Below are 45,085 nucleotides of genomic sequence, written 5' to 3'. Positions count from 1 at the left end.
CTGATCACCGAACCGGGCCAAATCCTCCTGAAACGACACGATCGCCGCAACCTCTCAAATCGAGAGTGTTGCGACGATCGCGTGAACCCGCCCAGCTGGGAACGGGCCTGTTGGCTTCGTCCGAGGCTTTCTTGCGCAGGAATCCGACAGGTCACCGATTTGCCTGCCGCCTCGCGTCCTAAATCGGCGCGGTACTCGTCGTGGGGACGAAACTGAACGACGGTGCCGCAGCGCCCGTGTTGGTCGGGTCGGGGCCCGGCCCGGGGGCACATACGGACACCTCGGGTAATGCGCGCGCACTGGGCGACAGCGGCGGAAGGTCACGCCAGACCGGGGCCGCTGCCTGCAGTTCGAGTCCGATCGAGATCAGCTCTGCTTCCGCCCATGGGCGTCCACCGAGTTGGACTCCGAATGGCAGCCCGGTCACGGCGGAGCGGTCGACCGGTAGCGAGAGCACCGGAACCCCGGTGTAGTTCGCCCACGAGAAGGGCACGGTGCTCGCACCGAGGATCGAGACGGCCGCGGCTGTGCTGCGGGGCAGACCGTCGGTGATCGCACCGGGCAGCACCACCGCGTCCAATCGGCTGTCTTCCAGCATTCGGTTGTAGTCACGCTGATAGCTCGCGCGCGCTCGGGCCAGCTGCCACCAGTCGATGGCGGGCGAGGCCAAGGCTGCCAGACCCAGCCCGACGATCGCGGCGGTCGGTGGTTGGTAGGACAACAGCCGATCGGCCCACTGCCGGTGATACAACCCGACTTCCACGGCATCGTTGCTGAGCAATCCTTCGGGCTCGGCGGGCATCGTGACATCACGGGTCTCGCCACCCAACGCGGTGAACAGGTCGAGAAAGCGCCCGAACATGGTCACGAGCGCGTCGGGCAGCATCTCGATGACCCCCCGGGGCACACCGAGTCTCGTGCCCGCCAACGGGTTATCACCCCCTACCGCGACGATCGGGAACCCACCCTCCGGCACCGGCGGCGCAATGGCCGTCACCGGGTCGAACGCGTCGGGTCCCGTCATGTACGACAACAGCAGCGACGCGTCGGCGATACTGCGTCCGAGCGGCCCAGGATGGTCCCTGGTCCACACGACCGGAATGATGCCGTATTTGCTGCACCGCCCGAAGGTCGGCTTGATCGCACTGATGCCACACCGGGAAGCGGGGATCCGCAGGGAACCACCCGTGTCGGTGCCGATCGACAAGGGCGCGAACCTGGCGGCCAGTGCGGCCGCACTGCCCCCGGAGGACCCACCGACGGACTCGTCGATTTTCCACGGATTCCCCACCTGCAGCGTGTCCGTCATGATCGCGAACTCATCGTTGTGCACGTGTCCCATCAAGACCGCGCCGTTGTCGCGCAGACGCCGCCACACCGTCGAATCACCCGCGGCGATATTGCCGTCGAGAATGCGACTGGATGCGGTGAGCGGAAGCCCGGCAACGGCATACATGTCTTTCACCGCGATGGGCAGACCGCAGATCAGCGGCGCGTTCCCGGCCGAGAGCCGATCGGCCGCACGCTCGGCCTGTTCGTGGGCGAGTTCGGGGTAGGTACGGACCCATGCCCGGGTCGCGCCGTCGAACGCCGAGCTTCGCTCGATGCAGGCGTCCAGTAGCTCCACCGGGTGCAACTCTCGGGCCTGCAGCAAACTGGCCGCCTCCACCGCGGACAGCATCGCCGGATCCGTCGCCGTAATGCTCGCGGCATCGGGCAGTCCTGGAGCGCGCCGAGCGACCGGCGGCACCGCCGCGACCACGGCGCTGGTCAGCCCGGTCGCGGCAACTCCGACACCGATGCCCGCGGAGCGCACGAACGACCGTCGCGACAAACGCGATTGCATTCCCATCCGAACCTCTGTCTCCGTGGCCCGCTGGAAGTCACGGTTTCGTTGGTGATGCGGGTAGCCCAGCAAAATCCGGACTCGGACCGATAATCGAAACACTGACAGGTTCTGCACAAATACCGTATTCAGCCATGCAACAGCGTGAAATCGACGCTCATTTCACTGCAATATCCCGTAAAGGTTCACAGATAAAACAAAACATGTATCCGAAAATGCGCAATCCAATATCGGACATCATTTTCGATCCTGGTAACATCTGTTACACATCCAATAATCGATGCCCCCCTGAACCACCGATCGATCAACGGCATACTACATCTATCGACCTGCCGAAAAGAGGCACATCCAGCCATGCCGAGCCGCGACGGATGCGATCCACCATGGGCGAACAGCACCCGCTCGATCCGGACCGACAGCCACGGCCGGTAGCCTCGGATGCCGTGACCGATCAGCAACTGATGGACGAGGCGACGAACGGGAGCGCGCCGAAGTTCAGTGGGGGGCAGTCCGCCGGAACGCATTACACCGCCCCGGCCCCGCTCGCCCCGGATCTGCGGTCGGCCGACGGACGAGACCGGCCCAGCCGCAACGATTCCCTGACAGCGCAGCTGTGCACCGTGATCGGCGGCCCGGTCGGCGACCACGCACTGATCGGCCGCGTCCGGTTCTGGACCCCGATGCGGGTGCTGCTGGCCGTCACCCTGGTATTCCTCGCCCTGGGTTGGACAGCCAAGGCGCCGTGTCTCCAGCAGACCAGCACCGCGGACGGCTCGCTCACCCTCGACTGGAACAACGGCCGCCAATACATAGCCATGTGCTATTCGGACACGGTGCCGCTGTACGGGGCGGAGCGCCTGAACGAGGGCGCATTCCCCTACAAGAAGTCCTGGTCCGAGCAGACACCCGATGGCGGCACCGAGACAAGGTACATGGAGTATCCGGTGCTGTCGGGCCTTTATCAGTACATCGCCATGGAGATCGCCAAAACCTGGGACGCGTTGCCGCTGCCCGGTGCGCTCCAGGTGGTCATCTACTTCAACGTCATAGCATTCGGCCTCGCCATGGCCTGGCTTATCACCGTGTGGGCCTGCGCCGAACTGGCCGGGCGCCGCATCTGGGACGCGGCGATGATCGCCTGTTCGCCCTTGGTGATCGTGCACGCTTTCACAAATTTCGACGCGCTCGCGACGGCATTCGCGGCGACCGGCCTGCTCGCCTGGGCCCGGCGACGACCACTGCTGGCCGGAGTGCTGCTCGGACTCGGCGGTGCGGCCAAGCTGTACCCGCTGCTGCTGCTCGGCCCGATCGTGGTGTTGTGCCTGCGCGCCGACCCGCTGCACCGGGTGCCGAGCGCACAAGCCGGACTCCAGATGCGTGATATCGACAGTCCGGGCACCGCACTGGCCTGGCTGCGCGACCGCATACAGCTGCTCAACTCACGCCCGCTCGGTGCCGCCGCACTCGCCACCGCGGCTGCCGCGGGGACCTGGCTGGCCGTGAATCTGCCGATCGCCCTGCTGTACCCGACCGGATGGCGCGAATTCTTCCGGCTCAACACCACCAGGCACGCCGACCCCGACTCCATCTACAACGTGATCACCTCGTTCACCGGCTGGCCCGGCTTCGACGGGGAGCTCACCCACAGCCAGCAGCCGACCATCCTGAACGCGGTGTCACTGCTGGTGTTCGTCGCTGCTTGCCTGGTGATCGGCTACATCGCACTCACCGCGCCGCGACGGCCACGGCTCGCGCAACTGTGCTTCCTGGTGGTGGCCGCGTTCCTGCTGACGAACAAGGTGTGGAGCCCACAGTATTCACTGTGGCTGGTGCCCTTGGCCGCGCTGGCCATGCCACACCGGCGGATCCTGTTGGCGTGGATGACCGTTGACGCACTGGTGTGGGCCCCCCGGATGTTCTACTACCTCGGCCTCGACCACAAGGGCCTGCCCGAGCAGTGGTTCACCGGCACCGTCATACTGCGCGATCTCGCGGTAGTCGCCCTGTGCGTCTTGATCATTCGGCAGATCTACCGGCCGGAGGAGGACCTGGTGCGCCGCGACTTCATCGACGACCCGGTCGGCGGCATCGTCGATCGAACACCGGACCCGCTGTTGCCCTGGCTGCCCGAACCACTGCGCCCGCAGGTTGCGGTGGTCCGCACCTGAACACACCGGGTGCGGACGGCCGCGGCGTCACTGGTGCGCGCGTAGGTAGCGCGCCTGCCGCTCCGGCTCTCGTGGCAACAGGTCCAGATCCAGCTGCCATGGGCTGCCGGTCCACGGATCGAACAGCGGTGTGCCGTCGGCTGTCGGAAGATGCCTACAAGCTTGTGACAACGCCGCGACCACGGGATCGCTGGAATCGGATTCGTCGCTGCCGACGATCACGGTCGACAATCCGATCAGATCGCCACGCACCATCAGCGACCCGATGCGTTGCGCATCGGCGGCCTGGTAGCCGTGCGGGAAATCCGCGGCGAGCAGCACTCGATGGTCGATCGGAGGCGTGAAAACCCCACCCTCATAGGCCAGTTCGGCCAGTTCCGCCGCGTCGACCAGCGCCTGTAGCCGCGCCGAGATCTCGGCGTGGTCGGTGACCGGCGGGCCGTTCAGCACCGGTGTCAGCGGTCCGACGAGCCCACGGAACGCACCGGTCAGATCGATCATGTCGACGCGCACGCGCCGTCCGGGATCGGCCGCGAGCAGCCGGGCCAGCAGTGCGCCGACGACCGGAGCCGCCGCAGTGCTGGATTCGGTGTCTATCCACAGCGGCCGATTCAACGGCACCGGCACGCAGTACGGCACCCGCAGCGGCCCCCGCTCGATCGCATGCAACTCACCGAGCCGGATTCCGTCGCTCGCCGCGGGCGGCCCCTCCCACACGGGCGACTCCCAGGACGCCAGCGACGGTGGCAGCAGTCGGTCCGCGTCGGCGAGTTCCCGCAGGAGGTGTTGGCTGTCGCGGTGGTGGTTGCCCTCGGCGACAGCGATCAACTCGTCGCTGCGGCGGTGCGCGGCCTGCCGCGCTGCTTCGGCGGCCGGAGTGTTCCTCGTGGTGGGATCCGATACCGCGGAGGACAATTCGTGATCGAGCCGTTGGGCGGCATAGTCGCGGGCCGAGATGAGCGCGGCCGCCGAACGCGCGGCATCCTCGAAGATCATCCACAGCCGGTCGAGCCCGTGCGCGACCTCCACCGGCACGGGTCCGGCGGCGCGGGAATCGGCCCCAGGGCCGGAGATCGTGTCCTGACCATTCGATCGCGCGCCCGCCGAACCGGGATCGGCCTGCGGCACAGCCGCGGCCGCCTGGTCCACCACGCCGTCGATCTCCACCCCGTGCGCGGTGAGCAGCTGCGCGAGTCCACCCGCGTAACCCTGACCGACCGCGCGCAGCTTCCAGCCGGTGCCGCGCCGATACACCTCCAGGCATATCAGCGCGGTCTCTCCGGCCAACGGTGCGATCGCGAATTCGGCTGCGACCGTATCGTTTTCGAGCAACTCGGCGGTCACCAGCCCGAGGCCGCCCGGCCGGACGGGCGCAGCCGGATCGGCACTGACCACCAGCAGCACCGCGTTGGCATCGGCCCGGATATCGGCGAGGCGGATCGCCACCGTGCCGTCGGACAGCGTGACACCCTGCGTCTGCGGCTGGTTATCGAACACGAAGTCCTCGGCGGCGAGCACCCGCAGGTTCTGCGCCACCACCAGCGCGGAAACATCCAGCGCGGCATCGGCTTTCGCACTGAATCGAACGACATCACCGGTCAGCGGCGTGTTCTGACCGGCCTTGAGCTGAATCACGTTGTCTGTCCCCGTTGTCGGTGCTGTCGAATCACCCGGCCGAGAGGAACCGGCCGAGCTGTGGAACCGCCTCGCCCGGATGCTTGGCCTGGAAGCCCTCACCGAGAGCCTGCATCTTCCAGTCGGCGCCGACGCGGTACACCTTGGCCATCGCCATGGCGGTGAACCGCATGCCGCCCGCCATGGTGTACCTGGCGAGTTCGGCATTGTTGGCGCCGTCGACCAAGCGGCAGAACGCATTCTGGACTTGCTCGAAGGTGTGCCCCTTGTAGGAGGTCACCATGAACAGCAGCGTGCTGACGTGGGCCGGGATGCGGGTCAGGTCGACCAGGATCACCTCGTCGTCACCCTCGCCCTCACCGGTGAGATTGTCGCCCTGATGCCGGACCGAGCCGTCCTTGGAGGTCAGCTGACCGTAGTAGGCGACGTCGACGAGGTTCGCGTCGGCGAACATCGCGACCGAGGCGTCGAGGTCGACATCGACGGTCCGGTTGCCGAACATGCCTCGTGTCTGCACCGGATCCCAGCCGAGACCCATCTTGACGAAAGTCAGCGCCGCGCCGCCTTCCTTGCGGAGCGTGACCCGCTGCCCCTTCTGCAGGCTGACCGGGCGATCCTTGCTCAGGCTCACCTCGGCGGGTGCCTGCTGGGGTGCGGCCTGCTGCGGGGGCGGCGGGTAGCCCGGACCCGGTGCGGGCGGCGGCGGATAGCCGGGACCCGGCGGCGGCTGATAGCCGGGACCCGGCGGCGGCGGGTAACCCGGTCCGGGCGGGGCCGCCTGCGTCGGCGCGTACTGCGGTGCAGGCGCGGTCGGGTAGGCGGGTGTGGTCGGCGGCGGGTAATTCGGTGCGGGCTGGGCCGGGGGCGGCGCGGACTGCGGTGCAGGCGCGGACTGCGGTGCCGCGGCAGGAGCGTCGTCGACTGTCACGCCGTGGTCGGTGACCAGTGCCGCGAACCCACCCGCGTATCCCTGTCCGACGGCGCGCACCTTCCAGGAACCCTGCCGCCGATACAGTTCGAGCGCGATCACGATCGACTCGCTCTGCAAACCGTCAACCTGATACTCGTACAACCGATTACCGGACGAATCCGAGATGATCGCGGTCGGCGCGGGGAAGCGGCCGAAGCTGCTCGACGCGTCGTCGAGGGTGATCACCGCGCGAATCTGATCGATATCGGCGGGCACAGCGCTCAGCGACACCGCCAGCGACGGGGGCTGCCCGGACGGCCCTGGCTGCAGGTTCACCCCAGGCCCGGTCGGCTGGTTGAAGAAGACGAAGTCCGCATCGGAACGGACCTTGCCCCGCTCGGTAACCAGTAGCGCGGACAGATCCGCTGGTGCCGTGAGAAGGACGGAGATCACCACGTCGTTGGTGGCCAGTGGACCGTTCTGGCCCTTGGCGAGTGTTGCGGACAAGGTCGACCCTTCGCTTGTCGGTGGCGTACGTTGCCACTCTACGAGAAACCAACCGCACGGATGCCGCCATGACACCGACTTCTCGAAAGCGCGGTTGCGCGCGAGTCGATAACGGACTGCTTCCAGCTGTGTCCGTTAAGGTGACCGCAGGCAGTTGGAATGTGGCGAATACTCCCATGTTCCCGATCGAGACAGCAGGCGAACTCCCCTATGGCGCAACTTTTCGAGCAGTCGAAAAAGGTGATCGAGGCCCACCTCGCCGGAACAAGTATCCGTGCGATCTCCGGCTCGATGATCGCCTACGAAGGAAATGTGCAGTTCAAGTCTGCCGGTTTCGGCGGCGGTGATGGCGTCATTGCCGGGCTCAAGCGTCGTGCCACCGGTGAGAAGCTGTCGCTGATGGAGTGCAACGGGCACGGCAGGGTCTTCTTCGCGGTGAACGGCCAGCACGTCACCGTGGTGAACCTCAACAACGAGACGCTGCAGGTCGAATCGCAGCAATTGCTCGCCTTCGCGGGCAACCTACGCACCGATGTGCGTTTCGCCGGGGTGCGCGGCGCCTCCACCGGGGCGGGGCTGTTCACCACCACGGTATCGGGGCAGGGTCAGGTTGCCCTGCTTTCGGCCGGCGGCCCGCTGATCCATCTCGAGGTGTCACCGCAGTACCCGCTGGTCGTCGACCCCGATGCCTTCGTCGCGGCGCGCGGCAATCTCAACCACTCGTTCGTCACCGACGTGTCATGGCGTAGCTTCGTCGGCCAAGATGCGGGCGAGGCATATTCACTGCGCTGGGACGGTCAGGGCGTCGTGTTGATCCAGCCGGCGGAACGGTAGGGACGGGCGATGTTCGAGAAGGTCAACGGCAAAGTTGTCAAGGTCGATGTCGGCATGGCAGGCGGTGTCGTCGCCCGCAACGGTGCGATGCTGTTCTACACCGGCGATGTCTCCTTTGCGCCGCACCAGATTCCGGGTGGCCAGGGGATGGGCGGCAGCGGGCTGATGCGGATGGCAGGCCGCATGATGGCCGGTGAGCACGAGCGCACCATGCTGGCCCAGGGCACCGGTGCGGTGCATTACGGATTCGCCGGGCTCGAGGTGCACGTGGTCCACATGCAGCAGGGAGCGACGTTGCGCGTGGAGGCCTCACGGCTGCTTGCCAACACCGCGGGACTACAGAGTTCGGTGGTGTCGGTGATGAGTTCGGGTGGTGGTGGCGGTGGTGGCGGCCTGATGGGTGCGCTGCGCGGCGCCGCGAGTGGCGCGCTGACCGGGCAGGGCATGTTCACCACCCAGCTGGCCGGCCAAGGTTCGGCGGTGCTGCTCGCGCACGGTGGATTCCTGGAACTGCCAGTGGGTGGGCCGAATCCGATCGTGGTCGATCCGCAAGCCTTCGTCGCCACCTACGGCGCTGTGCAGACCGAGCTGAAGACGGCCATGAGCTGGCGAGACGCGGTAGGACGCGGAGCGGGCGAGGCGATGCAATTGCATTGCGTCGGCCAGGGTGTCGTCTATGTGCAGGCCTCCGAAGAGAAGTTGTGAGCCATGTCCCAGATTTTGAATCCACTGAATCTCGGTGAGAGCGACAATATTCCGGGAAACAGCTACGCCTACTGCATCGACCTGAACAAGCCGTGGTTCATGCGCAAGGGCGCGATGATCGCCTACTACGGCGATATGCGCTTCCAGATGCTCACCCACGGCCTCCAGGGTGGACTGCTGCACATGGTGTCCCAGCAGTTCTCCGCGCCGCTGTTCACCGGCGACTACGTGGTCGCAGAAGGCCACGGCAAGCTCATCATCGGCGATCGCGGCTACGACATCAATTCCTATGACCTCGAGGACAATGGCAACCTCACCATCCGCGCGGCGAACCTGCTCGCCTTCGAGCCCGGTCTGTCGCTCAACCAGTCCATCGTCCCCGGCTTCCTCACCCTGATCGGTACGGGTAAGTTCCTCGCCTCGTCCAACGGCCCCGTCATGTTCGCGGAGCCACCGCTGCGAGTCGACCCGGAATCCCTTGTCGGCTGGGCGGATTGCCCTTCGCCCAGTCACCACTACGACCAGCGGTGGGTGACGAACTTCCTCGCAGCGGGTGCGGCCGGGTTCGGCGTCAACTCCGGCGAGGAACGACAGTTCGACTTCACCGGCAGCGGAACGGTCTTGATCCAATCCAGCGAAAAGGTGCTCAGCGATTCCATGCTGGTGCGCACCATCGAGGGTCAGCTGCAAAGCGGCATGACCGTCGGTGGCCTGCAACGATTGCAGGGGGTCATCGCCCAGCAGCTGGGTGGTCAGCACTACGACTGAGGGTCGATCGCGGGGCGAAGGAGCGTGGCCTGGTCGCGATGCGCGACGCAGGCTGATTCACCGCCGACCCCGTGCGACTAACCGCTGATCAGCGGCGGCAGCTCGGTCAGGCTCTTGATGCGCTCGGCCGGGGTGGCGACGCCGGTATCGCGGCGATCCAGCCAAATCCCGCGCAGCCCAGCGGCGATCGCTGCCTCGGCGTCCGTCCGCAGGCGATCGCCGATGTAAACGACCTGCGAAGACGGCAACCGCAGTGCGTCGCATGCGGCCGAGAAGATTGCCGGGTGCGGCTTGGCGACGCCTACTTCGCTGGAGATGGTCGCGTGGTCCACAAGGCCTAGGAGACCGACCTTCGCCAGCTTGCGGCGCTGCTGTCGCGCATCGCCGTTGGTGATCACACCAAGCCGCACCTTCGGGTGCTCGGCAGCGAGCGCCGCCATAGCAGGTGCCACATCGGAGTAGGTCCGCCACGCCGCCTCGTACTGTGCCAGATACTCCGCGAACCACGCGTCTGCCCGGTCATGCGACCAGACCCCCTGACCGAACTCGTCGGCGAGACGAGTGATCCGCGAACGTCGTTGCTCGGTGAAGGTCAGCTCACCCGCGAGGTAGCGATCCATCGCCCACGCTTCCAGCTCCCGCCACCGGCGCGCGAGACCATCCCGATCGGGAACAAAAGGGAACCCGGCGCGGACCGCCGCCTCCGCGGCCGCATCGTGGTCGACCAGCGTTCCATCCACATCGAACAGAACGGCTTCGGCGCAAAAGATCGGCACAACGATCCATTGTCGCAGTCGCAACGCAAACCCAGGAGGACTCTGGGATCCTTCGCGGCCTCCTCCCTTCGGCCGACTCGCACTACCCCGCTGCGTCGCTAGTTTCCACAGATGGGTCGTTCTCGTTGGGAGGCAACATGAGTATCGGACTGCTCATCGTCATCGTCGTCGCGGCCGTCGCGTTGATCGTGAAGCGATTTCAGGGCGAGCCGATGAACGCGCGGGATACGTTCGCTACGCCGCTGATTCTGGTCGCGATCGGGATCTTCAGCGTCATCGAAGTCGAGGACCTCGATGGCACCGACCTCACCTGGCTGATCAGCGGCGGCATCGTCGGCGTCACCTTCGGCGCTGTCCGCGGCACCACCATCGGGCTCTTCGAACGCGACGGCCATCTCTGGCAGCGGTACACAGTACAAACCGTGGCGGTGTGGGCTGTTTCGATGGCCGCCGGCTTCGGGGTGGAGACGCTCGGCACAGCCATGGGTATGCACCACGATGCCCGGCCGACCACGCTGTCGATCGGCATCGGCATGGTCGGCGAGATGCTGACCCTCGGGTTTCGCGCGCTGTCCACCGGGGTGCCGTTCGCGCCGGACAAAGACAGTTCGCGCGCATCCGACCGTTCGACATCACCGCTGGACCGCTACCTCGGCAAGCCATCCCGGCCCGCTCCCGATCGGCGGCACCCGGGGGAACAGGAGCGCAGGCCGCATCGATCACCGACCCTGCCCGAGGGATTCGGCGATGGGCTGAACCAGGCCCGCGATCGCAGGTAAGCGAGATATCGCGACTTTGTCGGTCATCTCGACTAGCCTTCGACTTAAAGCGCGATTCAAGTCAAGGAGGCACGGTGTCCGACGCCCTACTGGATATCGCCGAGGTGGCCGAACGCGCGGGGCTCGCCCCATCGGCACTGCGCTTCTATGAGAAACGCGGTCTCATCGCCGCCGACGGTCGAAACGGATTGCGGCGCACCTACCGTCCCGACATCCTCGGCCGCCTCGCCCTGGTCGCGTGCGCCCGCGGCGCGGGCTTCACCATCGCCGAAATCGCCCGCTTCATCCGCGCCACCCCCACCGACACCGAACTGCGCGCCCGCATGGCCGACAAAGCCCGAGACCTCGACGACGACATCGCCCGGCTCATCCGAATGCGTGACAGCCTCCGCCATGCATCGACCTGCACCCACGAACCCCTGGTCGAATGCCCCGACTTCAAGAGCACCTTCGAAACCACAGAAGCCCAAGCCATTCGGAGGCCCTCGACCGCGAGAATTGGACTGCGGTAGCCAGCAGAGCAGGCAGCGCCGGGACGCGATCGCAGCGTCGGATCACCGATCCGGGGTGGCAGGCCAGCGAGTGGAGCCGAGTTCGCGGGAGATGGTGCGGGCGGTGGTGCGGACTGCGTCCACGGTGGCGTCGGAGGCGGGCCATTCCGGCGTCGGGATCACTGCGCCGACCGCGCCGACGACGCTGCCGGTGCGATCGAAAATGGCTCCGGCCACACAGGATTCGCCGAGCACGGCCTCGTCGCATTCATAGGCGAGACCCGACGATGCGACCGGCTGCAGGTGTTCGAGGAAGGCCACGGGATCGGTGATCGTTTCGCCGGTCATGCTGCGCAGCGGCGCCGTGTCGAGCGGCGCCAGGAACGCGAGCATGGCCTTGCCGAGAGCACTTGCGTGGGACGGTATTTCGATGCCGACCTCGGGCATCTGCCTGCTGCCGTCCGGTCGGGGTTCGTGATGGATGATGACCACATCGTCGCCGAAGAGCACGCCGACTCGGACCGCGAGTCCGGTGGTCCGCGCCAGTTCATGTGACCAGGTGAGGGCCCTGGCCCGCAGGTCGAGCGTGTCGAGGTAGACGTTGCCGAGCCGCAGCACCGCCGGTCCGAGCTGATAGCGCCCGCCGCCGTGTTCCTGCACGACGACACCGTGGGCGGCCAGCGTCCGGACGATGCCGTGCACCGTTGTCGCCGCGAGCCCGAGCTCCGCCGCGAGCTCCGACAGCGTCATCCGCCGCGCTCCCTGTAGCGCGAAAAGTATGCGAACGGCCCGGTCGACCGACTGGATCACGCGACTTCCTCCCTGTGCTTTCGAGCGACCGGCAAGCAGTCGCGCGCGGTCGAATCCCACCGACTCTTGTGACCTGCGCTACATCCACGTACTCTACGAATCACATTCGACATTGTCGAATCTTGTTCGAAACAATCTCGGGAGTCTCCCATGGATGGACTGCGGACGCCGCAAAAACTTGCGGCGGAAGTGCTCGGCACGGCGTTCCTCGTCTTCATCGGCGTCGGATCGGTACCTGCCACGCTCATGGTGAACGGCGACGCACCGTTCACCATGGCCGACCTCGGCATGATCTCGCTTGCCTTCGGCACCGTGGTCCTGGCCACCGTGTATGCCTTCGGGCACGTCTCAGGAAACCACATCAATCCAGCGGTGACCCTCTCGCTCGCGGTGAACGGGCAGTTCCCGTGGCGACAGGTTCCGGCTTACCTCGCCGCCCAGGTCGCGGGCGCGGTGCTCGGCGCGTTCGCCATCATCGGTGTGCTCGGCGACCGTGCCAGCGAGGTCGGTCTCGGCGTCGCCACCTATGGTCACGGCGTCGGCGCCGGGCAGGCGTTCATCGCCGAGTTCGTCGGCACCTTCATTCTCGTGCTGACCGTGCTGCTCGTCGTGCACCGCGCCGCCGCGCCCGGCTTCGCGGGCGTCGCCATCGGACTCGTGGTGTTCGCGGCCATCATCCCCGTCGCACCTGCCACCGGCGCGTCCATCAACCCGGCACGGACGCTCGGGCCGATGCTCGTACAACAGGTGTGGGGCGCGGAGGTGGCCTGGAGCCAAGCGCCGGTGTATATCGCCGCCGAATTCCTCGCCGGTGTCGCCGCCGCCTTCGCCGCCCGCGCCCTGACCCACATCAAGACCTCGGCGGCCGCGAATCACGACGCGCTCGAAACCGCCGCATAACAGGAGAACCCGATGAAGAAACTGATCAACGATCCGGCTGACGTCGTCCGAGAAGCGCTGTCGGGCATGGCCGCGGCCCACCCCGAACTGCGGGTCGACATCGAGAACAAGGTCGTGTTTCGCGCCGACACGCCGAGACCGGGGAAAGTCGCGCTGCTCTCGGGCGGTGGCTCCGGGCACGAACCGATGCACGGCGGTTTCGTCGGCTCGGGCATGCTCGACGCCGCCTGTGCCGGGGAAGTCTTCACCTCCCCTGTCCCGGACCAGATCCTCGGTGCCACCACGGCCATCGACGCCGGTGCCGGCGTCCTGCACATCGTCAAGAACTACACCGGCGACATCATGAACTTCGAGATGGCTGCCGAGCTCGCCGCCGCGGAAACGGGGGTCGAGGTCACCGCGGTTGTGGTGAACGACGATGTGGCCGTGCAGGACAGCCTCTTCACGGCAGGCCGCCGTGGCGTCGGCGCCACCGTCGTGCTCGAAAAGATCGCGGGCGCGGCCGCGGAACAGGGCAGGTCGCTCGCCGAAGTGGCCGAGGTCGCCCGCACCGTGAACGCCAACTCACGCAGCATGGGCATGGCACTGACCTCCTGCACGGTCCCCGCCGCCGGTAAGCCGACCTTCGAGCTCGGCGAGACCGAGATGGAGATCGGCGTCGGCATCCACGGGGAACCCGGCCGCCACCGTGCGCCGCTCGCGCCCGCGCGGGAGATCGCCGCAATGCTGGTGGAGCCCGTCCTCACCGATCTACCGTTCACCAAGGGCGACACCGTGATCTGCTTCGTGAACGGGATGGGCGGCACACCTCTGCTGGAGCTCTACGTGATGTACAACGAGGTGGCCCGCATCCTCGGCGGCCACGGGATCGGGATCGCCCGCTCCCTGGTCGGCCCGTACATCACGTCGCTGGAAATGGCGGGATGCTCGGTGACATTGACCAAGGTCGACGACGACCTACTGACTCTGTGGGATGCGCCGGTGCGCACGCCCGCCCTGCGCTGGGGAGTGTGACGATGATCGATCCGATCCATTGGGTACGCCGCTTCGCCGAGCTGATCGACGAGCACACCGACGAACTCACCGAGCTCGACGCGGCCATCGGCGATGCCGATCACGGCAGCAATATGCAGCGCGGGACAGCGGCGGTCGTCGCGGCGCTGGCCGAGTCCGCGCCGACAACGCCGACCGAACAACTGAAACAGGTCGGCATGACGTTGATTCGAACGATCGGCGGTGCGAGCGGGCCGCTCTACGGCACGTTCTTCCTGCGCTGCGCGGCCGCCACGGGCGAATCCGACCTGGATGCAGCGGGTTTCGCGAAGGCGTTCCGGGCCGGGCTCGACGGGATCGTGGCACGCGGCAAGGCGGAATCCGGGGACAAGACGATGTTCGACGCGCTTGCCCCCGCGGCCGACGCACTCGACGAGCGCCTCGCTGCCGGGGATGATCTCGCCGCGGCACTCGAGGCCGCGGTAACCGCGGCCGAGGTCGGACGCGACGCCACCATTCCGATGCTCGCGCGCAAGGGCCGCGCCTCCTACCTCGGCGAACGCAGTATCGGGCATCAGGATCCCGGCGCGACCAGTGCGGCACTGCTGGTGCTCGCCGCGAGACAGGCGGTTCGATGATCGGCATTGTCGCCGTCTCACACAGCCGCGCCCTCGCTACCGCCGCTGTCGCACTGGCCACCGAGATGCTGCACGATCAGCCGATCCGCATCGCGGTGGCGGCCGGGCTCGACGAGCACACCTTCGGCACCGACGCGATCGCGGTCGCCGATGCGATCGCCGATGCCGACTCCGGCGACGGCGCACTGGTATTGATGGACCTCGGCAGCGCGGTGCTCTCCGCCGAGCTCGCGGTGGATCTGCTCACTTCGCCGCATCAGGTGCGCTTGTGTTCGGCACCATTCGTCGAGGGCCTGATCGCGGCGGCTGTCGCCGCGGCAGGCGGCGCGGGGCTCGCGGAGGCCGCGGAGGAGGCCGAGAACGCGTTGGCGGGCAAGCAAACTCACCTTCAGAAGCCGCAAGCCACCGCGGCCAGTGCTCCTGAGTTGATGTCAGCCGCGACCGAAGGTGGGCGCACGCACACACTGTCTGGGAGCGACCCCGCCGTGCCGGCGGCTATGGACCCGAACGCCGGCACCGCGGAGCCGACCATCACCGGCACGTTTACCGTCACGAACGACCATGGGCTGCATGCACGTCCGGCGGCCCGCCTGGTCGCCGAGGTACGCCGACTCACGGCGACCGTGCGACTGCGCAATCTGTCGACAGGCGCCGGGCCCGCTTCGGGAACAAGCTTGAGCCGGGTCGCCGCTCTCGGTGCGCTCTCCGGACATGAAATCGAGGTCGCGGCGACAGGTCCAGGCGCGCAGGAGGCGGTGGACCACCTACTCGCTCTCGCTGCACGCCGATTCGACGAGACAGGCGGTCGAGCCATCCCCGAACCGGCCACCGCCCGGTCTTCTACCGGCGCCGGCAAGGGACCCCGCACGAATCCGGCGCCTGCCGACCACCCGATTCCCGCGCCGACGGATTACCGCACAGACCACATTTCGACGCCCACCGGTCAGGGCGAAAGTTCATCTCCCGCACTCGGCGACCGAGGTGCAGGCACAATCGCCACATCCACCGGCCGAAGTGCAGGCACAATCCCCGCGCCCACCGGCCAGACCGCAGGCCCCATTCCCGCGTCTGTGGGCATCGGTATCGGGCAGGCTCGACGGATCGGGCAGACGGAATTCGTAGTTCCCGAAACCCCCTCCGGCCCACCACAGGTGGAGCGAGAACTGTTCGACGCCGCCATCGCGGCCGTGCGCGCGGACATCGAGCGAACTCGTGAGCATGCGGGCGCGGAGGCCGAAATCTTCGAGGCGCACCTGCTGCTACTCGATGACGACGAGCTGATCGGCGCGGTACATCAGGGCATCGATGTCGCGCGCTCCGCTGCCGGCGCGTGGGCCGAAGTGCTGGAATCGGCTGCCGCCGAACTGGATCGGCTCACCGACGACTACCAGCGGGCTCGCGCCGCCGACCTGCGAGCGATCCGCGACCAGGTGCTCGCGGCGCTGCTGGGCCACTCCACCGAGATGATCAGTCACGCAGGCATTCTCGTCGCCGCAGATCTGACACCTGCCCAGGCGGCCGGGCTCGACCACGACCTCGTCACGGGAATTGTTCTCGCCCAAGGCAGCCCGACCTCGCACAGCGCCATCATCGTGCGCGCGCGCGGCATCCCCGCTGTGGTCGGTGCGGGTTCCCACGTGCTCGCCGTCGCGGACGGGACCGTTATCGCCATAGACGGTGGCACCGGCAGACTTGTGATCGAGCCCGATGCGGCAACCCTCGCCGCCTTCACCGGGCTCGCGATCTGGCAACGCGAACAACGTCTAGCCGCCGAGGCGGAGGCCGACAAACCCGCGATCACCCGTGACGGGGTGACCATTCACATCGCGGCGAATGTGGGCGGCGACCTCGACGCGACCGAAGCCGTCCGCAACGGCGCGGACCTGGCCGGATTGGTGCGTACCGAGTTCTTGTTCCTCGGCCGTGACGACGCGCCCTCCATCGATGAGCAGGAGCAGGTTTACCGCGCGGTGGCCGAGACATTCGGTGGTCGTCGCATCGTGCTGCGCACCCTCGACGTCGGTGGCGACAAACCACTCCCGTACATCGATCAGCCGACCGAAGCCAACCCCTTCCTCGGAGTCCGAGGCATCCGCCTCGCCCTTGCCCGCCCCGCATTGCTGCGCGACCAACTGACCGCTATCTGCCGAGTCGCCGCCGACCATCCGGTGAGCGTGATGTTCCCGATGGTCACCCAACTGGAGGAGTTGCTTGCCGCCCGCCGCATCCTCGACGAAGTCGCCCCGCCCGATGTCACACCGGAGGTCGGCATCATGGTGGAAGTGCCTGCGGCAGCGGCAAAAACGGCGATCTTCGCCGAGCACGTCGACTTCTTCAGCATCGGAACCAACGACCTCACCCAGTACGCGCTCGCGGCCGAACGCGGCAACGAAGCCCTCAGCGCGCTCGCCGACGCCCTCGACCCCGGCGTACTCCGGATGATCGCGATGGTCTGCGAGTCGGCCGGACCCGCACGGGTAGCGGTCTGCGGCGAAGCCGCCGCAGACCCGCTGGCGGCCCCACTGCTACTCGGACTCGGCGTCCACGAACTCAGCGTCTCACCACCCGCGATACCACTGGTCAAGGCCGCGGTTCGCGACCTGGACCTGCTCGAATGCCGACAGGCGGCAGCTAGTGCGCTGCGTTGCGCGTCAGCCGCCGAGGTACGCGCTCTGATGCGCTGAGGTGTTGTCTCGAGCGTTACCCCGACTTGGGAATTGTTGTGCGTAGCCGGCTTCAGACATCTATGCACAGCCAGGTGTCACCGGCGCGCAGATAAAGCGAGCCGTCACGGCCCTGGCCGCAGTGCAGGACGACGGGTCCGGGGACCTCGAGTTTGCGGCGGCTGGTCACCGTCCAGGTGGTGTCGTGCAGCCGCGCGCGGATGAGTTCGGTACACGGGTGGCCATGGTCGCGGACGGTCAGCACTGCGCAGTTGTCACGTATGGCAAACCCGTCCGGTTGGGGGACCGGGCTTGGATGGGTGATCACGTCGCCGGTAGCCGGGGTGATTCGGGTCAGATAGGTGCCGCCACGCACGGGGCCCGGGCCGAGATCACCGCCGCGCAGCGGACCCGCGTACCAGGCCAGCCAGACCTGGTCGTCCTCGGTCGCCGCGGTGCAACCGTCCAGCGGAGCATCGGGCAGCCCCTCGGGAGCCCATACCGCGCGGCCGGAGGAGTCCCAACCGCCCAGCCCCGCGCGTGATTCGGTGTGCGCACCGTAGATGCCTTCGTCTCCGTAGGCCGTCCACAGCACTCCGCTGCGGTCGGTGACCAGAACCGGAATGTCATCGCCGATGCAGAACTCGTCTTCCGGTGTGCCCGAACTCGAGAACACCACAGCATTCGGTTTCCAGCCGCCTCCGGTCTCGCTGCGGCCGGTGCGACCGCAGGCCAGAAGGAATCTGGAATCGGGAAGCAGCGCCACGTGGCTGGGCCGAACACCGATGTCCTGCACCACTGTGCGCCGCTCATCCCCCGCCCGGACGATGACCAGCTCGCCCGAGAACGGCAGCTCCGGCGGCCACCATCCGACCCACCCTGTGATGTATTCGCTGCGCTTCAGATGTCGTCGGTCGACCAGCAGGACTGCCAACTCCCCGTCCGGCCCGACACTCCACCAGAGCGCCTGGAGTCCACGCGAAGCATCGGTGGCCGACAGTCGCCATACCGTACGGATCTCGGTCCCGGACTTATCTGGAACGTGAAAGTTGTTCAAGGAAAGCCACTTTCAGGACTTCGGAAGTTCACACCTCCGAAGTGGACAATCCTACCGAGCCCCGACGGCTCGGGCACCCCTCATTCGGTAGACAGCGGCGCGGCCTCAATGAACCAGTTGATGATTTCCTCACCGGCGAGGATGCCCGAGGCCCGGGTAATGGTGAGATTGGGATGAGTGAAGTTCAGTTGCTCGAGTTCACCATGGCGGGGTCGGATGGCCGAGTCGGCCGCACGGAGCATTTCGGCATCCAGTGCGCCATCGCCGGCGGCGAGAGTCGTTGCTGCCTGCGATAGCTCGCCGTTCTCGACCAGTCGACGGCGAACTTCCCGGACGGCGCGACTCTTGCACACCGCCGTCGGCATGGTGTAGATCTTGCGCCCTTGTTGGGAGGCCGACCACCCGCGAGTGCGGCACCAGGCGTCCCATTCGGCGAGGAAACCCTCGGGCACCTCTTTCGGCTTGACCACCAGATAGTTGAACAGGTGGTCGGCGACACGGAACTTGGTGACCCAGCTGTCATCGATGCGCGCACGGAGCTCGGCATTGATCTCCGACAGCGTCGCGCCGCCGGCGCGAACCTGGTCGTCGATATCGATGCGCCAGCGCATATCGGGAACACCGTCGACAAGGATGTTCCCGCCATTGCTGGTGATCGCGTATCGCCATGGGGCGCCTGGCAATTGGATACGTTCGAACTGCTTGATGGTGCGGGTGGTCGTCGGAATGACGGCCGCCGGCTCGGTCAGGGTCTGCATCCGCAGGGCCGCGGCGGTCGTCATGAACGACAGCGGCTCGCCTTCCAGATGCTCCACACACACCGTCGGCACCGCGGTAGCCGCGCTGAAAGCGTTGCGCGAGTAGATCATCGTCCGGTCCAGATCGGTGGCTACCAACGTCTGTCTTCGTAGATTTCCTAGGTGCATCACTGCTGTACGTCCTTGATCAATCCCATACACGAATAGGCGAGGTCCTCCACGACCTCCACCGGAACACCGCGAGCCGCGGCAAGCATGCGCAGGTGAGCGTGCTCGGGCGCCTCCGCCTCACGGACGAGCACCCGCCACGGCACGCGACGCAGCAGTACCCTGGTGGTCTCACCGACACCGGGTTTCACGAAATTCACGCTGCCGATGCCGTACTGCTCGCACACCCGCTCCACCGAGGCCCAGCCCGACCAGGTCGGTGACCGGTCGCCGGCCCGGAGGGCGGCGACCTCGGCAGGCACCCGGTCTCGGACCGCGTCGAAAGCGCCGCTCACCGCATCGAGCAGGCGCACGGAGACATCGTCGCCATGCAGCTCGCGATAGAACTTCGCGCCGTGGAAGTCGCCGGGTCCGATCAGGGTGTCGTTCAGTACCGTGCGTGAAATCAGACCGGAGACGGTCGAATTCAGGCAGGCCGACGCGATGAGGAAGTCGTCGCGGGTGCCGTAGGTGCGCACGCAATGCCCCGGATCGGCGAGTACGGCGAGTTCGTCGTTGAACCGAGCGCCACCCGCGGCGTGGTACGCGTCGAGGGCTTCGGTGAGTTCCTTGGTGATGGCGCCCTTGCCGGTCCAACCGTCGACGAACACTACCGACGCCGGATCATGGTGGCTGGCAAGGTAGTCCAACGCGACGGCATCGATGCCGCGATCACGCACGATCGACACCGCATAATGCGGCACCTCCAGACTCGGCAGATCGCCGCAACGGCCGGCGGCCAGCCAGCGGCGCATGAGGATACCCACTGGAGTGCCCGCACGAGCCAGCGAGACCAGCACGATGTCGTTGCCACGCTCGGCGACGACCAGTTCCGCTACCGTCGCGACGGCAAGCGCGAGCCGCTCGGCGCTGGCCTCCAGCACATCGTCGAACAACGACCGATAGGCCGCATCCGGCTGGTATTCGATTGGCAGCGATTCCGCGTAGTGCGCTACCCCCGCCTGGATCCGATGCTCCCGTTCAGCGACATCCGCCTCGAGGTCGAGGGCGGATAGATCCTTCAGCAGCCAGGAAACCTCCTCGGGCGCATACGATCCGAAGTCGGGACCGTGCAACGGGGCGGGAAGTTCGACTGTGGGAACGGTATTCACGGCAACTGACCTCGGCATGGCGTCCGTGCCGGGCACCGCGGCACCCGACGGCAATTGATCGAGCCGCCCTGCGTGCAGCAGGCGCGGATCAGCACCCGGCAGCACCGCGAGCACGACATCGGCGCCGGAGGCGGTGAGTACATCGATCAACCCACCGTCGGCCACGAGTTCAGCGGTGTCGGCAGGGGAATCGATGACAACAACCAGGACCGGATCGCCGTCCCCCGCGCCGCCCGCTGTGGAATTCTCCGACTGCCAGCCGAGACTGTCGCCGGCGCCGACGAGCCGACCGGACCGCTGCATCGACCCTGGAGCGCGCGCACCGGAAAACTCCTCGGCCCACTGCGCGTTGTACAGGTAGCGAGGCTGCTCCTGACCGACCTCCGGTGCCAGGAAACGGAATCCGCGACGCAGTGGATAACCGGGTTCGTCCAGCACATACGCCGGTGACCGTGTAGTGGTCTGATACCTGGTCGGCATCCCGGATTCGGCGAGTTGTGCCGCCATCCGCAGCGGCATGTACATCAGCTCTTCGTGTGCGAGCACGATGACCGGCCGGCCGGGGAATTCCGCGTCGAGCTTCCTCCGCACCGTCTCGGTCGCAGCGGTGACAGCGGAATCGAACGCGGTCATGTCCGAACGCAGAATCCCATGCCTGCCGCCCTCCGGTACCGCCGCCGGCCACGGCAGTCCCATTCGCGTGAACGAACCTCGCTGCTCAGCAATGGGATTCAGCTCCGGTTCGGGTAGCGCGGCAACCGCGTCCACCAGTCCGTCCGGCAACGCGGTGCGGCCGGACGCGAGGCACACCGTATCGATCCGCGCGCCGATTCGCTGCGCCGCCGCTTCGAATGCGGCGCGATCGTTCTCGGTGCGCATATCCACCAGCGAAGCAAGCAGGTAGTGGGACCTCGGCGAAAACGCGTGCAGCGCATAGATCGCATCGAGAGCCGTAGCACCGGTGGATATTTCGTCGTCCACCAGCACGAGCGGGAGGTCGTTGGCGAAGATGTCGGCCGGCGCGGGTTGCAGCTGGTGAGAGGTGGCGTGCGAATGCCCCTCCTCGAACCCGGTGAGCGTCTGCGCTTCGGCGACGTCTCGCCGGGTCGAATGCAGGTAGCAGCCCGCACCGATCCGCGCCGCCACACAGTGGCCGAGACCTGTTGCGGTTTCGGCGAATCCGAGTACGACCGCTTCCCGCTCACCGAGCACTCCGCGCACCAGGTCGCCGAGCCGGTTGCCCGCATCGAGCACCACCCGCGGGTCCGTCGGCAGATGCTTGCCGAGCACGGTCGACACCAGCAGATGCGCGCGTCGCGGGTTGCGCCGCAGGCCCGGCTGGATCAACGACTCGACCGACAGCTCGACCGGTAACGCACTGGTCACCACGCCTGGATCGACCGGCCCGTACGAATCATCGTGGAACAACTCCATACCGAGCGTCCTCGTCGCCCAGGGTATGGCAGTCCCGATCAGATCAGCCGACGCCCCACTCATACTTGCACCATCGCCGACAGCAGATCCACGAAAGACACTCCCTTATTCGCCACGCCGAACACCCGCGCCCGCAGCAGCGTCTGGCGCGCCCAACTGCGGTGCGGCCGCATCTCGTTCATCTTGTTCCGGTATCCGGATGCCGCAACGCCACCCACGTCGACCTGCAGGATGTCGAGCGCGTCGGAGTACTCCTCGTGCGTCACCACCGACAGCGCGTGCACCGCGGCCACGTGCGAGGGGTGGATCACCGTCTTGCCCTGGATGCCGTTGGCCCGGTCCAGCGTGATCTCGCGCAGCAGCCCGTCCAGATCCCGGCTGACCAGATATTGCCGGAACGGTACCGCGTCGGACTCCGCGAAGGGCGCGGTGCGCAGCAGCGGCCGGAACATCCGCTCGTGATCGGCGAAGTACTCCCAGACCGGGCCGGTGATGACGAAACCCGTACCATCCGCTCGCCCAAGGTAATTCACGATATCGGCGATAACATCCGCGACCACCCGCACGTCGTAGATGGTCAGATCCCGGTCGCGCCGGATGCCGAAGGTCGAACACATGTCGGTCGCGCCCACCCGCACCGCGAGCACCCGCTCCCGATGCTCGGCGAGCAACGTCGCGATCTGGGTCAGCTCGGCGTCGCGGGTCTGCCGATGCACCAAACCCGGCGATTCGAGCACCGGCATCCCATAGATCGGCCGGTCGAGCAGCTCCGCGGCGGTCTCGAGCGCGTCCAGATATTTGGTTCCCGTGGTGCTGTCGAATTTGGGAAAGACGAAACCGGTGAGCACCGCCGCACCCGCCCCGAGCTGCTCGACGATCTCGGTGATCGCGTCCGCGTCACGAACCCGGACGAACAGCAGCGGATTCGGATCCTCGCTGCCTGCCAGCAGATCCAGCGTCGCCACCGTCTGCTGCTTGGCGAATTCCACCTCGTGATCGGCGACCGCGTCCTCGAGATCGATCACCATCGAGCACACGCCGCGCTCGGCGCGTTTGGCGATCGTCATGGCGAGATCCGGCCGGGTCGCGGGGGCATACAACGTGGCGCCGAGTGCGATCGCCAACAGCTCCCGATCGGCGTGGTCGCCGAAAGGTTCGGGCTGCCGATGGAAAAGGTGCCGTGCCTCCGGGCCGTGCAGCTGCCGAAAATGGCGCAGCGGCAGTCGTTTCCGCAGGGAAACCGCCTGCGGGACGGCGATGCCTGCGGTCATCGTTGCCCCATCCTCATTCTCGTCGTGGTCCTGCTTGTTTTCTCATTCGATCCACTACCCCGGCTATGAATTCGCTGATGGAATCCAGTTCGGTCACATAGGCCCAGTAGTCGGGGTGTCGCCCCGACAGCGTTTCGGCAATTCGGTCGATTCGGTCCACCTGTGCATCGAGCACAGATCCCCATTCGGCGGTGAGCCCCCGGCCCACCGCGAGCATTTGTGCGTCCCGCAGCCGAAATCGTACGGCCTTGGCCTTCTCTTGCGGATTGTCCCGAACTTCGCGCAGTGTGGTCAGCCGCTTGGTCACGGCGTCGACCTGCTGCTCGGCCTCGGTCAGAGATCCGCGCGCGGATGTGGTCAGATCAAGTGCAGACTCCGGGTTGTTCTGGGCCAATCCCACGCGCGCGCGGACCAGGGCTGCGTCCGCGGCATCGATGGCCCGTTGGCTTTCCCGCCCATTGTTAGCCAGATCCGCGGAACTTGCAGCATTGAACTCGCGCAGCAGCGTGGAGAAGGCAGGCGCCAGCCGTTCGGCCCTCGTGCGCACGGCCGCCAACCTGGTGCTCGCCGAGCTGATGGCGGTGGTCGCGGCCTGTTCGCGAGATGGGGCCTGCGCCAATACTTCTATCAATTCCTTGGTCGCCGCTTCGAGGCGATTGGCAGCGGCTCGAACAGTCGCGGCAGCCTCCGGGCCTGCAGCTTCCAGTGTGACCAGTGCCTCATCGACGGCGGCGGCGGCCTGTCGTACCGACGGGTAGCCGATGTATTCGGACTCGGCCGCCTGCCTGCGCACACCCGCCGCGCTGATCTTCACCTGTTCGGCCAGCTGCGGCACCGTCCGATATACGGCCAGGGCCCGCTCGAGCTGCGTCTGATTTCCGCCGTAGAACTCGTCCACCGCCATTGCCGCCGCATTCAGCTGCCGGACCAGCGCATCGGCGCGGGTCTGCCCCTGCGGGACGGGAGTGCCGTCGTGCTCGGCCGTATCCAACTCGTCGTTGAACCCCAGGTATGCGCCCGCCGCGTCATAGCACCGGCTGCGCACCGTTTCCCAGTGCGCGCTCATCCGACGATCCGGGAACACCTGCTCGGCGGCGTGCACGGCCACCTCGGCCGCGCTCTGGCGCCGATCCATATCGAGGAAGGCAGCAGTCAGTGCCGGTCGGGCCTGCTGAATCCATTCATTGGGCCCCGATGACCGGAACCATCCACGCCTGCGGCCTGCCACGTCCCGATGGTAAGCGGTGGACTCGTGTGTGCCTGCCCGAGCGCAATACTGCGCATCTCCCGGGCATCTCCCGGGCACCTCCCGGCGATCTTCCAGTTCGCCGGGGGTTGTACGGGTTCCTACGCAAGTTCGCCGAAACCTACTACTGTCGTATGTCGTACCCGGCGATTCGGACATGCTGGGAACCTCAAACGTCTATTGAAAGGGATTCCCGCATGGGTGTCAGTTTGTCCAAGGGCGGCAACGTCTCGCTGACCAAGGCGGCGCCGAACCTTACCGCCGTTGCGGTCGGTCTCGGGTGGGACCTGCGGTCCACCACCGGCACCGACTTCGACCTCGATGCCAGCGCCATCGCGACCGGTGCGGACAAGAAGGTGCTGTCGGACCAGCACTTCGTGTTCTTCAACAACCTCAAGTCCCCCGAAGGCGCCATCGAGCACACCGGTGACAACAAGACCGGTGAGGGCGAGGGCGACGACGAGGTGATCAACGTCGATCTGGCGGCCACCCCGCCGACGATCGAGAGCATCTTCTTCCCGGTTTCGATCTACGACGCGGACGGCCGTCAGCAGTCCTTCGGTCAGGTGCGCAACGCCTACATTCGCGTGGTCGACCGCAGCAACGGCTCCGAACTGGCCCGCTACGACCTCACCGAGGACGCCTCCACCGAGACCGCCATGGTCTTCGGTGAGCTGTACCGCAACGGGGCCGAGTGGAAGTTCCGCGCCATCGGTCAGGGCTACGCTTCGGGTCTCGCCGGTATCGCCCGCGACTACGGCGTGAACGTCTAAGCACGACCTTGCTTGTCAGGGGGCTCGGCGACGAGCCCCCTGTTCGTGCGACAACGCGCCGAGACGCACGCAACACCGTTGGACAACCGCCGATTCAGCAGCCACGCTGGAACTAGCCGTCACCAACCCGGTCTCTTCATTCACACGTGCTCGGACGAAAGTCCGAGTCGCCGCATAGGAAAGGTCCCCGCGTGGTCCTGCGCATCTTCGGCATGTCCTTCATCGTCACGGTGGTCTCGCTTATCGTGGCGTTCCTGTACGGCGGACCAACCGCGCTCGCGCTCGCCGCGATCCTCGGTATCCTCGAGGTCTCGCTGTCGTTCGACAACGCGGTCATCAATGCGACTGTGCTGGAACGAATGAGCGAGTTCTGGCAGAAGATCTTCCTCACCATCGGTGTGGTGGTCGCGGTGTTCGGTATGCGGCTGGTCTTCCCGCTGGCGATCGTGTGGATCACCGCGGGCCTCGACCCGGTGAAAGCCTTCGATCTGGCGCTGAACCCGCCCGCCGACGGTGCCGCCACCTTCCCGGACGGCAGCAAGAGCTATGAGACGTTGCTCACCGACGCGCACCCGCAGATCGCCTCGTTCGGCGGCATGTTCCTACTGCTGCTGTTCCTGAACTTCATCTTCGAGGAACGCGAGATCACCTGGCTGTCCTGGCTGGAGCGGCCGCTGGCCCGGCTCGGCAAACTCGACATGCTCTCGGTGGTCGTCTCCGGTGTCGCACTGATCCTGACCGCGGAGTTCATCGCAACCGAGGAAGAGCGCGCCACCGTCCTGCTCGCCGGCCTGCTCGGCATGCTCACCTACATCGTGGTGGACGGGCTCGGCTCGATGTTCCACACCGAGGAGCAGACCGACGGTCCATCAGAACTCGCCAAGGCCGCGGGCAAGGCCGGGTTCTTCCTGTTCCTGTACCTGGAAGTGCTCGACGCGTCGTTCTCCTTCGACGGCGTGATCGGCGCGTTCGCCGTCACCTCCGACCCGATCATCATCGCGCTCGGCCTCGGCCTGATCGGCGCCATGTTCGTCCGCTCCATCACGGTCTACCTGGTGCGCAAGGGCACGCTCTCGGAATACGTGTATCTGGAGCACGGCGCACACTGGGCGATCGGCGCGCTGGCCGTCATCCTGATGGTCTCGATCGGCGTGCACATCAACGACCTCGTCACCGGCCTTATCGGTGTCGCGTTCATCGGTGCGGCCTTCATCACCAGCATCGTTCGCAACCGTCGTGAGGACGATGCCGAAGAAGTGAAGAGCGAACGGGAACCGACGCCGGTAGGCTGACGCTCGGCAGACAGCCGAAGAACGTGGAGCGGCAATGGCTGTATTTCAGCCATTGCCGCTTTCTTTGTGGACGAGGGGAATCGCTGCGATGGCGAAGGACACCACTCCCGGCGGCGGCAACCAGTCGAAGTTGACGCTGTCGAAAGCAACACCGAGCACCACCCTCGTCAAACCCGGTGACCAGCCCGGAGTCATACGAGTGAACCTGAACTGGACCAGCGGTTCGAAGGGTTTCTTCCGCAAGTCCACACCCGTCGAGCTGGAGCTCGGTTGCCTCTATGAGCTGTCCAACGGGGCCAAAGGCGTGATTGCGGCGAACGGAAACAACTTCGGCGCACTGGATTCCGAGCCGCACATCGTCCTCGACGGAGCGGATCGCAGCGATGCGGCGAACGCGGGCGCGAACCTGCACATCGATCTCGCGAGGCCGGAGTTGTTTCGGCGCATCCTGATCTTCGCCGCCGGCTCCGACGGCGTACCGAACTGGGCCGCCGCCAATGGTGTCCTCACCCTGTTCCCCACGTCCGGCCCGCAGATCGAGGTTCACCTCGACACCCCGGTGCGCGGCGCCGACTCGTGTGCTGTTGCGCTGCTGCAGCATCAGGGCACCGGTATCACGGTGCACCGGGAGGTCCACTATGTCGAGGGCGCCCAGCGCGCCATCGACGAGACCTACCGGTGGGGCATGGACCGGCACGGCGCGGGCATGTAGCTCAGCGCACGCCGACCGCCACCGCTCGCGGCTGCCGTACCGCGGCAACAGATCGCCGCGACGCGAGCACCATGCCGATCACGCCGACCGCGAGTCCGGCAATGGTCAAGGGCCGCAACGGTTGATCGACCAGCAGCCACGCCAGGATCGCGGTCACCACCGGCGTCGCGAAGAACAGTCGACCGACCCTGGTCGCATCCCAGCGCCGCAGCATGTGGTTCAGCAGCAGGAACGCGACCATCGAGTTCATGAACACCATCCAGACCAGCGATTGCGCGAAGCGGCCCATATCCCAGATGTGCAGTTGCCCACCGGCCCAGGCCGATACACCAGCGATCGGCGCGCTCGCCATCACGTGCACCGCGGTCGCGGCGCGCGGATCGACCTGCGGGACGAACCGTTTTTGATAGATGGTCCCGATGCTCAGGCCGAGCAATCCGACCACGCACAGCAGCAGCCCGACCATCGACATGGCCGACTGGTCCAGCACGGCCAGCCCCACACCGACGCCGCCGATCCCGAAGCCGAACCACTGTCGCACCGTGACGGTTTCACCGATGAACCCGGCGAACAACGCGATGACCACCGGATTCAACCCCTGCACCAGTGCGATGACAGCGCCCGAAACATGATGGCTCATCGCGGTATAAAACGCACCGAACTGCACGATCTGCATCAGTAGCCCCGCAACGACCACGTGCCGGAGCTCGGCACCCTGTGGCCATCGGGCTCCCACCGCCCGCGCGTACAGCGCGAGCAGCAGTCCCGCGATGGCGAACCGCGCGAACAACACCATCAGCGGCGGCGCCGCGCCGACTCCGATGATTCCCGCGATGAACGCGCTGCTCCACAACACAACGAAGAGCGGCTGCATGGCAGCCGTCGCGATGCGATCCCGCACGAGTCCTCCCGATGCAACCTGCTAAAGCGGTTACTACCGTCGCACCTCCTTTACTAACCTGTCAAGGCGGTTACTATAAGAGGGTGTTCGCCTTCGTTAGCGGTAACCTCGCCCTGGACTTCGCAGGCACGGTCAAAGCCCGAGCCACGACGTTCGACGACTACCTCCACACACCTGCCGACCTCGACGTATGGCTCGTCGCCGCCGATCTGCTCGACGGCGAACCGCACTGCGACACAGCGATATTCGATCGCGCCGTGCGGCTGCGCGAAGCCGCCTACCGGCTGGCCCTCGCCGCCGCCCACGACGAACCGTTCGCCGAGATCGACCGCGACGTCGTCAACGAACTGGCAGTCGGCGAACTGCCCGGTCTGACACTGCGATCCGATGCCACGCTGATCCGCACCGGAACTCCCGAGGCCGCGATCACGGCCATCGCCCGCGCCGCCGTCGAATTGCTCGGTGGACCCGATCGGCAGCGGATCAAGGAATGCGGCCGCACCCTGTGCACGCGCCTCTACGTTGACACTTCACGCGGCAAGTCGCGACGCTGGTGCGATATGGCCCAGTGCGGCAATCGCGCCAAGAGCGCGGCATTTCGCGCCAGACACGCGGCGGACTGAGCACCACCCGACCGCTCGGTCAGGCGACCGGTACCAAGTCGCCGCGGGCCGAACGCGAGATCGGCGGCGGCGAGGGCCGGAATCCGCGCGGCGTCGCCCGCGCGAACAGAAAGAAGAACACCACGAGCAGAACGGCGCGACCCCAGACGCCGAACTGGACTATGTTCTCCATCAGATCCACCGAGGTGCCGGAACCGATCGAATAGAAGTATCGGAAGACCCCGATGCCGATAGCCGCGTCGGCCACCAGGTACGCGCCGATCGCCGACCACGGCACATCGAGCAGCACCAGGAACGGAACAAGCCACAACGTGTACTGCGGCGAATGCACCTTGTGGAACAACAAGAATCCACACAGCATCGCGCCGCTGACGCCGATCCACGGGAAGATGCCGGTCGTGCTGAATCGCTTCCAGCCCAACCACATCGCGAGCGCAAAGGACACGAGCACCAGGGTGGGCGAGGCGATCGACACCGCGTGCTGAAACGCCGTCTCGCTGTCGGCATCCTGCCCGAACAGCTGCCGGAGTCCCCAATACCAAATGGAATTCGTGGTGATATCGGCCTGCCGCAATTGCTGGAAGGTGATCGACGCCCGCCAGCCTTCGTACCCGGCAAGCGCGAAAGGCAGATTCACCGCAACCACCGTGCCGACGGCAGCGGCGGCCGCCATCGACGCACCGCGCACATCGAGCCGCACGGGCTCGAGATCTTCCACCTCGCGCCGGCCACCGGTGAGCACATAGGCCAGCAACGGCAGGACGAAGATGCCCGGATACAGCTTGAAACAGAAGCCGATACCTAGCAGTACGGCGGCCAGTATTCCCCTGGTGCGCAATGAGTATCGGGTCATCGCAGTGACCACGTACACGGCGGCCACCGCCGTGCACACCACCGGGAGCTCCCAGTTGTGGAACGCGTACAGCACCAACGGCGGCCCGGCCGCCCACAGCAGCGCCGCACGTCCGGACAGTCGAACGAGCAACCACGCGGTCAGCAGCGCGAACGGCGCCAGCAGCAGCGCGGTGTGCAGCAGAAATTCGGCGTCATTGTGGGCTCCGACCGCACCGAGCCACATCAGCACACCGCTGAGCACCGGATATTCGACCGCGCCCCCGGTCAGCATGCCGTCCTCGGTAATGCCGCCGTCGATGTAGGGAAATACGTGATTGTCGATGTCACGCCCGAGCCACAGGAACTGGATATCGGAATAGCAGACATCCGAATCCTTGAGCACGTCGAACACCGAGCTGCGACCGTCCTCGGCGAACGGTGCCCCCGCACAGCGCGCCTTGTTCAGGTACGCGAGCGCCAGCGTGAGCCCGCACAGCACCACCACCACCGCGGCGAGCGCCGCGGTGCGCGTCACACGGCCTGCGATCCTGTCGCTGGCGGCGAGTCCGGTCGGCATGACGACCACCCTAAGTGGCCGGGCCGAGGTCGCGCCTGCGTCCCCCGCGGATACGGTCGCCCACAGAGGCGAAAAATCCGTAGGAACCGGGCGGTAGTGGGGGCGTTTCGGCGCTGGGCAGCTGCTCATGTAGCCTTGTCGGGTTGCTGACGCAACGACCCTCCTGCCACGGAAAGTCCGTGGCCGTTTCCTAGTCCACAGGAGGTGATTGGTCCGTGCGTCATTACGAAGTGATGGTTATCCTCGATCCGAGCCTGGACGAGCGCACCGTAGCCCCGTCCCTGGAGACCATGCTCGGCGTGGTTCGTACCGAAGGCGGCAAGGTCGACAAGGTCGACATCTGGGGCCGCCGCCGTCTCGCCTACGAGATCGCCAAGCAGGCCGAAGGCATTTACGCGGTGGTCGATCTGACCGCTGAGCCCGCCACGGTCAAGGAACTCGACCGCCAGCTGGGCCTCAACGAGTCGGTGCTGCGCACCAAGGTTCTGCGCCACGGCAAGTGACTCTCGATTGCGTCGGAGCCTGTCTCTAGGCTCTAGCGCAACAGCGAGTGCATTGCGGACTGCAACCGAGCAGGAGGAACCACATGGCAGGCGACACGGTCATCACCGTCATCGGAAACTTGACGGCCGACCCCGAGCTTCGATTCACGCCCGCGGGCGCAGCGGTGGCGAATTTCACCGTCGCTTCGACTCCCCGTGTGTTCGACCGTAATTCGAACGAATGGAAAGACGGCGAAGCGCTCTTCCTGCGCTGCAACATCTGGCGTGAAGCTGCGGAAAATGTCGCTGAAAGCCTGACACGTGGTTCCCGCGTCATCGTGAGCGGACGACTGAAGCAACGCTCCTATGAAACCCGCGAGGGTGAGAAGCGCACGGTCGTCGAGCTCGAGGTCGACGAGGTCGGTCCCTCGCTGCGCTACGCCACTGCGAAGGTCGCCAAGGCCAATCGCGGCGGCGGCGGTGGCGGCGGATTCGGTTCCGGCGGCAGCGGCGGCGGCGGCAACTTCGCCCCGGCCGGTGGCAGTGGTAACACAGGACGTTCCGGCGGTGCCGAGGACGACCCTTGGGGCAGCGCACCTGCGGCAGGTTCCTTCGGGGGCAACAGCCGCGTAGACGACGAACCGCCGTTCTGAGAACGGCATTCATCGGCCCGGATCCACTTGGGCCATCAATGATTACGGAGTAAGACATGCCTAAAGCGCCAGCGCGCGAGAAGGTGCTGAAGAAGAAGGCTTGCACCTTCTGCAAGGAAGCCAAGACCGGCACCGTCAATATCGATTACAAGGACACGCAGCTGCTGCGTAAGTACGTCAGTGATCGCGGCAAGATCCGCGCTCGCCGGGTGACCGGCAACTGCGTGCAGCACCAGCGCGACGTCGCCGTTGCCGTGAAGAACTCGCGTGAGGTTGCACTGCTGCCTTACGTGTCGACGGCTCGCTGAGACAGGGAGGCATCGCAATGAAGTTGATTCTGACTGCTGATGTGGACAACCTCGGTGCTCCCGGCGACACCGTGGAAGTCAAGGACGGCTACGGCCGCAACTACCTGCTGCCCCGCGGCCTGGCGATCGTTGCCAGCCGTGGCGCTCAGAAGCAGGTCGAGGGCATCCGCCGGGCGCAGGACGCCCGCAAGGTGCGCAACCTCGATCACGCCAACGAGCTGAAGCAGGCCATCGAAGGCCTCGAGGCCGTGTCGCTGTCGGTGAAGACCGCGGGCACCGGCAAGCTGTTCGGCTCGGTGACCCAGGCGGACGTCGCCTCGGCCATCAAGTCGGCGGGCGGCCCCGTTGTCGACAAGCGCAGCATCGAGCTGCCGAAGTCGCACATCAAGTCGACCGGCAAGCACGGCGTTGTGGTGCACCTGCACCCCGACGTGGTCGCCAAGTTCGACCTTCAGGTCGCCGCGAACTGAGTTCGCTCCGAAGGCCACTCTCGTGCTCGGGACGAGAGTGGCCTTCGACTGTAGTAACTAAATATTTGCGATCTGGGCAAAAAGGTGATCTGGGTCATTCTCCGCAAATCGCCGAAACGGTTCTACCTTCGGTTATTCCACTTGTGGATCGTCGAGAAAACCAACTGTCCGCAATGTGACCCAGGCCACATTAGTAATCCACACCGCTTTACTCAACACGCCCGGCTGTTCAACTGAACCGACACGCCGACATGAGATTCATCCACACGTGGATAGATTCGGAAATCAATATCTATCAGCACGTTTGAATGTGATGACCCAGGTTTTCCCCAAGTAGTACACAGGGGGTGCACACCGTTGGGTAAACATTCCCCAACTTATCCACAGGTATGTGCACAGTCCGGTTTGGCGACCGCCCATCCGGTCGCCTAGGTTCGTCGCAATGTCATGAACGAACCAGCAGGAACGTCATGATTCGGTACCTTGCCGCAACGGTTGCTGGAACCCGCTGACGGCGCCAACGAACGGTCGTAGCGCACCCGCTGCTGCGCGCCCGAAGTGTCGGTACCCGGGAGTACAACGAGTCATCGATAGTGTGAATCCCGGTGGGGAAAGGACGGTCGAGTCTGTTGGCAGTCGTCGACGACCGCGGACACGCGGAATACTCCGAGCCGCCCGGTGAGGACTTCGGCAGGCAGCCTCCGCACGACCTGGCGGCCGAGCAGTCGGTCCTCGGCGGCATGCTGCTCAGCAAAGACGCCATCGCCGACGTCATCGAGGCACTGCGACCAGGTGATTTCTACCGCCCCGCCCACCAGGCCATCTTCGACACGATCCTCGATCTGTACGGCCGCGGCGAACCCGCCGACCCGGTGACCGTCGCCGCGGGCCTCGACCGCCGCGGCGAACTGAAGCGCATCGGCGGCGCCCCCTACATCGTCACCCTCACCCAAACCGTCCCGACCGCCGCCAACGCCGGCTACTACGCCGAGATCGTCGCCGAGAAGGCCATCTTGCGCCGCCTCGTCGAGGCAGGCACCCGCATCGTCCAATACGGCTATGCGGGCGCCGACGGCCAGGACATCGCCGAGGTGGTCGACCGCGCGCAGGCCGAGGTCTACGAGGTCACCGAACGGCGCACCACCGAGGACTTCCTCCCCCTCGAAGAACTCCTCCAGCCGACGATGGACGAAATCGACTCCATCGCCAGCCGCGGCGGCATCTCCCTCGGCGTCCCCACCGGCTTCACCGAACTCGACGAGGTCACCAACGGCCTCCATCCCGGTCAGATGATCATCGTCGCGGCGCGTCCCGGCGTGGGCAAATCGACCCTGGGAATGGATTTCATGCGCAGCTGCTCCATCAAACATGGGCTACCAAGTGTCATCTTTTCCTTGGAAATGAGCCGGACCGAGATTGTCATGCGTCTGCTGTCGGCCGAGGCGAAGATCAAGTTGGGCGATATGCGTTCCGGCCGGATGAGTGATGACGACTGGACGAAATTGGCGCGGCGGATGAGTGAGATCAGTGAGGCGCCGTTGTTCGTCGACGACTCACCCAACCTCACCATGATGGAAATTCGAGCAAAGGCGCGTCGACTCAAGCAACGCCACGACCTGAAACTCGTTGTCGTCGACTACCTCCAGCTGATGACGTCCGGTAAAAAGGTCGAATCCCGACAGCAGGAAGTCTCGGATTTCTCGCGAAATCTGAAGCTGCTCGCCAAAGAACTCGAAGTTCCCGTCGTCGCCATCAGTCAGCTGAACCGTGGCCCCGAACAGCGGACAGATAAGCGCCCCATGGTCTCCGACCTGCGTGAATCCGGCTCGCTCGAACAGGATGCCGATATGGTCATCTTGCTACATCGCCCCGACGCAATCGAACGAGACGATCCACGCGGCGGCGAGGCCGATCTCATTCTCGGCAAGCACCGTAACGGCCCCACCGCAACCATCACCGTCGCGCACCAGCTGCACCTGAGCCGGTTTGTGGATATGGCCCGCGGATAGGGTTGTAGGCACCGCTCCGAATTGCGGTCGCCAACAGCGTCGAGAACTTCCTGCCGCCCGGCCGACCCGCCGATGCTCGACTCGGCTCGCTACCTCGAGATCGGTCTGGCCCCTATCGCTCTCATCGGCGTACTTACCCCGCGCTTGGCGCCCCGTGACCGAGCACGAGACCACTGCTGGTTCGGTGGCGACGGGCGACCGACCGGTCTTGTCGAAACCGGCTCAGAATGGATGATCTTTGCCGAAGATGGACGGCATGAATAGGCGCGAACAAGGAGCAGCGTGATGAGGCATGTTGGTATCTTGGCGCACAGTATCGAAGGCGCGGCGCTCTGCTTGCGGGCGCTGTCGCAGGAGGGCGCCCGCGATCTCGGAACGCACGAGCACCCCGATGTGACCCTGGATTGCATCGCGATGGGCCGCAGCATGTCCGCGTGGGAGGCCGGTGATCACGGCGCGATTCGAAAGACTCTGGCCACCAGCGTCGATCGTCTCGCCAACGCCGGAGCCGAATTCTTCGTCTGCCCCGACAACACTGCGCATATGGCGCTGGAGTCCGACGGCGAGGACCTGACTCTGCCGGGCCTGCACATTGCCGAAATCGTCGCGGAAAAGGCAGCCGCGCAGGGTTATCGGCGGGTCGGCGTGCTGGGTACCAAGTACACGATGACCGGTCAGATCTACCCGCGCGTCTTTGCGGCCAAGGGAATCGACGCCGAGATCCCGGACTCCGACGAGCGCCGCCTGATCAACGACATCATCTTCACCGAACTGTGCGAAGGAGTGTTCACGGCCGCATCCCGGCAGCGATACCTCGATGTCATCAACCGCCTGCACGGTCTGGGCTGTGACGCCGTCGCCCTGGTTTGCACCGAGATCCCGCTGTTGGTGACGCCGGACGTATCGCCTTTGCCCACACTGGATTCCACTCGCCTGCTTGCCGCGGCCGCCCACCAGGTCGCCATTGGGGCGCGCCCGCTTCCGACCTGGTATGGCGGCGCTGTCGACTGAGGTCACTGTCCGCTGAGACAAGGTAACGCCGCAGGTCACGGCCTCGGCAGCGGAAGTCAGCGGCGATACACATCCCCGTGGCAGTGGGGGCCACCGCTGCCGCAGTTCGATTGGGCCGACGATGGAGATGGGAAGCCCTCGAACGTAGAACCGAACGATTGGCCAACGGCTGTGGCGGCAGCGTCATAACCACACGCGGAAGCAACACCTCAACGAAGGTCTACAGCCACACCAACCGGATCTACCTGACGTATCGAATCTACGACCCGTTCGAAACCGAGACCACCTTCCCGACCCTGAACAATCCGGAGACGAGCGCGCCCTGGAATGAGTGACGCCGCCAGGTCTCCCCCGCCCGAGTCGAGCGGCAGGATCTGAACGAGTTGCTCGGTCTCCTGATCCAGATCGAGAAGAATGACAGCGACGCTCGGGCGGAGCTGCACGCGATCCATGATCCAACCGGCTGCCCACCGTCCGGTCCAGCAACGACGCCGGTAAGGATCATGCCGGTGTAGTGGTGTCGTAAATCGATCTTGGGCTCAAGGGGTCGTTTTACGGGCAATGCGCGGAATCGCCGGGGCATGCGGGTTCGCCTGGGTAGAATCGTGGGTATGCGTCCTGTCGCGCTGTTCGTTTTCACCACTTTTGTTGGGACGCATCAGCTGTGCGCGGTATTCGTACGTAGTGGCTGCGTTCCGCCACGCGGGGTGGCGTTGCGCGAGAGCCACCCATAATTTCGTGAACTGCGTCTTGCTCTTCTGCTTATACGCTGCACTGTGCGAACAGAAGAGCGCTGGGAACCGCACGTCGATCTCTGCTCTCGGTTACTGGATATGTGCGGTCAAGCGAGTCCTCAGATACGTCCGGACCAACAACCTGATAGCTGTGAAGGGGAAGTGGCATGGGTCAAGATTTCAGTGTCAACATCACCGCGGCTCCGACGGTAAGTGGGAGTTTGGCTCAGGCATTCGGTAGTACGTCGCATACCATCACCGATCAAGAAGTGAGCGCATTCGGGCTGACCAATTCGAACATGAGGCAAAGCTTCGCGAAAGTCATGGGGAGCGGGTCGTATCTGCCCGACTATGTCTGGCTGCACGCCCCCACCCCGCCGGAGGGGAACAAATACAACGACTTCCATTGGGATGAGGTCAGCACCACCCTCGAGGCCGTCGATGCGCAGGTCATCAGCGTCAACAGTAAGCCGGTGATCGCGCATCATGTCACGTGGACGAACAACCTCGACCACTCCGTGCATTACCACGCAGATATGTCGATCAGTAAGACCGTCTCCACCAGTCAAAGCTGGTCGCAGAGCCAATCCGTTTCAGTCAACCAGAAGATCACCTACGGGATCAAATTCGCGGACATCGGTGGCAGCATTGGTGGAGAAACAGGCTTCACATACACGAACAACTGGGGCGAAACTCAGGGACAAGAACAGAGTGTTACGGTCGGTGTCAGCGAAGGCGCCGACGACGATGTACCCGCGCACTCGGCAGAAACCGCGTATCTTTTCGCCAACCTCGGATCGCTGACGGCCCGCGTGACCTACAGGGCCAGCCTGACCGGAACGGTCTGCGGTTGCTACGAGAAAAAATTCAACGGTCACTGGTTCTGGGGTATAGACCCGAACGCCTTGTTGTACGACGCTGGCCTCCCCACGTCCGTCCTGATTACGCAAGACGTCAATGTCGATTTCTACAGCGATGCAAACGTCGAAGTCGACCCCGGCCCCTTCGACCCGAACATACAACCCAGCCAGAAAACAATAATGCACTTCTCTCGGGTACGCCCCGGAGCCGGCGAACCGAGGGCAGCCGCTGCAGCGGCATCCACCGCTCGGTGACCGGCATCGAGGGCTGACGCGGGACAGCTACGCACTAGGGCCCGCTCGGCATCTTCCTCGCCGGGCGGGTCTGCGGGTGTGTCCGCTGCTTGCGGATCTCCTGCCCGACTTGCGATCGCAACTCACGGGGGGACTCCATGCTGTTCAAACCATCCGCGATACCGATGCAACCGCCGGTTCCATTCCCTAGGGTCCCGGTAGTAATCGCCGCAAAGACAACGGATATGCCGCTGCGTCCGGTCGTTCGGCGTACCCGTTAGCGCGGTTGGCGGTTGTATCACCAACCCGAACGGTTTCCGTTGGCGCGCACACAGCATCCGGATGCCGTCAACCCGCCATCGCTGCTGGTCAAGCCAATGACGTTGATCCGCTTCCGGTTGCCCGATATCGATGTCCGGATTCGCGATCACGAGGATTGCTCGCGCAGAGGCGGTGTCGACATTCGCGATCAGCCGACGCCGAAGTTCACGATCAGAGCCAGCGGTCTACTGATCGAGTAGCCGGAGTATCTCCGCGGTGTCTTCTGTAGGACGCATCGTGGCAATCTCCCGAGGGGTCTTCCCACCCGAGCAGCCTGCCTGCGAGCCCATCCGAACATCGATCCGCGCTCCGGCCTGCAACAGGACCTGGACGCACTCGAGCGAGCCACAGTATGCTGCCGCGCACAGCGGCGGCCACTCAGCCGGTAGATCCGGGTTCATGCCATGGTCGAGCAGTAGCCGCACCGTCTCGGTATGGCCCTTGGCCGCAGCCTTCGAAAGAGCCCTCGACTCCGCGTCGATGCCCTGGGCCAGCATGTAAGCGATGATCTCGGTCCTGCCCCACTCCGCGGCCCAACCAAGAAGAGTGCCTACCGGCGTAGTGACACTCGCCAGGTCGACACCAACTTCGTGAGCACGTCGCACCTCGTCGATGTCGCGTCGTATGACGGCCATTACGAGATCGAACTCTTCCGCACCGAGCACCACATCAGTATCCCCGGGTGCCGCTGGGCGGCCTCGAGGCAGATCCTGCGCGGCAACGCACCGACCGCGCCGGGAGACATCACTTCGATGACCTCGAACCTCCGCAGTGCCAGCCACTCCACGAGCGATGGAGTGCCGCGGCCGCCACTGGTCGAGTCGCGACGTGAGCGCGGTTCGATGGCCGCACCGATTCGGGAATACCGCCTCGCCGCAGGAACGCTGCCGCTGGTCAGCGCGGCACCGGAACAGCTCGGCGACTGACCGACGCCTCAGGCCATGCCTTCGGCGTCTGCTGGCACGAGCGCGGCCACGGGCATCGGGACCGGGTAGCCGCCGCCTGGGCCGGGGTGAGCAGTGCTCGGCCGATGATGGTTGGTCGGCGTGCTGGAGGCTGGAGTGAGGTTCGGACCGGGTGGACGCGCCCGGTACGCATCGCCGACGATGTCGGTATGTTGCTCACACGCGAGGCCGATCTGTTCGAAGGCTCCAGGGCCCGCCTGGAGGCGATCGCCTATCGCCTGCTGGGCTCGGCCAGTGATGCCGAGGACGCGGTGCAGGAGACGTACCTGCGCTGGCAGGCCGCCGACCGCGAGTACGTGGAGACGCCCGAGGCGTGGCTGACCAAGGTGCTCACCAATCTCTGCCTCAACCAGCTCACCTCGGCCCGCGCCCGCCGGGAGACCTATGTGGGGCAATGGCTTCCGGAGCCGGTGCTGGCCGGCGGCTCGATGCTGGGCCCGGCCGACACCGTGGAGCAGCGGGAATCGGTATCGATCGCCATGCTCACGCTCATGGAGCGGCTCACCGCCAAGGAGCGCGTGGTGTACGTGCTGCGCGAGGCTTTCGGCTATCCGCACCATGAGATCGCCGGCCTGCTCGACATCACCGAAGCCAACTGCCAGCAGGTTTACCGCCGCGCCAAACAGCATCTTTCGATGGAGCGAGCGCGCATCGAGGTCGACGAGGCCGCCGCTCGACGGATCGTGAAGGAATTCCTGGCCGCAGCGGTCAGTGGACAGACCGAGAGGCTGGTGGCACTGCTCACCGACGATGCCTCCATCCTTGGTGACGGCGGCGGATTCATCGCGACGCTGAGCCGGCCGCTGCTCGGCGCGGAGCGCATCGCGCGGTTCGTGCGGCTCGCGATCAAGCCCTCGAACGGCACGTGGAACAAGCTGGGCGGCAAGCCCGAGATGTTCGCGGCCATCGCCAATGGCATGCCCGCGCTGGTGCTGGTGTCCGAGGATCGGGTCGTCGGCATCGTGGTCCTGCAGGTCACCGTCGACGGCATCGCCGCCGTGCACGCCCACGTCAACCCCGACAAGCTGGCACATGCCAACCGCCAGTGGGCCACCTACGCACCGGGAGCATCCCTGTCCGAATTGTGGTGACCCACATCACAGTCGATGGCTGTCAGCATTCGTGCCTCTGCCTGGTTCAGGTATCGAACCCACTGAGACAGGAGCACAACCATGAAGCACCGCATCGTCGTCCTCGGAGCCGGCTACGCCGGAGCCATCACCGCCGGCCGCCTGGCCAAGCGACTGCACCGCGACGACATCGAGATCACCCTGGTCAATGCCGATCCCGATTTCGTCGAACGGATCCGTCTTCACCAGCTCGCCGCCGGTAAGGACCTGCCGGTCCGCCCGCTGCGGAAGGTGTTCGCGGGCACCGGCGTTCAGGTGCGGATCGCGTGGGTCGATTCGGTCGACGCGGATCGCAAGACCGTCGAGCTGATCGGCGAGAACGGCGCCGAGACCCTGGCCTACGACACCCTGGTCTACGCCCTGGGCAGCACCATCGCCGATTTCGGCGTGCTCGGCGTCGCCGAGCACGCCCACAATGTGGCGAGCAAGCAGGCCGCACTGCGGTTGCGGGAGCGACTGAACGAGTTGGTGGCGGGCGAGACTGTGCTGATCGTGGGCGGCGGCCTGACCAGTATCGAGGTCGCGACCGAGATCGCCGAAGCGCGCCCGGATCTGAAGATCGCCATGGCGGCGCGCGGCGGCGTCGGCGACTGGCTCGATGAGAAGGCGCAGACCCACCTGCGCGCCTCTTTCGAGCGTTTCGGCATCACCGTGCACGAACGCGCCGACGTCACCCGCGTCACCGAGGACGGCGTGGTCACCCGATCGGGTGCGGAGATTCCGGCCCGGATGACCGTCTGGACTGCAGGTTTCGCCGTGCACCCGATCGCGGCCGCCAGCACGCTCACCGTCTCCGAGTCCGGGCGCATCGTTGTCGACGCCACTCTGCGCTCGGTCTCGCACCCGGACGTCTACGCCATCGGCGATGCCGCGCACGCCGCCGGAGTGGGCGGCAAGACGCTGCGCATGGGCTGCGCCACCGCATCCCCGATGGCCTGGCTGGGCGGCGACGTCATTGCCGCCCGGCTGACCGGACGTGAGGTCCCGGCCGCCCCGATCGGCTACAACAGCCAGTGCATCAGCCTCGGCCGCCGCGATGCCATCGTGCAGAAGGTGACCAAGGAGGATCAGCCGACCTCGAAGGTCGACGTCGGCCGCAAGGGCGCGCGCGTGAAGGAGCTGATCTGCAAGGCCACCGTATGGAGCGTCAACCACCCGACCCTGATGGTGCCGAGCCGGCGTCACCGCCTGGTCGCGACCCCTGCGGCTCCGGTCGCGACCGTCTGAGCACGCGGGTGCGGAACCGGCACAGGCCCGCCCAGGTCCCGAGGCATCACGAGAGTGGTTGTGACTGTTGCCATTTCTTGCCGGATCCGCCGCTGTGGGCGCCGGTCGCGCCCGCGGACCGGGCTCGGCCGGCGACCCCGATGCACCGCACGTCCGGAAGCACGATGAGCATCAGATCAACTGAGCTAGAACAAGTCCGCCGGATCTTCGGTGTGGTTGTCGGGCGGCTACCCGTCGACGTGCACGATCGGAGTCATTGGTTGCTACTGGAATTCGGTCAGTCGGCGCAGGCTGGTCAGGGTGTCGCGATGATCGGCCTCGAGCACGCGAGTCTGGTCTGCGATCAGCTGCTCGTAGTCCGAAACGATGCTCACCTGCTCCACGGTACGACCGGAAAGGCAATTCGCTCAGCGCTTTTCGGCGCGGGATCATCGTCGGTTTCTGGGCTGCCCGATCTGCGACCCCGCTCGTCGCGGCGAACAACCCCGCTGGCGGATCCGAAGGCAGAGCCTGGCTTCCGGTTGACAGGCGGTGGAGACCGAGCAGCCGCACCGTGATGCGTACCGGTGCGGCTGCCACGTTCAGCGGTGAGTGGATCTGCTCACCCTGCTCTCAGGAGTGGGACTCGATCTCGTTCACCAGCCATGCGCCCAAGTCCTGGGTCATAGTGGTGTGTCCCTCGTTCTTGCTGGCACAGGCGAAAGCGTCGAGTTCGCTGTCGCGGTCGCGGATCTCGCTGTACAGCGCGTCACGGTTATCGATCTCGCCGGTGGCGACGGCGCTGATGGCGGGAATGAAACAGGAGGTGTTCAACTGCAAATCGACCTCGGAGCCGAGCAACCCCATGAGAATGGCGGCCATCCCGAAACTGGCCGGGTTTCCCGGCAGTACCGGGTTCTCGGGGAACAGGCCGCCGGGGGCGCCATCGATATCGGGTAGTCCGTCGGTGCTGACCTCGATCGGGGGTTGTTCTGCCGCGTGCAGGATGGCCACGACCTGCTCACCCTGTGCCTGGGTGCGCAAGGTGCCGTCGAGCAGCAGATCGCCGCGACCGCTCACCGCCGTCAACGCGGGACCGATCCCATTTCCGATACCGGTCCTGACCCCGTTGGCGACACCGATCTTGCGGATGCCCTGCGGCCATCCGCCCACCGCATCCAACTGCTGCAGGAAGGCGCGTCGTTCCGACGCCTGGTCCGGCTTGTCACCGACCTTGCCGAGGTGCCAGCGAGCCATCTGCCGCGCGGCCGGGCTGTTGATCAGATCGGAGAACTGGCCGAAGATGGGCGATGTCGCACCCCACTTGTCCTTGAGGAAGTGCGCGAAAGCCTGCATCGAGATCGGTAGCCACGCACCTCGATGCGGGGTGTCGTAAGACAGGTACAAGCTTGTCTCGGGGTCGGGCAGGTCTTGATCGTGCTGCATCTTGGCCAACGCGTAGCGGGTCACCATCCCGCCCATACTGAAACCACCCACCACCAGTTTCGCCTTATTATCGACACGATTGCGATTGGCGGTCTGGATGCACTCGATGGCGGTGTCCGCGTTGTCCAGGATCGACGCTGCCCGGTTGTCGTAACCCAGCACGATTACATCCCGGCCTATCGCGTGCAGCTCGCTGATGAAGCGGTACTTTCCGTTGTTCTCCAGTCCGGCCCAGAGCTCGCCGAGGTCACTCGCACCCAGCGAGAATCCGTCGGCGAGGATAACCGGTTTGACAAGCTGCCGCCGGTTCAGTGGGCTGTAATAGACCCATGCGGTACCACCGCGGAGGGTCCACTCATCGTCTGGCTCCTGCGGAGTGGGATACGCGGCGCGCGCCACGGGACTGAGCGAACCCCAGATATTTACAACAGACATCGTCCTGCTCCTCGACTGGTCGGTTGACGCGTGGATTCACTGGACTGAGAATGGCCGGGCACTCATGGGTGAGCGCGCGAGCCGTGCATAGCGTATGACTATTTCCTTGTGGTGTGGCCATTTCGTTGGTCGCGAAAGCAGCGCCGACTGGTGACATTTTGATGTCGAGTCGCCGCCGTCTCGAGAAAGGTCTCGAGCGATTGTGTGGCCGACGGCAGCCCACAGTCGACGTTTTGCCCATTCGATGCCACTCGGCCACGGTTTTGAGATTCCCAAGTTCTACTCGCCCTCGTTGATGCATTTTCGCCGCCTACGGCTGGCGGCCGGATGGTGGGGTGGCGTCGGAGGTACCGCGAGCGTCGGTTCAGTTGGCAGCTGTCGACGGGCCGAGATCTTGTTGCGTCGCGTCGAAAACGGCTCAGGGAAGTCCACACGTCCTCGACCGTGAGTGCCGAGACATTTGTTCGTAGCGGCGCCATGGCGGACGTTCCGTTGGTATCGCGGCCAGAAGCACAGTGGACACCGCAGGCGGCCGACGCCGGACCACAGGGTAGGTAACCCCCCGTCACCCAGGGTGCCGGATCAACACCCAAGGGCGCCTAGGTACCTCAAACGATTCGGCCAAAACTTAAGGGGACCAACACACCCAACAAACAAAGGACGAGTTTGAGCACACGCCGCGCAATGAAGACCATGACCGCTTCTCTGCTCATCGCCGGTGGCCTGATCGGCGCCTCGGCCGGAGTCAGCCACGCAGACCAGAGGGCGCAACCGGGTGGGTCTGTCGTCTACTTCTGTAAGTCGAGCGGATCCAGCTACGAGGTCGGCAGCAAGGTCTCCTATCCCGACGGTACCTACCAGGTCTGCCAATCCGACGGCACCTGGAAGCGGACCGGCCCGCCCGTCAACAGCGGCCCGGGGGAAGTCAGCCCCGGCTATCGCTCCCTGATTCCCGGTATCACCCCGGGGTATTGATGAACCTGCCCGACCCGATTGAGACGCTCACTGCCGAGAGCCTGTCCGGACTGATGAAATGCCATCGAACCGAGACAAGCACCATTGCCACGGCATGAGACGAACCAGAAATTATCAGGTCGATCACTTGGCGGCTCGCCACGACTTTCGAGACCCTGCCAGCACGGGTTCAGGGTCTCGAAATTCGTGGCCACAGCTCGTCCGAGGTTGTCACTGTGCAGAGACACGGCCGAGATACCGCGCAGGTAGCTCAACATAGGAAACCATACGTCAGGTTTCTTCATTAAAACCGGACTGTCGTGAGTGAACTCTGGAAAAATCGGTATTGCGACATGGGCGGCGATCGGGGTTACGTGCCTGATCTACACCCCAATGGCGATCGAATATATGGGGCGATACTTCACCGCGCCGGAGCTGTATTTGCGCTCCATCTCCGCCGTGGTGAGTCTCAACCCCGACTCCACGGTTGGATCGCTGGTTCACCACCAACAGCCGACCTACGAGCACAGCCGGTGGATCATGGCGGTGCACACGGCTGGTGCGGGATCGGCGATTCTGCTCGGAGTTCTGCAGTTCTCGAAGCGCATGCGCCGGAACTGGCCGATGGTGCACCGTCTTTCGGGGCGGTTGTTCGCGATGCTGTTGACCGCCCCGACGATCCGGATCATCGTGGTAACGCTCCTGCTGGCGGTGTCCAGCGAAAGCTTCGACAGTCCAGCTCGACGGATACGCAGCGAGGGATCGTTACTCTTGCCCGGCGCTGCGTGCGTCCAGCGTCTGCCGCCACTGCTCCAGGGCCTGCTGGAATGCCGCACTCACCAGGAGGAGGAGTTCGGCGGAGGATTCGAAACGGGCGCCCGCCGGGGTGGTGGCTCCGAGAATCTCGGCTGCGCGCTGCGATTCGGCTGCCAGAGCCTTGCTCATCTGCAGAGAGGTGAGGAGGTTGCGGAGCCAGATCTCATCGTCGATGACGTAGCGTTCGCGGCGCCCGCCGGGAACTCTTTCGCGCCTGAGCATTCCTTGCCCTTCGAGGAAGGCGACGGCGTGCGAGACAGACGCGGGGCTGACGCGAAGCTGCCGGACCAGATCAGCGGCGGTGAGAGCGCCGGAGTCGGTGATGTGCAGGCAGGCCAGCACCCTGGCCTCCATCCGGGGCAGCCCTTGCTGAACGAGGAGAGCGGTGAAGGATTCCGCGAAGTCCTGGACCGCTCGAGGGTCGCGCCCATAGCTGCTGTCGGGGATCGGCGGCGCGGAAGGCTGAGCCTGCTTGTGTCGGCGGGCACGATGGTGTGTGGCCTCGTGCGCCCGATCCGCCCGGTAATCACCGGGTCCACCGTTGCGGGTGACCTCTCGCATGATGGTCGAGGCGGGCCGCTCCAGACGCCGGCCGATTTCTGCGTATCCGAGGCCCTCGGCCAGCCCCGTAGCGATGTGCTGACGGTCCTCATTGGTGAGTCTGCCTCCGGGCATCGGTGCCGGTCTCCTGTCGACATGCACGCAGCTCGACGTCCGCGCACCCGCCGCCCAGTATGCATCCACACCAACCTCATTGCAAAGAGCACCGACGCAAGTTCCATTGCGTTCACGGTCACAATCATTGCAAAACCGATCGAAGCATGGGACCAG

Annotated in this window: 41 protein-coding genes; 26 read left to right on the top strand and 15 right to left on the bottom strand. The window is 65.4% G+C overall.

Annotated elements, in window-relative coordinates:
- Positions 1 to 178 precede the first annotated feature (178 nt).
- The gene (locus AB0M74_RS32940) at positions 179 to 1,846 is read right to left on the bottom strand and encodes an amidase (RefSeq protein WP_366530214.1); all 1,668 of its coding nucleotides are present in this window, start codon (positions 1,844 to 1,846) and stop codon (positions 179 to 181) included.
- A gap of 461 nt (positions 1,847 to 2,307) precedes the next feature.
- On the opposite strand from AB0M74_RS32940, the gene AB0M74_RS32935 reads away from it, so the two are divergent.
- Positions 2,308 to 4,014, top strand: coding sequence for a glycosyltransferase 87 family protein (locus AB0M74_RS32935; RefSeq protein ID WP_366530213.1), 1,707 nt, complete (start codon positions 2,308 to 2,310; stop codon positions 4,012 to 4,014).
- Between the two features lie 27 nt (positions 4,015 to 4,041).
- Here AB0M74_RS32935 and AB0M74_RS32930 read toward each other — a convergent pair whose 3' ends face one another.
- Together AB0M74_RS32930 and AB0M74_RS32925 are read right to left on the bottom strand one after the other, a co-directional pair.
- Positions 4,042 to 5,649: a TerD family protein gene (locus AB0M74_RS32930; protein WP_366530211.1), complete on the bottom strand. Its 1,608-nt coding sequence runs from the start codon at positions 5,647 to 5,649 to the stop codon at positions 4,042 to 4,044.
- A gap of 31 nt (positions 5,650 to 5,680) precedes the next feature.
- On the bottom strand, positions 5,681 to 7,066 hold the full coding sequence (locus AB0M74_RS32925) for a TerD family protein (protein WP_366530210.1): 1,386 nt from the start codon (positions 7,064 to 7,066) through the stop codon (positions 5,681 to 5,683).
- A 210-nt stretch (positions 7,067 to 7,276) separates the two neighbouring features.
- Between AB0M74_RS32925 and AB0M74_RS32920 the strand changes: the two genes are divergently transcribed.
- The 3 genes from AB0M74_RS32920 to AB0M74_RS32910 are packed head-to-tail and all read left to right on the top strand — an operon-like array spanning position 7,277 to position 9,373.
- Positions 7,277 to 7,900: an AIM24 family protein gene (locus tag AB0M74_RS32920; protein ID WP_366530209.1), complete on the top strand. Its 624-nt coding sequence runs from the start codon at positions 7,277 to 7,279 to the stop codon at positions 7,898 to 7,900.
- Positions 7,901 to 7,909: 9 nt separating this feature from the next.
- Positions 7,910 to 8,605 carry an AIM24 family protein gene (locus AB0M74_RS32915; protein ID WP_366530208.1) on the top strand — a complete coding sequence of 232 codons (696 nt, stop codon included), beginning with the start codon at positions 7,910 to 7,912 and terminating at the stop codon, positions 8,603 to 8,605.
- A 3-nt stretch (positions 8,606 to 8,608) separates the two neighbouring features.
- The gene (locus AB0M74_RS32910; RefSeq protein WP_328407449.1) at positions 8,609 to 9,373 is read left to right on the top strand and encodes an AIM24 family protein; all 765 of its coding nucleotides are present in this window, start codon (positions 8,609 to 8,611) and stop codon (positions 9,371 to 9,373) included.
- 77 nt (positions 9,374 to 9,450) lie between these two features.
- Here the strand turns inward: AB0M74_RS32910 and AB0M74_RS32905 are convergent, their stop codons facing one another.
- Positions 9,451 to 10,149, bottom strand: coding sequence for an HAD family hydrolase (locus tag AB0M74_RS32905; protein ID WP_366530207.1), 699 nt, complete (start codon positions 10,147 to 10,149; stop codon positions 9,451 to 9,453).
- A 137-nt stretch (positions 10,150 to 10,286) separates the two neighbouring features.
- Between AB0M74_RS32905 and AB0M74_RS32900 the strand changes: the two genes are divergently transcribed.
- Both AB0M74_RS32900 and AB0M74_RS32895 read left to right on the top strand, forming a co-directional pair.
- Positions 10,287 to 10,928 (top strand): hypothetical protein, encoded by a 642-nt coding sequence (locus AB0M74_RS32900; protein ID WP_366530206.1) that lies wholly within the window; start codon positions 10,287 to 10,289, stop codon positions 10,926 to 10,928.
- Positions 10,929 to 11,002: 74 nt separating this feature from the next.
- A complete protein-coding gene (locus AB0M74_RS32895) occupies positions 11,003 to 11,440 on the top strand; it encodes a MerR family transcriptional regulator (RefSeq protein ID WP_366530205.1) in 438 nt (145 codons plus the stop codon).
- A 42-nt stretch (positions 11,441 to 11,482) separates the two neighbouring features.
- Here the strand turns inward: AB0M74_RS32895 and AB0M74_RS32890 are convergent, their stop codons facing one another.
- A complete protein-coding gene (locus tag AB0M74_RS32890; protein ID WP_366530204.1) occupies positions 11,483 to 12,229 on the bottom strand; it encodes an IclR family transcriptional regulator in 747 nt (248 codons plus the stop codon).
- Positions 12,230 to 12,379: 150 nt separating this feature from the next.
- On the opposite strand from AB0M74_RS32890, the gene AB0M74_RS32885 reads away from it, so the two are divergent.
- The 4 genes from AB0M74_RS32885 to ptsP are packed head-to-tail and all read left to right on the top strand — an operon-like array spanning position 12,380 to position 17,444.
- On the top strand, positions 12,380 to 13,129 hold the full coding sequence (locus AB0M74_RS32885; protein WP_366530203.1) for an MIP/aquaporin family protein: 750 nt from the start codon (positions 12,380 to 12,382) through the stop codon (positions 13,127 to 13,129).
- A gap of 12 nt (positions 13,130 to 13,141) precedes the next feature.
- Positions 13,142 to 14,143, top strand: coding sequence for a dihydroxyacetone kinase subunit DhaK (gene dhaK / locus AB0M74_RS32880; protein WP_366530202.1), 1,002 nt, complete (start codon positions 13,142 to 13,144; stop codon positions 14,141 to 14,143).
- A 2-nt stretch (positions 14,144 to 14,145) separates the two neighbouring features.
- Positions 14,146 to 14,760, top strand: a complete 615-nt coding sequence (gene dhaL, locus AB0M74_RS32875; RefSeq protein ID WP_366530201.1) for a dihydroxyacetone kinase subunit DhaL — start codon at positions 14,146 to 14,148, stop codon at positions 14,758 to 14,760.
- Positions 14,757 to 17,444 (top strand): phosphoenolpyruvate--protein phosphotransferase, encoded by a 2,688-nt coding sequence (gene ptsP / locus AB0M74_RS32870; protein WP_366530200.1) that lies wholly within the window; start codon positions 14,757 to 14,759, stop codon positions 17,442 to 17,444. The genes dhaL and ptsP overlap by 4 nt, the downstream gene beginning before the upstream one ends.
- A 52-nt stretch (positions 17,445 to 17,496) precedes the next feature.
- Here the strand turns inward: ptsP and AB0M74_RS32865 are convergent, their stop codons facing one another.
- The 5 genes from AB0M74_RS32865 to AB0M74_RS32845 all read right to left on the bottom strand — a co-directional run bounded on the left by AB0M74_RS32865 (position 17,497) and on the right by AB0M74_RS32845 (position 24,490).
- Entirely contained in the window at positions 17,497 to 18,480 is a 984-nt protein-coding gene (locus AB0M74_RS32865; RefSeq protein ID WP_366530199.1) for a hypothetical protein, read from the bottom strand.
- An 80-nt stretch (positions 18,481 to 18,560) separates the two neighbouring features.
- Positions 18,561 to 19,406 (bottom strand): HAD family hydrolase, encoded by an 846-nt coding sequence (locus tag AB0M74_RS32860; protein ID WP_366530198.1) that lies wholly within the window; start codon positions 19,404 to 19,406, stop codon positions 18,561 to 18,563.
- The gene (locus AB0M74_RS32855; RefSeq protein ID WP_366530197.1) at positions 19,406 to 21,991 is read right to left on the bottom strand and encodes a phosphoribosyltransferase; all 2,586 of its coding nucleotides are present in this window, start codon (positions 21,989 to 21,991) and stop codon (positions 19,406 to 19,408) included. The genes AB0M74_RS32860 and AB0M74_RS32855 overlap by 1 nt, the downstream gene beginning before the upstream one ends.
- Before the next feature lie 59 nt (positions 21,992 to 22,050).
- Positions 22,051 to 23,262, bottom strand: a complete 1,212-nt coding sequence (locus AB0M74_RS32850) for an HpcH/HpaI aldolase/citrate lyase family protein (RefSeq protein ID WP_366530196.1) — start codon at positions 23,260 to 23,262, stop codon at positions 22,051 to 22,053.
- Positions 23,263 to 23,275: 13 nt separating this feature from the next.
- A complete protein-coding gene (locus tag AB0M74_RS32845) occupies positions 23,276 to 24,490 on the bottom strand; it encodes a hypothetical protein (RefSeq protein WP_366530195.1) in 1,215 nt (404 codons plus the stop codon).
- A 215-nt stretch (positions 24,491 to 24,705) separates the two neighbouring features.
- Between AB0M74_RS32845 and AB0M74_RS32840 the strand changes: the two genes are divergently transcribed.
- The 3 genes from AB0M74_RS32840 to AB0M74_RS32830 all read left to right on the top strand — a co-directional run bounded on the left by AB0M74_RS32840 (position 24,706) and on the right by AB0M74_RS32830 (position 27,285).
- A complete protein-coding gene (locus tag AB0M74_RS32840) occupies positions 24,706 to 25,281 on the top strand; it encodes a TerD family protein (RefSeq protein WP_328407479.1) in 576 nt (191 codons plus the stop codon).
- 191 nt (positions 25,282 to 25,472) lie between these two features.
- Positions 25,473 to 26,573 (top strand): DUF475 domain-containing protein, encoded by a 1,101-nt coding sequence (locus AB0M74_RS32835; RefSeq protein WP_366530194.1) that lies wholly within the window; start codon positions 25,473 to 25,475, stop codon positions 26,571 to 26,573.
- 88 nt (positions 26,574 to 26,661) lie between these two features.
- Complete coding sequence (locus tag AB0M74_RS32830; RefSeq protein WP_366530193.1) at positions 26,662 to 27,285, top strand: Tellurium resistance; 624 nt, start codon at positions 26,662 to 26,664, stop codon at positions 27,283 to 27,285.
- Between the two features lies 1 nt (position 27,286).
- Here the strand turns inward: AB0M74_RS32830 and AB0M74_RS32825 are convergent, their stop codons facing one another.
- Positions 27,287 to 28,186 carry a DMT family transporter gene (locus AB0M74_RS32825; protein WP_366530192.1) on the bottom strand — a complete coding sequence of 300 codons (900 nt, stop codon included), beginning with the start codon at positions 28,184 to 28,186 and terminating at the stop codon, positions 27,287 to 27,289.
- Between the two features lie 83 nt (positions 28,187 to 28,269).
- Here AB0M74_RS32825 and AB0M74_RS32820 point away from each other — a divergent pair, with 83 nt between their 5' ends.
- Positions 28,270 to 28,809: a CGNR zinc finger domain-containing protein gene (locus AB0M74_RS32820; RefSeq protein WP_366530191.1), complete on the top strand. Its 540-nt coding sequence runs from the start codon at positions 28,270 to 28,272 to the stop codon at positions 28,807 to 28,809.
- 19 nt (positions 28,810 to 28,828) lie between these two features.
- Here AB0M74_RS32820 and AB0M74_RS32815 read toward each other — a convergent pair whose 3' ends face one another.
- The gene (locus AB0M74_RS32815; RefSeq protein ID WP_366530212.1) at positions 28,829 to 30,220 is read right to left on the bottom strand and encodes a hypothetical protein; all 1,392 of its coding nucleotides are present in this window, start codon (positions 30,218 to 30,220) and stop codon (positions 28,829 to 28,831) included.
- Between the two features lie 215 nt (positions 30,221 to 30,435).
- Here AB0M74_RS32815 and rpsF point away from each other — a divergent pair, with 215 nt between their 5' ends.
- The 8 genes from rpsF (at position 30,436) to AB0M74_RS32775 (ending at position 37,502) form a co-directional block, all read left to right on the top strand.
- Entirely contained in the window at positions 30,436 to 30,723 is a 288-nt protein-coding gene (gene rpsF, locus AB0M74_RS32810) for a 30S ribosomal protein S6 (protein WP_328407491.1), read from the top strand.
- Between the two features lie 83 nt (positions 30,724 to 30,806).
- A complete protein-coding gene (locus AB0M74_RS32805) occupies positions 30,807 to 31,355 on the top strand; it encodes a single-stranded DNA-binding protein (protein WP_366530190.1) in 549 nt (182 codons plus the stop codon).
- Between the two features lie 56 nt (positions 31,356 to 31,411).
- Positions 31,412 to 31,663, top strand: coding sequence for a 30S ribosomal protein S18 (gene rpsR, locus AB0M74_RS32800; RefSeq protein WP_328407495.1), 252 nt, complete (start codon positions 31,412 to 31,414; stop codon positions 31,661 to 31,663).
- 17 nt (positions 31,664 to 31,680) lie between these two features.
- Positions 31,681 to 32,133, top strand: coding sequence for a 50S ribosomal protein L9 (gene rplI, locus AB0M74_RS32795; protein ID WP_366530189.1), 453 nt, complete (start codon positions 31,681 to 31,683; stop codon positions 32,131 to 32,133).
- A 629-nt stretch (positions 32,134 to 32,762) separates the two neighbouring features.
- A complete protein-coding gene (dnaB, locus tag AB0M74_RS32790; RefSeq protein ID WP_366530188.1) occupies positions 32,763 to 34,142 on the top strand; it encodes a replicative DNA helicase in 1,380 nt (459 codons plus the stop codon).
- Positions 34,143 to 34,427: 285 nt separating this feature from the next.
- Positions 34,428 to 35,153, top strand: coding sequence for an amino acid racemase (locus AB0M74_RS32785; protein ID WP_366530187.1), 726 nt, complete (start codon positions 34,428 to 34,430; stop codon positions 35,151 to 35,153).
- A 901-nt stretch (positions 35,154 to 36,054) separates the two neighbouring features.
- Positions 36,055 to 37,002, top strand: coding sequence for a hypothetical protein (locus tag AB0M74_RS32780; protein WP_366530186.1), 948 nt, complete (start codon positions 36,055 to 36,057; stop codon positions 37,000 to 37,002).
- 299 nt (positions 37,003 to 37,301) lie between these two features.
- Positions 37,302 to 37,502, top strand: a complete 201-nt coding sequence (locus AB0M74_RS32775) for a hypothetical protein (protein ID WP_366530185.1) — start codon at positions 37,302 to 37,304, stop codon at positions 37,500 to 37,502.
- Here the strand turns inward: AB0M74_RS32775 and AB0M74_RS32770 are convergent.
- A complete protein-coding gene (locus tag AB0M74_RS32770; protein WP_366530184.1) occupies positions 37,488 to 37,937 on the bottom strand; it encodes an ankyrin repeat domain-containing protein in 450 nt (149 codons plus the stop codon). The genes AB0M74_RS32775 and AB0M74_RS32770 overlap by 15 nt on opposite strands.
- On the opposite strand from AB0M74_RS32770, the gene AB0M74_RS32765 reads away from it, so the two are divergent.
- The 3 genes from AB0M74_RS32765 (at position 37,893) to AB0M74_RS32755 (ending at position 40,624) form a co-directional block, all read left to right on the top strand.
- Positions 37,893 to 38,228, top strand: a complete 336-nt coding sequence (locus AB0M74_RS32765) for a hypothetical protein (protein ID WP_366530183.1) — start codon at positions 37,893 to 37,895, stop codon at positions 38,226 to 38,228. The two genes, AB0M74_RS32770 and AB0M74_RS32765, sit on opposite strands and share 45 nt — an antisense overlap.
- A gap of 188 nt (positions 38,229 to 38,416) precedes the next feature.
- The gene (gene sigJ / locus AB0M74_RS32760; protein ID WP_366530182.1) at positions 38,417 to 39,358 is read left to right on the top strand and encodes an RNA polymerase sigma factor SigJ; all 942 of its coding nucleotides are present in this window, start codon (positions 38,417 to 38,419) and stop codon (positions 39,356 to 39,358) included.
- Between the two features lie 81 nt (positions 39,359 to 39,439).
- The gene (locus AB0M74_RS32755) at positions 39,440 to 40,624 is read left to right on the top strand and encodes an FAD-dependent oxidoreductase (RefSeq protein ID WP_366530181.1); all 1,185 of its coding nucleotides are present in this window, start codon (positions 39,440 to 39,442) and stop codon (positions 40,622 to 40,624) included.
- A gap of 612 nt (positions 40,625 to 41,236) precedes the next feature.
- Here AB0M74_RS32755 and AB0M74_RS32750 read toward each other — a convergent pair.
- Complete coding sequence (locus tag AB0M74_RS32750) at positions 41,237 to 42,484, bottom strand: hypothetical protein (RefSeq protein WP_366530180.1); 1,248 nt, start codon at positions 42,482 to 42,484, stop codon at positions 41,237 to 41,239.
- A 693-nt stretch (positions 42,485 to 43,177) separates the two neighbouring features.
- On the opposite strand from AB0M74_RS32750, the gene AB0M74_RS32745 reads away from it, so the two are divergent.
- A complete protein-coding gene (locus AB0M74_RS32745; protein ID WP_366530179.1) occupies positions 43,178 to 43,459 on the top strand; it encodes a hypothetical protein in 282 nt (93 codons plus the stop codon).
- A 744-nt stretch (positions 43,460 to 44,203) separates the two neighbouring features.
- Here AB0M74_RS32745 and AB0M74_RS32740 read toward each other — a convergent pair.
- Complete coding sequence (locus AB0M74_RS32740) at positions 44,204 to 44,929, bottom strand: helix-turn-helix domain-containing protein (RefSeq protein WP_366530178.1); 726 nt, start codon at positions 44,927 to 44,929, stop codon at positions 44,204 to 44,206.
- Positions 44,930 to 45,085 lie beyond the last annotated feature (156 nt).

Source organism: Nocardia sp. NPDC051463, assembly GCF_040681975.1.
Classification (GTDB): domain Bacteria; phylum Actinomycetota; class Actinomycetes; order Mycobacteriales; family Mycobacteriaceae; genus Nocardia.
The sequence above is the reverse complement of the archived record's forward strand: the minus strand, read 5'-3'. Positions and strand labels throughout refer to the sequence as shown.

What these genes read in the sequence shown, in the direction of transcription:
- AB0M74_RS32745 (WP_366530179.1), top strand. Translation starts at nt 43,178, where the DNA reads ATGACCGCTTCTCTGCTCATCGCCGGTGGCCTGATCGGCGCCTCGGCC.
- rpsR (WP_328407495.1), top strand. Translation starts at nt 31,412, where the DNA reads ATGCCTAAAGCGCCAGCGCGCGAGAAGGTGCTGAAGAAGAAGGCTTGC.
- ptsP (WP_366530200.1), top strand. Translation starts at nt 14,757, where the DNA reads ATGATCGGCATTGTCGCCGTCTCACACAGCCGCGCCCTCGCTACCGCC.
- AB0M74_RS32850 (WP_366530196.1), bottom strand. Translation starts at nt 23,262, where the DNA reads ATGACCGCAGGCATCGCCGTCCCGCAGGCGGTTTCCCTGCGGAAACGA.
- dhaK (WP_366530202.1), top strand. Translation starts at nt 13,142, where the DNA reads ATGAAGAAACTGATCAACGATCCGGCTGACGTCGTCCGAGAAGCGCTG.
- AB0M74_RS32910 (WP_328407449.1), top strand. Translation starts at nt 8,609, where the DNA reads ATGTCCCAGATTTTGAATCCACTGAATCTCGGTGAGAGCGACAATATT.
- AB0M74_RS32915 (WP_366530208.1), top strand. Translation starts at nt 7,910, where the DNA reads ATGTTCGAGAAGGTCAACGGCAAAGTTGTCAAGGTCGATGTCGGCATG.
- AB0M74_RS32860 (WP_366530198.1), bottom strand. Translation starts at nt 19,406, where the DNA reads ATGCACCTAGGAAATCTACGAAGACAGACGTTGGTAGCCACCGATCTG.
- AB0M74_RS32805 (WP_366530190.1), top strand. Translation starts at nt 30,807, where the DNA reads ATGGCAGGCGACACGGTCATCACCGTCATCGGAAACTTGACGGCCGAC.
- AB0M74_RS32900 (WP_366530206.1), top strand. Translation starts at nt 10,287, where the DNA reads ATGAGTATCGGACTGCTCATCGTCATCGTCGTCGCGGCCGTCGCGTTG.
- dhaL (WP_366530201.1), top strand. Translation starts at nt 14,146, where the DNA reads ATGATCGATCCGATCCATTGGGTACGCCGCTTCGCCGAGCTGATCGAC.
- AB0M74_RS32755 (WP_366530181.1), top strand. Translation starts at nt 39,440, where the DNA reads ATGAAGCACCGCATCGTCGTCCTCGGAGCCGGCTACGCCGGAGCCATC.
- AB0M74_RS32855 (WP_366530197.1), bottom strand. Translation starts at nt 21,991, where the DNA reads ATGGAGTTGTTCCACGATGATTCGTACGGGCCGGTCGATCCAGGCGTG.
- AB0M74_RS32885 (WP_366530203.1), top strand. Translation starts at nt 12,380, where the DNA reads ATGGATGGACTGCGGACGCCGCAAAAACTTGCGGCGGAAGTGCTCGGC.
- AB0M74_RS32750 (WP_366530180.1), bottom strand. Translation starts at nt 42,484, where the DNA reads ATGTCTGTTGTAAATATCTGGGGTTCGCTCAGTCCCGTGGCGCGCGCC.
- AB0M74_RS32830 (WP_366530193.1), top strand. Translation starts at nt 26,662, where the DNA reads ATGGCGAAGGACACCACTCCCGGCGGCGGCAACCAGTCGAAGTTGACG.
- AB0M74_RS32940 (WP_366530214.1), bottom strand. Translation starts at nt 1,846, where the DNA reads ATGCAATCGCGTTTGTCGCGACGGTCGTTCGTGCGCTCCGCGGGCATC.
- AB0M74_RS32785 (WP_366530187.1), top strand. Translation starts at nt 34,428, where the DNA reads ATGAGGCATGTTGGTATCTTGGCGCACAGTATCGAAGGCGCGGCGCTC.
- AB0M74_RS32770 (WP_366530184.1), bottom strand. Translation starts at nt 37,937, where the DNA reads ATGGCCGTCATACGACGCGACATCGACGAGGTGCGACGTGCTCACGAA.
- AB0M74_RS32935 (WP_366530213.1), top strand. Translation starts at nt 2,308, where the DNA reads ATGGACGAGGCGACGAACGGGAGCGCGCCGAAGTTCAGTGGGGGGCAG.
- AB0M74_RS32780 (WP_366530186.1), top strand. Translation starts at nt 36,055, where the DNA reads ATGGGTCAAGATTTCAGTGTCAACATCACCGCGGCTCCGACGGTAAGT.
- rplI (WP_366530189.1), top strand. Translation starts at nt 31,681, where the DNA reads ATGAAGTTGATTCTGACTGCTGATGTGGACAACCTCGGTGCTCCCGGC.
- AB0M74_RS32840 (WP_328407479.1), top strand. Translation starts at nt 24,706, where the DNA reads ATGGGTGTCAGTTTGTCCAAGGGCGGCAACGTCTCGCTGACCAAGGCG.
- AB0M74_RS32920 (WP_366530209.1), top strand. Translation starts at nt 7,277, where the DNA reads ATGGCGCAACTTTTCGAGCAGTCGAAAAAGGTGATCGAGGCCCACCTC.
- AB0M74_RS32815 (WP_366530212.1), bottom strand. Translation starts at nt 30,220, where the DNA reads ATGCCGACCGGACTCGCCGCCAGCGACAGGATCGCAGGCCGTGTGACG.
- sigJ (WP_366530182.1), top strand. Translation starts at nt 38,417, where the DNA reads ATGTTGCTCACACGCGAGGCCGATCTGTTCGAAGGCTCCAGGGCCCGC.
- AB0M74_RS32740 (WP_366530178.1), bottom strand. Translation starts at nt 44,929, where the DNA reads ATGCCCGGAGGCAGACTCACCAATGAGGACCGTCAGCACATCGCTACG.